Annotated in this window: 58 protein-coding genes (1 of these 58 running past the window's edge); 21 read left to right on the top strand and 37 right to left on the bottom strand. The window is 37.1% G+C overall.

Features of this window, described 5'->3' with window-relative positions; all coding sequences use genetic code 11:
- From typA to ACFO6W_RS17175, 3 genes are all read left to right on the top strand, one after another.
- Positions 1 to 143: the 3' end of a translational GTPase TypA gene (gene typA, locus ACFO6W_RS17185; protein ID WP_379998652.1), read on the top strand. Its footprint begins 1,663 nt before the window's first position; only the last 143 of its 1,806 coding nucleotides appear in the window; the start codon falls outside the window, past its left edge; it ends in the stop codon at positions 141 to 143.
- Positions 144 to 812: 669 nt separating this feature from the next.
- Positions 813 to 3,104, top strand: coding sequence for an alpha-L-rhamnosidase-related protein (locus ACFO6W_RS17180; RefSeq protein ID WP_379998649.1), 2,292 nt, complete (start codon positions 813 to 815; stop codon positions 3,102 to 3,104).
- A 65-nt stretch (positions 3,105 to 3,169) separates the two neighbouring features.
- Positions 3,170 to 3,673: a pyridoxamine 5'-phosphate oxidase family protein gene (locus tag ACFO6W_RS17175; protein ID WP_379998647.1), complete on the top strand. Its 504-nt coding sequence runs from the start codon at positions 3,170 to 3,172 to the stop codon at positions 3,671 to 3,673.
- A gap of 189 nt (positions 3,674 to 3,862) precedes the next feature.
- On the opposite strand, the gene ACFO6W_RS17170 is transcribed toward ACFO6W_RS17175, so the two are convergent.
- Positions 3,863 to 4,405 (bottom strand): RsmD family RNA methyltransferase, encoded by a 543-nt coding sequence (locus ACFO6W_RS17170; protein WP_379998645.1) that lies wholly within the window; start codon positions 4,403 to 4,405, stop codon positions 3,863 to 3,865.
- Positions 4,402 to 5,211 carry a DUF3822 family protein gene (locus tag ACFO6W_RS17165; RefSeq protein WP_379998643.1) on the bottom strand — a complete coding sequence of 270 codons (810 nt, stop codon included), beginning with the start codon at positions 5,209 to 5,211 and terminating at the stop codon, positions 4,402 to 4,404. Before ACFO6W_RS17165 ends, ACFO6W_RS17170 begins: the two co-directional genes overlap by 4 nt.
- A 196-nt stretch (positions 5,212 to 5,407) precedes the next feature.
- Between ACFO6W_RS17165 and ACFO6W_RS17160 the strand changes: the two genes are divergently transcribed.
- Both ACFO6W_RS17160 and ACFO6W_RS17155 read left to right on the top strand, forming a co-directional pair.
- Positions 5,408 to 6,820, top strand: a complete 1,413-nt coding sequence (locus tag ACFO6W_RS17160) for an ATP-dependent DNA helicase (RefSeq protein WP_379998641.1) — start codon at positions 5,408 to 5,410, stop codon at positions 6,818 to 6,820.
- A 184-nt stretch (positions 6,821 to 7,004) separates the two neighbouring features.
- The gene (locus ACFO6W_RS17155) at positions 7,005 to 8,000 is read left to right on the top strand and encodes a family 43 glycosylhydrolase (RefSeq protein ID WP_379998639.1); all 996 of its coding nucleotides are present in this window, start codon (positions 7,005 to 7,007) and stop codon (positions 7,998 to 8,000) included.
- Between the two features lie 30 nt (positions 8,001 to 8,030).
- Here the strand turns inward: ACFO6W_RS17155 and ACFO6W_RS17150 are convergent, their stop codons facing one another.
- From ACFO6W_RS17150 to ACFO6W_RS17140, 3 genes are read right to left on the bottom strand one after another with little or no spacing between them, the layout of a single operon-like run.
- Entirely contained in the window at positions 8,031 to 8,972 is a 942-nt protein-coding gene (locus ACFO6W_RS17150) for an alpha/beta hydrolase family protein (protein ID WP_379998637.1), read from the bottom strand.
- A gap of 10 nt (positions 8,973 to 8,982) precedes the next feature.
- Positions 8,983 to 9,987, bottom strand: coding sequence for a DNA polymerase III subunit delta (gene holA / locus ACFO6W_RS17145; RefSeq protein ID WP_379998635.1), 1,005 nt, complete (start codon positions 9,985 to 9,987; stop codon positions 8,983 to 8,985).
- 5 nt (positions 9,988 to 9,992) lie between these two features.
- Positions 9,993 to 10,766 carry an AMP nucleosidase gene (locus ACFO6W_RS17140; protein WP_291107690.1) on the bottom strand — a complete coding sequence of 258 codons (774 nt, stop codon included), beginning with the start codon at positions 10,764 to 10,766 and terminating at the stop codon, positions 9,993 to 9,995.
- 75 nt (positions 10,767 to 10,841) lie between these two features.
- Here ACFO6W_RS17140 and ACFO6W_RS17135 point away from each other — a divergent pair, with 75 nt between their 5' ends.
- Positions 10,842 to 11,291: a type I restriction enzyme HsdR N-terminal domain-containing protein gene (locus tag ACFO6W_RS17135; RefSeq protein WP_379998633.1), complete on the top strand. Its 450-nt coding sequence runs from the start codon at positions 10,842 to 10,844 to the stop codon at positions 11,289 to 11,291.
- 370 nt (positions 11,292 to 11,661) lie between these two features.
- Here ACFO6W_RS17135 and secG read toward each other — a convergent pair whose 3' ends face one another.
- From secG to ACFO6W_RS17115, 4 genes are all read right to left on the bottom strand, one after another.
- Positions 11,662 to 12,030, bottom strand: a complete 369-nt coding sequence (gene secG, locus ACFO6W_RS17130) for a preprotein translocase subunit SecG (protein WP_379998631.1) — start codon at positions 12,028 to 12,030, stop codon at positions 11,662 to 11,664.
- Positions 12,027 to 12,806, bottom strand: a complete 780-nt coding sequence (locus ACFO6W_RS17125) for a hypothetical protein (RefSeq protein WP_379998629.1) — start codon at positions 12,804 to 12,806, stop codon at positions 12,027 to 12,029. The genes secG and ACFO6W_RS17125 overlap by 4 nt, the downstream gene beginning before the upstream one ends.
- Positions 12,807 to 12,918: 112 nt before the next feature.
- Positions 12,919 to 13,422, bottom strand: coding sequence for an LPS assembly lipoprotein LptE (gene lptE / locus ACFO6W_RS17120; protein WP_379998627.1), 504 nt, complete (start codon positions 13,420 to 13,422; stop codon positions 12,919 to 12,921).
- Positions 13,419 to 14,693, bottom strand: a complete 1,275-nt coding sequence (locus ACFO6W_RS17115; RefSeq protein WP_379998625.1) for a sigma-54 interaction domain-containing protein — start codon at positions 14,691 to 14,693, stop codon at positions 13,419 to 13,421. The genes lptE and ACFO6W_RS17115 overlap by 4 nt, the downstream gene beginning before the upstream one ends.
- Positions 14,694 to 15,097: 404 nt before the next feature.
- Between ACFO6W_RS17115 and ACFO6W_RS17110 the strand changes: the two genes are divergently transcribed.
- Positions 15,098 to 16,927, top strand: coding sequence for an SLC13 family permease (locus tag ACFO6W_RS17110; protein WP_379998675.1), 1,830 nt, complete (start codon positions 15,098 to 15,100; stop codon positions 16,925 to 16,927).
- Positions 16,928 to 16,942: 15 nt separating this feature from the next.
- Here ACFO6W_RS17110 and ACFO6W_RS17105 read toward each other — a convergent pair whose 3' ends face one another.
- The 23 genes from ACFO6W_RS17105 to ACFO6W_RS16995 form a co-directional block, all read right to left on the bottom strand.
- Positions 16,943 to 17,419 (bottom strand): GAF domain-containing protein, encoded by a 477-nt coding sequence (locus ACFO6W_RS17105; protein ID WP_379998623.1) that lies wholly within the window; start codon positions 17,417 to 17,419, stop codon positions 16,943 to 16,945.
- A gap of 20 nt (positions 17,420 to 17,439) precedes the next feature.
- Positions 17,440 to 18,504, bottom strand: coding sequence for a dTDP-glucose 4,6-dehydratase (gene rfbB / locus ACFO6W_RS17100; RefSeq protein ID WP_379998621.1), 1,065 nt, complete (start codon positions 18,502 to 18,504; stop codon positions 17,440 to 17,442).
- The gene (gene rfbD / locus ACFO6W_RS17095; RefSeq protein WP_379998619.1) at positions 18,494 to 19,363 is read right to left on the bottom strand and encodes a dTDP-4-dehydrorhamnose reductase; all 870 of its coding nucleotides are present in this window, start codon (positions 19,361 to 19,363) and stop codon (positions 18,494 to 18,496) included. Before rfbD ends, rfbB begins: the two co-directional genes overlap by 11 nt.
- A 2-nt stretch (positions 19,364 to 19,365) precedes the next feature.
- On the bottom strand, positions 19,366 to 19,935 hold the full coding sequence (rfbC, locus tag ACFO6W_RS17090) for a dTDP-4-dehydrorhamnose 3,5-epimerase (RefSeq protein ID WP_379998617.1): 570 nt from the start codon (positions 19,933 to 19,935) through the stop codon (positions 19,366 to 19,368).
- A complete protein-coding gene (gene rfbA / locus ACFO6W_RS17085) occupies positions 19,932 to 20,813 on the bottom strand; it encodes a glucose-1-phosphate thymidylyltransferase RfbA (protein WP_379998615.1) in 882 nt (293 codons plus the stop codon). The genes rfbC and rfbA overlap by 4 nt, the downstream gene beginning before the upstream one ends.
- Before the next feature lie 441 nt (positions 20,814 to 21,254).
- Positions 21,255 to 21,623: a glycosyltransferase family 2 protein gene (locus ACFO6W_RS17080; RefSeq protein WP_379998613.1), complete on the bottom strand. Its 369-nt coding sequence runs from the start codon at positions 21,621 to 21,623 to the stop codon at positions 21,255 to 21,257.
- The gene (locus ACFO6W_RS17075) at positions 21,616 to 22,743 is read right to left on the bottom strand and encodes a glycosyltransferase family 4 protein (RefSeq protein ID WP_379998611.1); all 1,128 of its coding nucleotides are present in this window, start codon (positions 22,741 to 22,743) and stop codon (positions 21,616 to 21,618) included. The genes ACFO6W_RS17080 and ACFO6W_RS17075 overlap by 8 nt, the downstream gene beginning before the upstream one ends.
- Positions 22,744 to 22,799: 56 nt before the next feature.
- Complete coding sequence (locus tag ACFO6W_RS17070; RefSeq protein WP_291107654.1) at positions 22,800 to 24,038, bottom strand: WcaI family glycosyltransferase; 1,239 nt, start codon at positions 24,036 to 24,038, stop codon at positions 22,800 to 22,802.
- Entirely contained in the window at positions 24,023 to 24,976 is a 954-nt protein-coding gene (locus ACFO6W_RS17065; RefSeq protein WP_379998608.1) for an NAD-dependent epimerase/dehydratase family protein, read from the bottom strand. The genes ACFO6W_RS17070 and ACFO6W_RS17065 overlap by 16 nt, the downstream gene beginning before the upstream one ends.
- Positions 24,969 to 26,105, bottom strand: a complete 1,137-nt coding sequence (locus ACFO6W_RS17060; RefSeq protein ID WP_379998606.1) for a glycosyltransferase family 4 protein — start codon at positions 26,103 to 26,105, stop codon at positions 24,969 to 24,971. The genes ACFO6W_RS17065 and ACFO6W_RS17060 overlap by 8 nt, the downstream gene beginning before the upstream one ends.
- A gap of 1 nt (position 26,106) precedes the next feature.
- Positions 26,107 to 27,273 carry a hypothetical protein gene (locus ACFO6W_RS17055; RefSeq protein WP_379998604.1) on the bottom strand — a complete coding sequence of 389 codons (1,167 nt, stop codon included), beginning with the start codon at positions 27,271 to 27,273 and terminating at the stop codon, positions 26,107 to 26,109.
- Positions 27,274 to 27,287: 14 nt separating this feature from the next.
- The gene (locus ACFO6W_RS17050; RefSeq protein WP_379998602.1) at positions 27,288 to 28,133 is read right to left on the bottom strand and encodes a glycosyltransferase family 2 protein; all 846 of its coding nucleotides are present in this window, start codon (positions 28,131 to 28,133) and stop codon (positions 27,288 to 27,290) included.
- Positions 28,130 to 28,789, bottom strand: a complete 660-nt coding sequence (locus tag ACFO6W_RS17045; RefSeq protein WP_379998600.1) for an acyltransferase — start codon at positions 28,787 to 28,789, stop codon at positions 28,130 to 28,132. Before ACFO6W_RS17045 ends, ACFO6W_RS17050 begins: the two co-directional genes overlap by 4 nt.
- Before the next feature lie 196 nt (positions 28,790 to 28,985).
- Positions 28,986 to 29,768, bottom strand: coding sequence for a hypothetical protein (locus ACFO6W_RS17040; RefSeq protein WP_379998598.1), 783 nt, complete (start codon positions 29,766 to 29,768; stop codon positions 28,986 to 28,988).
- A 25-nt stretch (positions 29,769 to 29,793) separates the two neighbouring features.
- The gene (locus tag ACFO6W_RS17035) at positions 29,794 to 30,408 is read right to left on the bottom strand and encodes a CatB-related O-acetyltransferase (RefSeq protein WP_291107637.1); all 615 of its coding nucleotides are present in this window, start codon (positions 30,406 to 30,408) and stop codon (positions 29,794 to 29,796) included.
- On the bottom strand, positions 30,401 to 31,672 hold the full coding sequence (locus tag ACFO6W_RS17030) for a hypothetical protein (RefSeq protein ID WP_379998596.1): 1,272 nt from the start codon (positions 31,670 to 31,672) through the stop codon (positions 30,401 to 30,403). Before ACFO6W_RS17030 ends, ACFO6W_RS17035 begins: the two co-directional genes overlap by 8 nt.
- Entirely contained in the window at positions 31,665 to 32,972 is a 1,308-nt protein-coding gene (locus tag ACFO6W_RS17025) for a lipopolysaccharide biosynthesis protein (RefSeq protein WP_379998673.1), read from the bottom strand. Before ACFO6W_RS17025 ends, ACFO6W_RS17030 begins: the two co-directional genes overlap by 8 nt.
- Positions 32,973 to 32,979: 7 nt before the next feature.
- The gene (locus ACFO6W_RS17020) at positions 32,980 to 34,164 is read right to left on the bottom strand and encodes a hypothetical protein (protein ID WP_379998594.1); all 1,185 of its coding nucleotides are present in this window, start codon (positions 34,162 to 34,164) and stop codon (positions 32,980 to 32,982) included.
- Positions 34,165 to 34,243: 79 nt separating this feature from the next.
- Entirely contained in the window at positions 34,244 to 34,981 is a 738-nt protein-coding gene (locus ACFO6W_RS17015; protein ID WP_379998592.1) for a 3-deoxy-manno-octulosonate cytidylyltransferase, read from the bottom strand.
- A gap of 4 nt (positions 34,982 to 34,985) precedes the next feature.
- Positions 34,986 to 36,521: an aldolase catalytic domain-containing protein gene (locus ACFO6W_RS17010; RefSeq protein WP_379998590.1), complete on the bottom strand. Its 1,536-nt coding sequence runs from the start codon at positions 36,519 to 36,521 to the stop codon at positions 34,986 to 34,988.
- 4 nt (positions 36,522 to 36,525) lie between these two features.
- Positions 36,526 to 37,596, bottom strand: coding sequence for a Wzz/FepE/Etk N-terminal domain-containing protein (locus tag ACFO6W_RS17005; protein ID WP_379998588.1), 1,071 nt, complete (start codon positions 37,594 to 37,596; stop codon positions 36,526 to 36,528).
- Between the two features lie 3 nt (positions 37,597 to 37,599).
- On the bottom strand, positions 37,600 to 39,972 hold the full coding sequence (locus ACFO6W_RS17000) for an SLBB domain-containing protein (protein ID WP_379998586.1): 2,373 nt from the start codon (positions 39,970 to 39,972) through the stop codon (positions 37,600 to 37,602).
- A gap of 314 nt (positions 39,973 to 40,286) precedes the next feature.
- Positions 40,287 to 40,883, bottom strand: coding sequence for a D-sedoheptulose-7-phosphate isomerase (locus tag ACFO6W_RS16995; protein WP_379998584.1), 597 nt, complete (start codon positions 40,881 to 40,883; stop codon positions 40,287 to 40,289).
- Between the two features lie 198 nt (positions 40,884 to 41,081).
- Here ACFO6W_RS16995 and ACFO6W_RS16990 point away from each other — a divergent pair, with 198 nt between their 5' ends.
- The gene (locus ACFO6W_RS16990) at positions 41,082 to 42,017 is read left to right on the top strand and encodes an HU domain-containing protein (RefSeq protein ID WP_379998582.1); all 936 of its coding nucleotides are present in this window, start codon (positions 41,082 to 41,084) and stop codon (positions 42,015 to 42,017) included.
- Positions 42,018 to 42,084: 67 nt separating this feature from the next.
- Here the strand turns inward: ACFO6W_RS16990 and upp are convergent, their stop codons facing one another.
- The 3 genes from upp to ACFO6W_RS16975 all read right to left on the bottom strand — a co-directional run bounded on the left by upp (position 42,085) and on the right by ACFO6W_RS16975 (position 44,264).
- A complete protein-coding gene (gene upp / locus ACFO6W_RS16985; RefSeq protein WP_379998580.1) occupies positions 42,085 to 42,741 on the bottom strand; it encodes a uracil phosphoribosyltransferase in 657 nt (218 codons plus the stop codon).
- A 62-nt stretch (positions 42,742 to 42,803) separates the two neighbouring features.
- Positions 42,804 to 43,547 (bottom strand): shikimate dehydrogenase family protein, encoded by a 744-nt coding sequence (locus ACFO6W_RS16980; protein WP_379998578.1) that lies wholly within the window; start codon positions 43,545 to 43,547, stop codon positions 42,804 to 42,806.
- Between the two features lie 99 nt (positions 43,548 to 43,646).
- Positions 43,647 to 44,264: an OmpH/Skp family outer membrane protein gene (locus ACFO6W_RS16975; RefSeq protein WP_379998576.1), complete on the bottom strand. Its 618-nt coding sequence runs from the start codon at positions 44,262 to 44,264 to the stop codon at positions 43,647 to 43,649.
- Between the two features lie 231 nt (positions 44,265 to 44,495).
- Between ACFO6W_RS16975 and ACFO6W_RS16970 the strand changes: the two genes are divergently transcribed.
- Complete coding sequence (locus tag ACFO6W_RS16970; RefSeq protein WP_379998574.1) at positions 44,496 to 45,953, top strand: aminoacyl-histidine dipeptidase; 1,458 nt, start codon at positions 44,496 to 44,498, stop codon at positions 45,951 to 45,953.
- 161 nt (positions 45,954 to 46,114) lie between these two features.
- Here the strand turns inward: ACFO6W_RS16970 and ACFO6W_RS16965 are convergent, their stop codons facing one another.
- Positions 46,115 to 46,351, bottom strand: a complete 237-nt coding sequence (locus ACFO6W_RS16965) for a hypothetical protein (RefSeq protein WP_379998572.1) — start codon at positions 46,349 to 46,351, stop codon at positions 46,115 to 46,117.
- A 149-nt stretch (positions 46,352 to 46,500) separates the two neighbouring features.
- On the opposite strand from ACFO6W_RS16965, the gene ACFO6W_RS16960 reads away from it, so the two are divergent.
- From ACFO6W_RS16960 to ACFO6W_RS16930, 7 genes are all read left to right on the top strand, one after another.
- The gene (locus ACFO6W_RS16960; protein WP_379998570.1) at positions 46,501 to 47,565 is read left to right on the top strand and encodes an acyltransferase; all 1,065 of its coding nucleotides are present in this window, start codon (positions 46,501 to 46,503) and stop codon (positions 47,563 to 47,565) included.
- Between the two features lie 296 nt (positions 47,566 to 47,861).
- Entirely contained in the window at positions 47,862 to 48,578 is a 717-nt protein-coding gene (locus tag ACFO6W_RS16955; RefSeq protein ID WP_379998568.1) for a DsbA family oxidoreductase, read from the top strand.
- A gap of 168 nt (positions 48,579 to 48,746) precedes the next feature.
- A complete protein-coding gene (locus ACFO6W_RS16950; RefSeq protein ID WP_379998566.1) occupies positions 48,747 to 49,160 on the top strand; it encodes an EamA family transporter in 414 nt (137 codons plus the stop codon).
- A gap of 44 nt (positions 49,161 to 49,204) precedes the next feature.
- The gene (locus ACFO6W_RS16945) at positions 49,205 to 49,960 is read left to right on the top strand and encodes a methyltransferase family protein (protein WP_379998564.1); all 756 of its coding nucleotides are present in this window, start codon (positions 49,205 to 49,207) and stop codon (positions 49,958 to 49,960) included.
- Between the two features lie 72 nt (positions 49,961 to 50,032).
- A complete protein-coding gene (locus ACFO6W_RS16940) occupies positions 50,033 to 51,490 on the top strand; it encodes a choice-of-anchor Q domain-containing protein (RefSeq protein ID WP_379998562.1) in 1,458 nt (485 codons plus the stop codon).
- A complete protein-coding gene (locus ACFO6W_RS16935) occupies positions 51,474 to 52,520 on the top strand; it encodes an endonuclease/exonuclease/phosphatase family protein (RefSeq protein ID WP_379998560.1) in 1,047 nt (348 codons plus the stop codon). Before ACFO6W_RS16940 ends, ACFO6W_RS16935 begins: the two co-directional genes overlap by 17 nt.
- A 4-nt stretch (positions 52,521 to 52,524) precedes the next feature.
- Positions 52,525 to 53,412, top strand: coding sequence for a beta-1,6-N-acetylglucosaminyltransferase (locus ACFO6W_RS16930; protein ID WP_379998557.1), 888 nt, complete (start codon positions 52,525 to 52,527; stop codon positions 53,410 to 53,412).
- On the opposite strand, the gene ACFO6W_RS16925 is transcribed toward ACFO6W_RS16930, so the two are convergent.
- Entirely contained in the window at positions 53,399 to 53,881 is a 483-nt protein-coding gene (locus tag ACFO6W_RS16925; RefSeq protein WP_379998555.1) for a MarR family winged helix-turn-helix transcriptional regulator, read from the bottom strand. The two genes, ACFO6W_RS16930 and ACFO6W_RS16925, sit on opposite strands and share 14 nt — an antisense overlap.
- A 153-nt stretch (positions 53,882 to 54,034) precedes the next feature.
- Here ACFO6W_RS16925 and rpsF point away from each other — a divergent pair, with 153 nt between their 5' ends.
- The 5 genes from rpsF to ACFO6W_RS16900 all read left to right on the top strand — a co-directional run bounded on the left by rpsF (position 54,035) and on the right by ACFO6W_RS16900 (position 57,432).
- Positions 54,035 to 54,391, top strand: coding sequence for a 30S ribosomal protein S6 (gene rpsF, locus ACFO6W_RS16920; protein WP_006798739.1), 357 nt, complete (start codon positions 54,035 to 54,037; stop codon positions 54,389 to 54,391).
- Positions 54,392 to 54,661, top strand: a complete 270-nt coding sequence (gene rpsR, locus ACFO6W_RS16915; protein WP_183305946.1) for a 30S ribosomal protein S18 — start codon at positions 54,392 to 54,394, stop codon at positions 54,659 to 54,661.
- Positions 54,662 to 54,680: 19 nt separating this feature from the next.
- The gene (rplI, locus tag ACFO6W_RS16910) at positions 54,681 to 55,124 is read left to right on the top strand and encodes a 50S ribosomal protein L9 (RefSeq protein WP_379998553.1); all 444 of its coding nucleotides are present in this window, start codon (positions 54,681 to 54,683) and stop codon (positions 55,122 to 55,124) included.
- A 128-nt stretch (positions 55,125 to 55,252) separates the two neighbouring features.
- Entirely contained in the window at positions 55,253 to 55,642 is a 390-nt protein-coding gene (locus tag ACFO6W_RS16905) for a hypothetical protein (RefSeq protein WP_379998551.1), read from the top strand.
- 611 nt (positions 55,643 to 56,253) lie between these two features.
- Positions 56,254 to 57,432 (top strand): tyrosine-type recombinase/integrase, encoded by a 1,179-nt coding sequence (locus tag ACFO6W_RS16900; protein ID WP_379998549.1) that lies wholly within the window; start codon positions 56,254 to 56,256, stop codon positions 57,430 to 57,432.
- The last annotated feature ends 239 nt before the right edge of the window (positions 57,433 to 57,671 follow it).

Below are 57,671 nucleotides of genomic sequence, written 5' to 3'. Positions count from 1 at the left end.
CGGCTATTATCTTTAGCCTGGAAGACGCATTGGAATATATAAAAGAAGATGAATATGTGGAGGTCACCCCTAATTCTATCCGTTTGCGGAAGATATATCTCGATGAAAATGATCGTAAGCGTATGTCCAAAAACAGTAACTAAGGCATTCCTTGATGCTATAAAATAGATCTATATATGAATCCCTCCGCTATAGTTATATTGCGGGGGGATTTTTATTTCCGGTCTACAAAGGCCTTGGCAGATGGAATGTTAATTTTTTTAGAATTTTTTGGATTTTAATTTTGTTGTCTGCTCAAAAGGTAGTAATTTAGATGTACAAATGAAATTGCCCAATTATACTTTAGATTAAGTCTTATGGATGTAATAACAGAAGAATTAATAAGAATACCAAAGAGAAATACTTCCAGGAATAAAAACATCATAGATATAGTGATGAGTTCTGTATAAGAAGAACCTCAAAGAAATGAATATTTTTATTATCAGCATGGTATTTTACGGATATACCCTAAGATATCAGAGGTTGGGAGATATAAATAATATGCCCGCTTCTCGTATTCCTGATATCACACATAATTAACTAAAGTCACTGCCTGTTACCTATTGCTTCAATAAATATGCCTCAATCACAAAAATTCAAAAAATCTACAAAATTGATAAATAAATTTATACAAGTGTATAATCAATTAAAGAGACAAAGCCTGCTAACCAGGCTTAAATAATAACATGAATTGATCTCCGTTGCTCTATATTAATGCCCTTAGATAGATTTCCGGAGACTTAATTGGTAAATTCTTCACTAATTTATGGAACATGAAAAAAACTATTAACATCTTTTTATTAATTACTTGTTATTTAATTAGCCTGCAAATTACAAATGCCCAATCCAAATGGATAACATCGCCGGAAGAAAAAGTAAACGAGTCGAATACCTGGATTGCTTATCGCAAAGATATATCCATTGATAGAACACCTTCCAGAGCCATAGCCAAAATTGCTGTCGATAGTAAATACTGGCTTTGGATTAATGGAGAGATGGTTATTTTTGAAGGAGGCCTTAAACGTGGTCCTAATCCGAGAGATACATACTATGATGAAGTAAATATAGCCCCATTCCTTAAAAAAGGTGAGAATAAAATAGCCATTCTTTTATGGTATTTTGGCAAAGAGGGGTTCTCTCATAAGAGTAGTGGTAAAGCCGGACTCATTTTCGATGCAAAACTAGATGCTCAGGATCTGGTAAGCGATGCCTCATGGTTATGTAAAATACATCCTGCCTATGGGAATAGTGGAGAGCCTTTGCCAAATTACCGCCTGCCGGAGTCGAATATCCGTTTCGATGCCCGTGAAGATATTGGTAACTGGCAAACGGCCGATTGCCGAAGCTTATATGGCTTTGGAAATGCTGTCGAAGCAGGTAAGTGGGGTGATGCTCCCTGGAATAGTCTGGTGAAAAGGCCGATCCCGTTCTGGAAGGATTTCGGTATTAAGAAAGCCGTTAAATTGCAACGGATAAAAGGTGCAATAAATGATACTATTGTAGCTACTCTCCCTTACAATATGCAGATGACCCCTATCATCAATGTCTCAGACAAAGACGGAGGCAATTTGATTTCAATTTTTACCGATCATACGGAGGCTGGTGGAGATATAAACCTGAGAGCTGAATATATAACAAAGAAAGGGGATCAGAACTATGAATCTTTGGGTTGGCTCAATGGACAGAGAATATATCTTATTGTGCCCCCCGGAGTGAAAGTTGACGGCATAAAATACAGGGAAACCGGTTATAATACAAATGTGGAAGGCGAATTCTCATGTAGTGATACTTTCTATATGCGATTTTGGGACAAAGCTCTACGCACCCTCTATATAAATATGCGGGATACATATTTCGATTGCCCCGACAGGGAACGTGCCCAGTGGTGGGGCGACGTGGTAGTGCTTATGGGTGAAAGTTTTTATACCTATTCGACATCCACGCATTTGTTGATGAGGAAGGCTGTAAAGGAGCTTGCTGCCTGGCAGAAAGATGATGGAACTCTTTTCTCTCCTGTTCCGTCCGGAAATTTCGACAGCGAGCTTCCCGGACAAATGCTGGCAAGTATAGGATATTATGGTTTCTGGAAATATTATATAAATACCGGAGACAAAGAAACAATAAAAGAGGTTTATCCTGCCGTAAAGAAATATCTTTCCTTGTGGACGCTGGATAATAGCGGGTTAACAGCTTTTCGATCGGGAGGCTGGACATGGGGGGACTGGGGAGACAACAGAGATATCCGGCTTATATTTGCAGGGTGGCATTACCTTGCTCTGAAGGGTGCTGCCCTGATGGCCGACGAATTGGGAAATACAGATGATGCGAAGGAATACAGGGCTATTATGAATAGAGTAAGGATGGGGTATAATTCATGTTGGAATGGTGTAGCTTACCAGCATCCCGAATATCGAGGAAGTATTGATGACCGCGTACAGGCATTGGCTGTCATATCCGGTATTGCAGATAAAACTAAATATCCGGACATCATAAAGCTCCTTAATACACAGTTCCATGCCAGCCCTTATATGGAGAAATATGTAATGGAGGCCCTGTTTATAATGGGAGAAGGCAAGTATGCATTAGAGAGGACGAAAGGACGTTTCTCATATATGGTAAATAACAGGGCATACACTACTCTGTTTGAAGGCTGGGATGAAGGTGGCTTTGGCGGTGGTAGTGTTAATCATGCATGGAGTGGAGGAGCCCTGACTGTGCTGGCCCAGTATCTTTGTGGTGTTTATCCTTTAGAGCCGGCATATAAAGTTTTTAAAATAGAACCAGATCCGGCATCATACCCCGATGCGTCTATTACAATACCTTCGGTAGCAGGTAAAATAAAATCCGGGTTTGTTAGCACTAACGATGGACTATTGTTGAAGTTTTATGTGCCTCAGGGAACTCAGGCAATAGTCTATTTACCGGAAAGCCGGGATAAAACAATAACAATCAATGGCAAGAAACTTGCTTCCGGACAATATGAACCAAAGGATATTTATAAACATCAAACTAAGCATACATTGGCATTCCCTGCAGGCGATTACATTGTGTCCGTGAAGAATTAGGAATAAGGGGTTTTCCTCAAAGTATATTCTTCTTATCTTTACCTCAAAATAAAGTTTGAGACACTATGATGACGGTTACTGTTGAGGAACGCACCCTGATAAATGAAATTATTCTAAAGAATCAGATCTGTTATGTTGGTATGATAGATACCGATGGTATGCCATATATAATACCGATGAATTTCGGTTATCAGGATGATGTCATCTATTTACATTCGGCACAGGAAGGGAGCAGTATCAATTCGTTGGAGAAAAATCCGAATGTATGTATTACTTTCTGTACCGAACCGGTGCTCACATATCAGAACAGGGAAGTAGCATGCAGCTACAGGATGAAAGGTAGTAGTGTCATATGTCGTGGTCAGGTTGTTTTCGAATACGATTTCGAAGAAAAGATAAAAGCGTTGGATATCATTATGAAACAATATACCGAAAGGAAATTCACGTATTCCACGCCATCTATAAATAATGTTCGGGTTTGGAAGGTGGAAATTGATAGTGTTTCAACGAAAGTCTTTGGCGTACCACATCCGAATTCACGAAACTATAAGGATAAACCGGAGTTTTAGATCGTTTATATTCTGTTTTACTTTAATGAAGAATTATTAATTAAGTTAAATAAAGTTAATAAACAAAAGAAAAACACCAAAACATGTTTTATAACATAAAAATCAATTATCTTTGTACTGTGTTTTTCATGGTATTAGATTTAAGGTTAACAATGAAGATTGGTTGTCGGGATGACAACCTTTTCTTTTTTATAGAAGATCCCTGAAAATACTGAAATTCACGCTTCCATATACCCTTTTATCCTCAAATAAAGGTAAACCGGAAAAATCATAATCTTTAGGGTGCTCCAGTATAAATATACCTCCCGGCTTTATTAAACCCTTCTCAAAAACAATACGCGGAACATCCACAAAATTTTTCATATCGTAAGGAGGGTCTGCAAAAATAAGATCGAATTGCTCCCTGCATCTTTCCAAGTAACTGAAAACATCCATTTTAAGCAATAATAATTCTGATTTTATTTTCAATTCCTCTTTCGTTTTTTCAATAAATGATGCATGACTGAAATTTTTCTCAACGCATATGACCTGCGGGCATCCTCTCGATACCAGCTCGAGACTTATCCCCCCTGTCCCTCCGAATAAATCGAGAGCAACGGTATCTTCCCAATCTATCGTGTTATTCAGCACATTGAAAAGATTCTCTTTTGCAAAATCAGTAGTTGGCCGTGCTTTGAAACTTTTAGGCGGATCGAATCTTCGCCCCTTATATTTTCCGCTGATAATTCTCATAATGCTAATGCCAATAAATCGAGTGGAGCCTTTTGAGCATCCTCATTCCATAAATATACTTCGCTCGGAGCATTTACCCTTTCTATATTCTTTATATACTCCTGTAGCCGGATAACAACCAGTTCATCTGGTTTGCCGCTAATATATATATAATCTTCCAATTGATTAAAACCACAACTCTCCCATAATTTAAGAATAAAATAAATCTGATTGGCTGCCGGTTCGTTTTCATAAGTCAAACAATGGACAAGCTTTGAACCTGAAAAACAAATAACATCCATAAAGCTACCATGAAAATTCAAATACACCATCGACCTTAAGTTTGTTACCCCTCTCCTGTCTTCTAATAGATTAATAAGCAGATTGGAATGGTGAAAAAAGTGAGGATTCCATAAATTACGCGAAAGAAACTCAAAAATATCTTTCTCTACATTAAACAGGCATATAGCATCCTGTTTTTCAATCAATCCCGACATCAATTGTCCGGCTTCCTGATTATGGGTAAAGTTATATAATCTATCTTTCTCCTTTATGTTGAAATAAGGTGCGGGAACCAGTTCATAATCAGGAGAAACAATAATAACATTTGTCCGTTTAAATTCCTGAGTAAGGAAATTCAGATCAAAAATAATCCGCTGAATATTACCTAATAGTTTATCATTAGCCGAAAATGTAGTTTCACGCAGACAGTATCCCCTCCTATTCTCCGGATCGGAGATAGAAAACATAAATTCATCCGTTTTTATACGGATGGATAAAACGTATTTTTCTGACTGTCCAAGATCTATATTTTCCGGTAAGAACATATTTAAATTTTATATTGCAAAGTAAACAGAATAATATTCATTCATACATATTACTCAATACTTATTACTCTTTCTCCAATCTATAGATAAATCTATTTATAAAGATTGATATATTTCCCTGATTTAATATGTACAAAGTTAGAAAAAGAAATTTTTATCCACTATTTTTGAACTTCAATTCACTTAACCCTTCATTATGATTGATAAATTCTTCCTGGATAAGATAAAGCAGAATTTTCCATTCGAACCTACTTCCGAACAAGCTACCGCTTTGGAAAAGATCGTGGATTTTCTTTTTTTACAGAAAGAAGAATCTTTATTCTTATTGAGAGGTTACGCAGGTACGGGTAAATCTTCCCTTTTAGGAGCATTGGTAAAAACAATGACCGAATTTAAGCAAAAAACCGTCCTGCTCGCTCCTACGGGACGTGCAGCCAAAGTTTTCTCCTCATACTCCAGCCACCCTGCATTCACTATTCATAAGAAAATATACCGCCAGCAAAAGTATTCCGGTGACTTCGGCAGTTTCGGAATAATGGACAATCTGCATAAAGATACTTTATTCATTGTCGATGAAGCGTCTATGATAAGCAACAATGGGCTTGATTCATCCGTTTTCGGCACGGGACGGTTACTCGATGATCTTATTCATTACGTTTATTCGGGAGAAAACTGCCGGTTATTATTGATTGGCGACTCTGCCCAGCTACCGCCTGTAGGCGAAGACGACAGCCCAGCATTACAAACCGATGTACTTACCGGATACGGACTGGAAGTGCGTGAAACTATGTTATCACAAATCGTCCGGCAAGCCGAAAGTTCCGGTATATTATATAATGCTACCCATATCCGGAATGCGCTTAACAAGGGGAAAACAGAAGCTTATCCCAGGTTAAAGCTAAAAAAGTTCACAGATATTGTCCGTATATCGGGGGAAGACCTTATAGATGAAATATCGGCGGCCTATGACCGCGACGGATTGGAGAATACTATGATTATTTCCCGCTCCAATAAACGTTCCAACATCTATAATCAAGGCGTAAGAAACCGCATACTTTACCGGGAAGAAGAACTCTCTGCCGGCGATATGCTGATGATTACCAAGAACAATTACTTCTGGACTGAGAATACTGAAGGCATAGACTTTCTTGCCAATGGCGAAATAGTAGAAGTATTGCGTGTCCGCGGGGAACAGGAGTTGTATGGTTTCCGTTTCCGGGATGTACTGGTAAAGAGCATCGATTATGACATAGAACTGGAGCTAAAAATACTGATGGATACGCTTCATTCCGATGTGGCAGGACTTACACGCGAACGTTCCGAAGAACTATTCGTGAATGTAATGGAAGACTATGCCGATATATCTACCCGTGCAGGCAAGATGAAGAAACTGAAAGCAGATCCCTATTATAATGCGGTACAGGTTAAATTTGCTTATGCCGTAACCTGCCACAAAGCTCAGGGGGGAGAATGGTCTAATGTATTTCTCGACTTAGGCTATATCCCGGAAGAGCATCTTGGTGTAAACTTTTACCGGTGGCTATATACTGCAATTACCCGGGCCAGTGCAAAATTATATCTGGTTAATCTGCCCGATGAATTTATATAGGATAAAATGGTATGGGCAGCCATTTATAGCAAATTTCAGCCAGCGAAAGGTAATTTTTAGTCAATCTTAATCACCCATATTCATTTGTACACTAATGGCTCCTGTTCTTCAAAATATATGCATTATATTTGGAGCGTCCGGAACATTTATCCGTTCCTATTTGAAGAATTCCAATTTATATATTATGAAGAAAACAGAACCATTATTGCTTTCCATTATCCTTTTTCTAATACAGTCTCTCTGTATTAATACATCAGCCCAGAACTCCAATACATATCAGAATCCGGTAATCAATACCAGCTTACCCGATCCTACTATCATCAAAACTAAAGATGGCAGCTTTTACTTATATGCAACCGAAAATACCCGCAATATACCCATCTACAAGTCAGATAACCTCACCGACTGGACATTTACCGGTACTGCTTTTACAAATAGTACCCGCCCAAATTTCGAACCGAAAGGCGGACTATGGGCGCCCGATATCAACTACATCAAAGGGAAATATGTCCTATACTATTCCATGTCGGTATGGGGCGGCGAATGGACATGCGGCATCGGTGTTGCCGTATCCGATAAACCGGAAGGGCCGTTCCTCGATAAAGGAAAGCTTTTCCAAAGTAAGGATATAGACGTCCAGAACTCCATCGACCAGTTCTATATAGAAGACAAAGGCAAGAAATACCTTTTCTGGGGCAGCTTCAGAGGTATTTATGCCATTGAACTGGGTAAGGATGGCCTAAGTCTGAAACCGGGCGCCGCCAAAAAGCGGATAGCGGGAACTGCCTTCGAAGGAACATATATTTACAAGAAAGGAAAGTACTATTATATGTTCGCGTCCATTGGCAGTTGTTGCGAAGGAATAAAGAGCACCTACCAACTTGTTGTAGGACGATCCAAATCTCTATTTGGCCCATATGTGGATAAATCAGGTAAAGACATGATGGACAACGGATATTCAGTTGTCATAGGCTCCAATTCCCGGTTCGTAGGCAATGGCCATTGTTCCGAGATAGTACAGGACAAGAAAGGAAACGACTGGATTTTCTATCATGGAGTAGATGTGGAAAATCCTAAAGGCCGTGTATTATTGCTGGACCAGGTAAAATGGGATAAAGACGGATGGCCGTATATAGAAGGTGGCAGCCCCTCACTATCTGCCGACAAGCCTGTATTTTAAAAGAGATTGTTCCTTTAGAAAAGGGATCTGTCACTTAAAATTGGTCTTTATATAGTCTGACATCTGAAAGTCTTTCTTCATTTCCGGTTTACCGATCTGCTGTACTTCCGTATGAATCATCAGTGGCTGCCTGCCAGCCACATATTTTTCCAGGAAGCTGTCTATTTCCTGTAAGTTGGAAGTCATCGGACTCTCTGATATTTCGTGCGCCGCATTTTTCACATCAAAGAAATAATAAGGCGAAGCTATCTTATTTAGCTGTCCTGCAATATATTTCGATCCGTAAAAGCCGTAGTTATAGAGCTCTATCTTATCATAAGGTACATTACTATCGGCATCGCCATGAAATAACTGCATCGGAGCCGGAGGTGTCTGCCACTGCAACTCCCCGTCTATACTGAATATTGCGCCGGCAAAAGAGATAATCCCGGCATAATTAAACCCAACAGGAAGTTTCTCCGTTACTTTTGCCCGGGTACAGATAGCATATTCGCCGTGTAAAACAGATACGGCACCTGCACTGGAACCATTGGCGACAATCATATCCTTATCAATATTCCAACCTCCGGCATTATCCACTACAAAAGCCGTGGCATCGAAGAGGTCTTCCACAGCCATAGATATACTTTTATTAAGAGCGGCTACGATACGCATCGGGTCCTGGGTATTCAGGCTCTTCATTCCCAGCCTATAATCAATAGAAACTACGGTAAAGCCTTTATTCGCCAAATGATTGAAATACCCAATGTAATTCTTATTATCACGAACTCCTCCGACAAAACCTCCTCCAAACATAAAAACGATGCATGGCTTTTCTTTTTCCGGCCCGGGCAAATCATATTTATCGAGACGAAGGGTGTCTGTCCCTTTTACGGAATAGATATATGTCTCCTTCCTTAGAGGGTCATTTGCTCTAATAGTGATACTTAGCAATAATAAAGCCGACAGGATGTATATAAAACTCTTTCTCATAAGGCGCAGACTAATGTGTTATTTTATACAGTAACTCTTTTAGCAATTCCCCATCGGGCGTAGATACATTATCCACCCCTTTGCATTTAGCGTCGTATGTTCTCAGCAGGCTAAGTATCTCCATACATTTAAAAGCATTGTAGTTGCGTATCGCCGCAACATAATCTTTTGCCTGATATGGATTCCTGAATCCCAGTTCGGCAGCGATACCCTGCTCTGTTTTATTCTTTGCCCAGTAGCATATCATCAGGTTGCTGAAGAAGTTGAAAAGAACTACCAATGTCACAATCAAAGGATTGTTCTTGGGATTCTTTTCAAAATAATCCGCTATCTGGTTCACTTTGAACGTATTCTTTTCTATAACAGCCTTTAGCAACTCGAAGTTGTTAAAATCCTTGCTTATACCAATATTCTCTTCTATCAGATTAGGAGTAATCTGTGTCTGGCCTCCCGGTATGGCAATCAGCAACTTAGCTATCTCATTTGTCAGTTTGCTCAGATCGTTTCCCAAGTAATCGGATAGCATCTGTGCCGATTTGGCATCTATAGTTAGCCCTTTTTGTTGCATGTAAGAAGAGATAAAGGCGGGTATTTTATATTCCGGTATCTTCTTCGACTCGAACACTATACCGTTCTTATCTATTTCCGCATACAGCTTCTTACGTTTATCCAGCGTCCCGTTCTTGTAGTTGAGTACAAGGACGGTTGTATGAAGCGGATTCTTTGCATAAACCTCCAGTTCCTCTATTTTACTCAGATTTTGAGCTTCTTTTATAACAATCAACTGATAATCGGACATCATCGGGAAACTACGCGCCATAGTAATAACAGAAGCCACATCAGTCTCCATTCCATAGCGGATAGTTTGGTTAAAGTCCTTTTCTTCCTCGGGCAGGACGGTGCTTACCAGCATATCTGTTATCTCGTCGATGTAATACGGCTCATCACCCATCAATAAGTAAACAGGCTTAAATTTACGGGCTTTTATATCGGCTATAATTTGCTCAAAAGTCATAGTCCTTATTCAAATTTCAGATGTTTAACCGTTTGCCCGTTGTTTATCAGTGTTGTAAGAGACTCTATGCCTATAAGCACATGTTCATCCACAAAACTTTTAGTGACCAGGCTGTCACTTTTTTCAGTTTTCACACCGTCCGAAATCATTGGCTGGTCAGATACCAATAGCAACGCTCCGGTCGGGATCTGGTTAGCAAACCCGCAGGTAAACAATGTCGCCGTTTCCATATCCACAGCCATTGTGCGAATCCGCCTCAGATAATCTTTGAATACATCGTCATATTCCCACACCCGGCGATTGGTGGTATATACTGTCCCAGTCCAGTAATCACGGTTGTGATTACGGATAGTGGACGATACCGACCTCAACAGGCTGAAAGCGGGTAAAGACGGCACTTCGGGCGGAAAATAATCGTTCGATGTCCCTTCTCCCCGGATAGCCGCGATAGGCAATATATAATCTCCCAGGTTGTTATGCTTCTTTATCCCTCCACATTTGCCTAAAAACAATACGGCTTCGGGTTCAACAGCACTTAGTAGGTCCATTATGGTGGCCGCATTGGCGCTTCCCATACCAAAATTAATAATAGTAATACCATTAGCCGATGCATTCGGCATATTGCCGTCGAGCCCTACAATAGGCACGTTGAAATGACCTGCGAACACCTCTACATACTTTGCAAAATTGGTAAGTAATATATGTTTGGTAAACTGTTCTAACGGCCTTTTGGTATACCTTGGAAGCCAATTGTCTACAATTTCTTGTTTTGTTTTCATATTAACTTTACTTTTGTTTTAAGATACAACAAGTATCTTTTATTTTTTGTTGTACAGGATTAACAAAGGTAACAAATGTTGGATTTAAATCTGCCCCCTTTCAATATAAATGTAAAAAAAACGGACGGAAGACTTAGCGTTTTCGACAGGCTACGTCGTAAGTTTGTGACACTTACACCTGAAGAATGGGTACGCCAGCACTTCATTAATTACCTGATAACGGAGAAGGGGTATCCACAGGCTTTAATAGCCAACGAGATACAAATTAACCTGAACAACCAGAAACGCAGGTGTGATTCCGTCGTTTACGATAAAACTATTTCCCCTCTGGTCATAGTCGAATATAAGTCGCCGGATGTGGAAATTACCCAAGCTGTTTTCGACCAGATAGTAAGATATAACATCGTACTGAAAGTAAAATACCTGATTGTATCCAACGGGCTTAGCCATTACTGTTGCCGGATGGATTACAGCACACAAACATTCGAATATCTTGCCGATATACCAACATATACAGAATTATAGCTTTCCGGAAAATTACATATTTTAACCATATATAGTTAAAAAGTAACAAAGGTAACAGAAATATCAGTTAACAGTAAACAGTTAACAGTTAACAGTAAACAGTAAACAGTATTTCACGCAGAGACGCTAAGGCGCAAAAGGTAACAAAGGTTACAGGTTTTATAGCTATTTTGCCCCTACAGTTTCCCAAAAAGTAACAAAGGTTATACCTTTTCATTTATTTGCTAGTTTACCAATCTGCCAATCAATCTTTCAAAGAACCCGTAAAACCATATAGATAAATATATCCGGTAAATACACACTCCCATACCACAAAAAAGGCTTCTCATAAGAGAAGCCTTCACATATCTTAATTATATTTAGTCCGAGATTATTCTGCAGGAGGTGTCGCCGGCTGCTCTGTAGCAGGCGCAGGCGCATTATTGCTTGGTATGGCAGGCAGAGTTGTCGACATATCAGGAGCACCAGTGTTAACCGGAGCCGGAGCACCTACTTCCGGTTGAAGAGTAGTTGTCGCTTTCGGTCTAATCATAACACATACGATACTCATCACCATGATGAAGCCGGCTAGTCCCCAAGTTGCTTTTTCAAGGAAATCGGTAGTTTTACGAACACCCATAATGGCGTTAGATGATGAAAAACCTGATGAAAGGCCACCACCTTTGGAATTTTGAACAAGAACTATCAGTACTAAGGCAATCGCTGCAATTACAATTAATACAGTAATAAGTGTAATCATTTTGTATCTTTAAATTTCGAATTTATAATCAGTTTTTCCAAAAAACTCAATTGGTCTGCAAAGTAAATATTTTTTTTCGGATAATTCAAGCTTAAGTGTTTAATAATTTTGTATGCTTTCTCATACTTCTTCTGTTTTATATAGATTTTCGCCAATGTCTCGGTAAAAAATACATCTTCGTCGAGTTCGTCATCTTTTTCATCCGCTTTTTCCATATCATCCGATAATGGCTCGTCAGCTCCGCTTATTTGTATGCGGATACCTCCTTCCATCTCCGAACGGGTGATAAACGTATCTATGATGTTCTGATGTTTGAGACTCGATGATTCTTCCTGAACCGGAATATCTTCACCGTCCGGCACAGAAGTCACCTGCATATAAGTAAAATAATCTGTGGTAGCAAGACTTGAATGCGATATGCTATATTCCAGATCTGCATCCGCATCATTATTTCCCTTCAATTCAAAAAAAGCATTCAGTAACAGACTGGTTTTATCTTCACTCACCTCATTTTTTCCCGTCTGATGGAAAAACGAGTCGTACTCATCGCTCAAAATATAATAAAATAAAGCCTTGCGGTCGTTTACGAAAATACTCAACTTACCCAGTTCTTCCTGAAAATTTTCAGATTCGAACAAATATACCGACTTCAGGTAAGTAAATATACCCGTCTGCGAATATGGAAATTCTTCAACAAAAGCCTTTAAGGGCTGTATATCCTCTTGCGAAGGATTTACGCCTTTTCCGGTCAGTTTATAGAATTGTTGAATATCCACTTTTATTAAATTAATTAGCTAATATGCCAATGTGCTAATATATAAATAATGACCTATTTATCGCTTCGCGCCAATTAGCATATTTCCTCATTGACATATTGGCACATTGTTTTTACCAATTAGACATTGTCGTATTAAAAATCTGGTCTACAATATCTTTCGTCAGTTCGTCAATCAATCCGTCCTGTACATCGGTAAGCATCAGGCTACTGGAGAAATCACGGTAGGCGGTAATCGTTTCCTCTTTGTCCTCATTCGGATTTTTATTGTTCCTGAACCGCATCTTCACTCCTAATGTCAAACGGGTTTCGGCGGAGAAGTTATCTTCCTTTACAGATAAAGGTGTTAATTCATATGTAACAATCTCCCCTTCTATCTCGAGCGATGGATTGACCGAAGTGAATTGCAGTTTCGTATTACGGGTAAATACGTCCTTCATCCGCTCATTGAATACCTGGGTCAACGGAGGATATACATAAGGGGCCTGATTCTGGAAATCGCGTATATCGATTGTCGGCGTCTCGGCGTAGTTGATAGATGCCCCATTGAATTTATAAGACACCGTACAGCCGGCAAACAGTGCGATAAAGAAAAGCGACAGTAATATCTTTCTCATAAGTTTTCCAGATTATATTCTTTTATTTTTCTATACAATGTACGTTCCGATATCTTCAGATCCTGAGCTGCATTTTTACGTTTACCGTTATGCCGTTCAAGGGCTTTTATAATCATATCTTTCTCTACATCCTGCAACGATAGAGTCTCTTCCTCATATTCAGGCGCATCGATCACATCGGCATCGGCAATCGTAGATGCGGGTATTATCGTGTGGCCGTCATCTTTAATAGGCAAAGCGGATGCTCTGTCCGCCTGATTTACAACCATCGGCGTAAGGGGCTTCTCATTACTGTTTACTACAGGAGAGGATATAATATCTCCGGGCTTCATATTTCCGGCTACGATATCATGAACGATCTTTTTCAGCTCATTCATATCCTTCTTCATATCGAACAGTACCTGATATAATATTTCACGCTCGTTATTGAAACTCTTCTGTTCTCCGGCGCTTATTGTTCCTACAGGTATAAGCCCGACCTCATTAGCCGGAAGATATAACTTCAGTATATCAGGAGTTATATCCCTCGTCTGCTCTATTATTGAGATCTGTTCTGTAATATTCTTTAACTGGCGGATATTGCCGGGCCAGTAATATTCTTTTAGCATATGCCTTGCAGAATCGGTCAGCGCGATTGGAGGCATACTGTATTTCTCGGCACAATCGCTTGCAAACTTTCTGAATAATAACGGTATATCATCTTTCCGGTCCCTAAGTGCCGGAATACGGATAGGCACCGTGTTAAGACGATAGTATAAATCTTCACGGAAACGCCCGTTGCGGGTAGCGGTCACCATATCCAGGTTGGTAGCGGCAACGACACGTACGTCGGTTTTCTCCACTTTCGACGAACCGACTTTTATAAATTCGCCTGTTTCCAGTACACGTAATAAGCGTGCCTGAGTAGACAAAGGCAACTCTCCTACCTCATCGAGGAACAGAGTACCTCCGTTAGCTACCTCGAAATATCCTTTTCGCTCGCCTGTCGCCCCTGTAAAAGAACCTTTTTCGTGTCCGAAAAGTTCGGAATCGATCGTTCCTTCGGGAATAGAGCCGCAATTGACCGCGATATATGTCCCGTGTTTACGGTGACTGAACTGATGAATAATCTGTGGAAAGTTCTCTTTCCCTACTCCGCTCTCCCCGGTCACCAATACCGACATATCGGTAGGAGCCACCTGAAGGGCGATATCTATAGCCCGGTTCAGATCAGGACTATTCCCGATGATACCGAAGCGTTGCTTTACTTGTTGAATGTCCGGTTTTGCCATTATAAATTACAAGTTAATAGATTATATATCATAAGTATCCAACACATTAGTCTATAATTACGGCTAATAGTTGCCTGCTATCAACTGTTAAACAGTAAATAAAACCTGACAAAATTACATATTAATTCCCATTTTGTCAGTCTTTTTTAGTGAAGATTTGCAAAGAATAAAAATTAGAAGCTATACCCGTAAGATATATTCCAAATGGTTTTCCGAAAAAATAATGGCCTGATTAACGAACGTGAAAAAAGATAAACAATTCTTATCTTTTTAATGTTCTTATTTAAAAGTATTCGCTTTGAGCTGAAGGTTTCTTTATCTTTGTGTACATTCGAAAAAAACAAGCTGCTTATATATCATATAATATATATTTAAATATGGAATTATCCACCTTGCTATCCCCTATCAATATTACATTAGCAATCCTTATTACGGCATCCGTTTTCTTTATGCGGGGAAAGGTCCGCTCCGACCTCGTGGCTATATGCGCCCTGCTGGCATTGGTTCTTTCCGGAATACTGGATACATCGGAAGCATTGGCCGGATTTTCGAACCCGGTCGTCATAATGATGATCGGACTCTTCATTGTAGGCGCCGGAATCTTCCGCACAGGACTAGCCAAGGTAATCAGCAGTAAGATATTGCAGACAGCCGGAAACAGCGAAAATAAACTTTTCATACTGGTAATGCTCGTTACCGCATCCATCGGCGCATTTGTAAGCAATACCGGAACTGTAGCCGTAATGATGCCTATCATTGTCAGCATGGCCACAAGTGCCAATATCAGCCCCCGGAGATATCTTATGCCGCTAGCTTTTGCCAGTAGTATGGGTATGTTTACGCTAATCAGTACACCTCCCAATCTGGTAATTAACAATGCTTTGGTAGAAGCGGGATATAAAGCGTTATCATTCTTTTCTTTTGCTCCTATCGGCTTTGTCGCACTAAGTGTCGGGGTCGTTATCCTGTTTTTCCTCAGCAAATTACTTATTTCCAAGAGTGATGCCTCCGCTACAAAAAAGAAACAGGGAAAATCGCTGGTTGAACTGGCAATGGAGTATGAACTGCAAAACCAGTCATACAGGATAGAGGTAAAGAATGACACTCCATTATCCAATAAAACCCTCGCCGAACTGAAAATAGCAACACATTACAATGTAAGCATTAGTAAGATTGTACGAAAAACCGGTAATTCCAGATTCAGAAAGAATGTAATTGAAGAAGTTGCCGGCCCAAAGTCAACGATACAGAAAGGTGATATATTATATTGTCATGGAAGTGTGGACGATATAGAGAGATTCGTTTCCGAAAATCATCTGTATCTTGAGGAAACAAACGGAGATTATCCTTTTGCGGATTTTCAGGAATCAGGTATTGCCGAGATATTTATCATGCCTAACTCCAAACTTATAAACCGGACAATCTCAGAGATTCAGTTCAGAGAGGAATATAATGTAAATGTACTCGGTATCCAGCGACAGAATGAATATCGCATGCATGATATAAAGAATGCAAAATTACATTCGGGAGATGCACTCTTGATACAGGGTACGTGGAAAGACCTCGCAAACCTCGATGACAGGCAGGACGACCTCGTACTGGTGGGACAACCCCTGAAAGAAGCAGCAAAGGTAACACTGGATCAGAAGGCTCCTGTCGCTGCCGGTATTATGATACTGATGGTGATAGCCATGGTATTTGAGCTTGTACCGTCCGTGATAGCAATCTTACTGGCGGCAGTGGCAATGGTGGTTACCGGATGCCTGCGTAATGTGGAGGAAGCTTACACGAGTATCAACTGGGAGAGTGTAGTCCTAATCGGAGCCATGTTGCCCATGGCAACAGCATTTCAAAATACAGGGGTAGATACATTGATTTCCGGTGGACTGGTCAGTGAACTGGGTGACTTCGGCCCTTATGCCCTGTTAGCGGGGATATACTTCTGTACATCATTGCTCACCATGTTTATAAGTAATACGGCAACAGCTGTACTGTTCACCCCGATAGCCCTTAAAGCCGCGATTGGCATGGGTATCAGCCCTTATCCGTTCTTATTTGCGGTGGCGGTGGCTGCCAGCATGTGTTTTGCATCACCATTCTCGACTCCTCCAAATGCATTGGTTATGAGTGCCGGGCGTTATACCTTTATGGATTATATAAAGGTGGGATTGCCTCTACAATTAATCATGGGAATAGTGATGATACTGGTATTGCCGCTATTGTTCCCGTTCTGATAAAGTGACCGGAGTTTAGGATTCCAACAATTTAACTATTTGCTGAAGATAATGGGCATCTGTTTCATCGAAGTGATTCAGATGCTCACTGTCTATATCGAGTACCGCGATGACTTCATCATTCCGGAATAAAGGTACTACTATTTCAGATTGGGAAGCCGCATCGCAGGCAATATGCCCGGGAAACTGATTTACATCTTCGACTATAACCGTTCTCTTTTCCTTCCATGCTGTTCCGCAAACTCCTTTTCCGCATCTAATACGGGTACAGGCTATTGTTCCCTGGAATGGCCCGAGAACGAGCTCGTCCCTTTTCACGATATAAAAGCCTACCCAAAAGAAGCCGAAAGTCATCTTCAACGCTGCTGATATATTGGCAAAATTTGCAATAGTATCAGACTCTCCTTCCAGTAACGCTTTTAGTTGGGGAAGGAGGGACCTGTAGGCTTCTTCTTTGGAAGAGGTGGGGGTGAGGTGGAGGGTGTGGGACATAAGAGTTCTTTTATTCTATTTTATCTACCTTTATACATTTCGTTATAGTACTTCTCGTATTCTCCGGACGTTATATTATCCATCCATTGCTGATTATCCAAATACCATTGAACGGTCTTTTCAATCCCTTCTTCGAACTGTAACGACGGCTCCCATCCCAATTCATTTTTCAACTTTGAAGAATCAATAGCATAACGAAGATCATGTCCTGCTCTATCTGTAATGTAAGTTATCAAATGCTCGGACGCTCCATCGGGATTGCCTAATAATTTATCTACCGTTTTGATAATAACTCTAATTAAATCTATATTTTTCCACTCATTGAATCCTCCGATATTGTATGTATCCGCAACCTTACCATTATGAAAGATTGTATCAATTGCACACGCATGATCTACCACATAAAGCCAGTCCCTGATATTTTCGCCTTTACCGTATACAGGTAGTGGTTTTCCTCGACGAATATTATTGATAAACAGAGGTATTAATTTCTCCGGAAACTGATATGGCCCATAATTATTCGAGCAATTAGTCACAATTACAGGCATTCCATAAGTATCATGATATGCTCGTACAAAATGATCGGAGGAAGCTTTACTCGCTGAATAAGGAGAATGAGGATCGTATTTGGTTGTCTCAGTAAAGTACGTTCCATCAAAATCTAAACTGCCATATACTTCATCTGTAGAAATATGATAGAAAAGTTTATCTTCCCAATCTCCGTTCCAAAATAGTCTGGCTACCTGAAGTAGAGATAAAGTTCCCATCACATTAGTTTGAGCAAAAGTGAATGGATCTTTGATGCTACGGTCAACATGACTCTCAGCCGCCAGATGGATTATATTGTCAACTTTATAAGTTTCAAGAATATCTTTCATTTTCTCAAAGTCACAGATATCCGCCTTAACAAAAGTATAGTTAGAAGCTCCCTCTATATCTTTAAGATTTTCCAGATTTCCGGCATAAGTCAGTTTATCCAGATTAATGATATGATATTCGGGATATTTATTTACAAATAATCTCACGACATGGGATCCTATAAAACCGGCTCCCCCTGTGATTAGTATATTTTTTTTAAAATTCATTTGTTTGTGCTTTTAATTCTTTTATACATTGCGTTAAGGACTCTTCCCAATACGGAATCTTTATATTAAATGTTTCTTTAACTTTAGTTTTATCCAAAACAGAAAAATTAGGACGTCTGACTTTACTCGGAAACTCATCACTATGACAAGGTTGAATATCACAAATATTTTCTGAAAGGTCGCATATTTTTTTTGCAAAATCATACCAGGAACATACGCCCTCGTTACTAAAATGATAAGTACCTTGTTTATGATATATATCCTCTTCAATTATTTTATATATAAGAGAGGCCAGATCTGCGGCATAGGTAGGAGTTCCAACCTGATCAAATACAACATTAAGAGTATCTCGTTCTGAAGTTAACCTCTGCATAGTTTTTACAAAGTTATTGCCATATTGAGAATAAAGCCAAGACGTGCGAAATATCAAATATTTACATCCTATCTCTTGTATACTCAGTTCTCCTGCTAATTTAGTCTTTCCATATACTCCGATCGGATTCGTTCTGCAAGTTTCCTGATAAGGTATACAAGACTCCCCGTTAAATACGTAGTCTGTCGATACATGAATCAGAGTAGCTCCAGTCTCTTTAGCAATGACAGCAAGATTTCTTACAGCCTTATTGTTTATAAGGTCTGCCATATCATAGTCATCTTCTGCCTTATCTACATTGGTATATGCAGCGCAATTTACTATAATACTCAGTTTTTCCCCTATTGCCAGTTGGCGAATAGCATCTAAATCTGTAATATCTAATTCTGCAACATCTGTAAAGATATAGTTATTCTGACTATCTCCGGTTATCCGGCGAATCTCATTACCTAGTTGTCCGTTAGCACCTGTAATCAGTATGTTCATTATTAATATAAATTTTCTTTATAATCAAATAACCATTCTGCATGTTTCAATGGTTTATTCTGTTTATCTTTTTCAGATAAAATAACTTTATCTGTAGATATTTTCCAATCAATATTCAGATCGGGATCGTCCCAAGCGATAGCACCTTCACTTTGAGGTGCATAATAATTATCACATTTATACTGAAAAATAACGTTTTCGCTCAATACAACAAAGCCATGAGCAAATCCCCGTGGGACGAAAAGTTGCAGATGGTTTTCTTCGGATAACTCTACGGCAACATATTGTCCAAAAGAGGGAGAACCTTTTCTTATATCAACGGCAACATCAAGAACTTTCCCTTTTATAACCCGGACTAATTTACTCTGAGCATGGGGCGGCTTCTGGAAATGTAATCCTCGTAAGACACCAAAAGTAGATTTACTTTCATTATCTTGGACAAAAGTTGTTTTACACACTTTTTCTTCGAATATCTGCTGACTAAAAGATTCAAAGAAATAGCCTCGCGCATCTTCAAAAATACGAGGTTCGATAATAACAACCTCTTCAATATCTGTTTTTATTATATTCATCTTTTTTCGTTTGCTAGTTTATTTAAGTATTGCCCATACTGATTTTTAATCATTGGCTTTGCGACCTCAAGCAATCTCTCTCTCGCAATCCATCCCTGGTTATACGCAATAGCTTCTAAACATGCTATTTTCAGTCCTTGCCGTTTCTCAATTACCTCTACAAAAGTAGAGGCTTCACTCAATGAATCATGCGTACCGGTATCTAACCATGCAAAGCCTCTTCCTAAGGTCTGAACCTTTAACTCTTTATCTTGAAGGAATTGTTGGTTCACTGTTGTAATTTCTAATTCCCCCCTTGCTGATGGTTTTATATTTTTTGCAATATTTACAACCTTATTGGGATAGAAATATAAACCGACAACGGCATAATGTGATTTTGGCATTTCAGGTTTTTCTTCTATCGATAGGCAGTTACCTTCTTTATCAAACTCTGCAACTCCATAACGTTCAGGATCGCTTACCCAATATCCGAAAACTGTCGCTTTCTGACCTTCTTCAGCTTGATAAACAGACTCTTTCAACATAGCAGTAAATCCCTGACCATGAAATATATTGTCACCTAACACAAGGCAAACAGAGTCGTCTCCGATAAAATCCTCCCCTATAAGAAAAGCCTGGGCTAAACCATCGGGAGAAGGCTGTACTGCAAACTGAAGCCTTATCCCATAATCGGAGCCATCTCCCAACAGTCGTTGGAAAGACGGCAGATCGTCTGGTGTAGAGATTATCAATATATCCCTGATTCCTGCAAGCATTAACACTGAAATGGGATAATAAACCATCGGTTTATCGTATACAGGCAACAACTGTTTACTTACTCCTTTAGTAATAGGATAAAGACGAGTGCCGGAGCCTCCGGCTAAGACGATTCCTTTCATTTTTAGTATTTATTTCTTCTAGGATTTAACCCATTCTTTAAAAAAAATTTGCACATGCTTTGAATGTGAATTAGAGTTTTTTTGTTTATTTTAGAGCTTGCCCTTAAATGATTATGAATCATCTGTGAAGCAGGCACATATATAACAGGCCTATTTTTTAACCAAGAAGAAAGACATAAATCTTCATCTTCCATATATAAAAAATATCTTTCATCAAAACCTTTAAGTTGATTAAAAAAATCTCTCGACATAAACATTGCAGCGCCTATTGCCCAATCAACATCCTGTATTTTAGTTATATCCAGATCTTTTCGGAGATATTTGTCTATATATTTATTCTTACAACTGTCATTCCCTTTGGACAGAATACGTGAAAATAATATTTTAATAGAAATAAAGGATCTTACGGAGTATTGAATGGACATATCTGGATTTAACAATTTAGGAACTAATATTCCTATATAGATTCATATAGTTGAACAAGGATTCTATACTGTCCTTTAGTATCACTATATCGGGATTAATAATTGCAATATATTTTCCCTTAGCATGAGAGACACCATAATTATTATTCTCACCAAATCCTTTAATCGTCGTATTTTCATATATTCTAACCATAGGATAATTAGCTCTTATATATTCTATAGTGCCATCTGAAGAACAATTGTCAATATATATCATCTCAAATGGTATAGCAAGCGAATTATCTTTAAACAATGATACGAGTAACCCTTTTAAATAGGATAGATGATTCATACCAACAGTTATTATGGATACAGCAGGAATTTCTATACTCTGTAAATTATTCATTTATAATCTTTGCTATGAACTCTTCAATATTATTATAATAAGTTTCTTTTGAGAACGTATTTTGAGCGTATGATAAAGCTTTTTGCCTGATATTATTGTAATTATCATTGGATAATAACTCTGACAAAGCAATTGAGAAATTATCTTTATCAGAAAAAAGATATCCTGTTTCTCCGCTTGTGACGAGTGCCGTAGTACCGGCATTATCATATCCAATTACAGGAACACCTCTTAACATTGCTTCTATAGTAACTAAGCCAAAAGCCTCGGCTTCCGAAAAGACCAGAAGAATATCTATTTCATCATATATTTTGTTTGTATCATGAATAAAACCATGAAAGATAATATTATCTTTTAAATTGAGATTTTCAACTATTTTCAAAAGATGCTTTTTATAAGCTCCTTTTTTATCTCCTATCAAATGTAATTTTGCTTGTGGGTAATATGGTAATATTATATCATTAAAATACTCAACTGCCATATGTTGTCTCTTACCAGGACTAAATACCCCAATTATTCCGAAATTAATAATCTTTGATAAGTGTTTATCTTTGATATTTACATTAGGGATTTCTAATCCATTGGCAATAACTGTATAGTTAGTTTTAGGGAAAATGGAAAAAACATGCTTCATAACAGAAGCTGATACAAAAATTACAGCGTCACTTTTTTCTAAATATTTTTCTTTACATTTTCTTGTACCCCAAAATAAAGCTTTATGATCTAGTGACATGAATTCATGAACATGGGATATATGTTTTATTTTTAGAATCTTTGCAGCCCAGATTCCAATATTTTCAGCAGAAGTATTAGAATATATTATATCAGGCTTAAATTTATTTATTTTATATATAATATATGGGAATACAATTATATTAAGCATTACTAATAATGGATATATTAAATATTGGGGCATAAGTTTAATATACATAAACTGAGGAAAGCAAGGTATAACGGTATAATTTATATTCTCTTTTTTCAATATTTCCGCTAAACCTTTCTTAGTAGGAAGAAGAACAGATATATCATGACCTTTTCCTATTAATCCTTTGATTAATGTCAATAAGACTTGATTTGCCCCATATAATTGCCCATTATGAGCTATAAATTGGATTCTCATTTTAATCTACAAAAGTATGTATTATATCCACAATATACTATCTCGCCCATAAAATATTAATTCTTATTTATTAGTGACATAAAAGACGTAAGTATCTTATCTTTGTTCAAATATCTTTCAGCATATTTTCGGGCATTTTTTTTAATTTGAGTTGTGTCTCTCAATAAAGCTATATTTATAGCTTCTTTTAACGCTTGTTCTGATTCTGGTTCACACAATATACCCATATCATGATTTCTTATATCCTCATATAAGGAGGATCCCAATACAGCTGTCACAATTGCACATCCACCTGCTGATAAAATCCCTGTTAACTTACTGGGCATAACTAAATCTGACGCATCCTTTTTCTGTAAAACTAAATGAATATCTGCAGTAGCCAATAGGGTTGGCAATTTCTCATATGGCTGTAATGGATAAAACTTCATATTACTAAGTCCCTTTTCTCTAGCCATATTTTCTAAATTATCTTTTTCGGCTCCTGCCCCAACCATTATAAAATGAACATCAGATCTATATTTATATTGTCCAGCAACATTTATCAATAAATCTAAACCTTGTTTCTTTCCCATATTTCCAGAATACAAGATAACGGTATCATTTATAGGAATATTAAATTGGTTTCTTAAAGATTGATCTTTTGGTATAGGTTTTATAAAATCAGTATCTACCCAATTAGGGAGCATTATAATCTTGCTCTCTCCTATTCCTTTTTTGATTATCCGTTCTTTCATACCTAAAGTTAATGTGGATATAAAGTCACTTTTTCTTAGAAGAAATTTCTCTAGCTTAAACATAATATTTAATGCTTCTTGATTAGATAGCATCTCTAAATTCTTAGCAGCATCTATCTGTAAATCTTGAACATGTGTAATTAAGACAGTCTTCTTAAATATAGAATAAATATAAGAGAAAAATCCTATATAAAACGGAGGATTAATTGTTATTACTAAATCAAATCTTTTCTTGAACAATGCAGGAAGCCAACGAAAGGAACTACTCCACAAAAAAGAAAATTCATGTAATATTCTTTTTTTCGAATTTATTCTTTTGGGCACGTAAAAAGGACAACGATAAATCTTCACATTATCAATGACTTCTTTATACCATAATTTGCCTCTGTATTGCTTATGAATTTCCCATTCTGGATAATACGGCATCGCTGTAAAAACACTTACATCATGCCCTTGCTGTGCAAACCAAGAGGCCATTTCTCCTGTATATTTACCAATGCCTGTAAGCTCTGGATAATAGTTTATTCCATAGATTAGAATCCGCATCAATTTTTTATCCATTTTATAGTACGTTTAACACCTTCAGCCCTTTCTACTGGTAAGTTAGGTGCTATTTCCCTAATTGGTTCAAGATTATGTATATTATCAGTCGTCATATTTTTAAGGCGAAAACTCGTCATTGGAAATTTTACACCAAAGAGTTTAACAAAATCACCAAACAATCCTCCACATTTGAACAAAAAATATGGTATCCTTGGAATTTTAAATCCAGCTTCAGAAGCAATTTCGTTCGCCCACTCTGTTATATTATAAGGAATATAATCACCTAAATAAAAGACTTTCTTATTTACAATTTCTTCATTAGCCGTCAATATTGACTCAATCTGATAGATAGTATTATCTATATATCCATATGTTTTAGAACAAGCCTTATCTCCCATATGAAAATATTTTCGACTTAATACTATATTAAAGAATAAATTATACGGTTCTCCAAAATATGGTCCCCAGATAGAGGTAGGCCTAATAATAGACCAACAATATTCCGGATCACTTTCTTTAATAATTTTTTCGGTCAATACTTTACTTTCTCCGTATACTGTATGAGAATGATAATCATTATCTCCATCAGGTATATATCCAGGATTACACACATACATAGAAGAAGTAAAAATTACTCTTTTTAGAGTCTCTACTTTTTTTAACACCTTTATCAGATTCTCGACTCCTAAGATATTAGCATTATAATCCTCTAATGTTTTTCCATTCAAATCAGTTCGTGCTGCCAGATGAATTACATAATCAGGAGTAAAATCCAATATAGCCGACTCTAATTCATAATAATTGCATATATCTATTTTTCTAAAAAAAGGTATGTGTTCAGTTTTCTTTGGCTCGAACATATCAAGACTCAGAATTGCACTACCCTTTTTCAAGAAATTATCAATAAGATTAGTCCCAATAAAGCCTGAACCTCCTGTAATAATGATTTTACTCATTGTTTGCTATTTGATTTATAAAATTCTCAATATTGATACAAAAATTCTTGTCGCTAAATAATAATTGCGCTCTTTCAAATGCATTTTCTCTTATATTATTATATTTAACTGGCGACTGCAATTGTTTTACGGCATCAATAAAACTATCAATATCTTTGAACAAATATCCGGAATTTTCATTTCCTATTAATTCTAATGTTCCTGCGCTATCATATCCAATTACAGGAATCTTTCGCAGCATTGCTTCAAGTGTTACCAAACCGAAACCTTCAGATTTTGAAAACATTAATAAAATATCTATATCTCGATATATTTTCTCAATATCTTTTTCAAAACCATGAAAAATAATATCCGAATCAAGGCCTAATCCTTTCACCAAATTTATCAAGTGAGTTTTGTATGCTCCTTCTTTGTCACCATACAGATGTAATTTTGACTGCGGATAAATTTCTTTTATTTTTTTAAAATATTTAATTGCAACATCCTGTCTCTTGCCACGAGAGAATATACCCACAATCCCATAATTAACCGGAGGAGCATTAAATTTAGGTATGTTATCATATTGAACTTTTGGCATAGATAATCCATTGTATATTATCCTATGTTTCCCCTGCAAATATCCTCCCCCTAGTATATGTGATGCAACAGCTTTCGTAACAAAAATAAGGCCATCACTTTTGTCTAAAAACTTTGCCTTTAGCTTCTGTCCTCCCATGAATAATGCACCATGATTTATGGACATAAACTCATGAACATGTGTAATATGTTTTTTACCCAATAATTTGGCAACTAATATTCCGATATTTTCAGCAGAGGTGTTTGAGTATATCAGATCCGGGTCTTGTTTTTTTATATGATAATATATCCTTGGAAAATTTACTATATTTATCAATAAAAGTAATGGGTATGCAATAAATTTTATAGTCTTTTTGAAATACAAAAATGATGAATAATAAAAAATAACTTCATATTTTATATCCTCTTTTTCTAATTCATGAACTAAGTCTCCATTAGATGGCACTAAAATAGATATGTCATAGCCTTCTGACTTTAAATATTTCAACAAGTCTAAAAGAATCTTATTTGCACCATATAATTTGCTATAATTGGTTATAAACTGAATTTTCATCTTATTTATTTTTTGATATAAAGCTATATTCTTTCATAAAATATGAAAGAAATACAGCGATAATAATATTCATAGGAAACATTTCCACTATGATTATAGATACACCAGATGTTATTGATATAAGAAATATCAAGCCAAAAGGGATATCAATCTTCTTTCTTACAAATAAATATAATAGTAAATATAATATAGCACTAATAAACAAAAAGAAAAAGATAGCCCCATAATTTGTCAGAACAGAAGTATATAAGGAATCAGCAATATATGCATTAGATTGAATTCCAAAACTGGACATCAAATTAATAGCTGTATTGGTCGCCAGCCCAAAATTTGTAGATATAGGCTCTGCTGAATCCACAATTTCTTGCAGTATCTGTATTCTTGTCCCCCCAGAAACGGCTGATGACCCTTCTCCCCGTCCAGTCAAGAAATCCAAATTAGTCACAACTAAGAATAGAAATAACACGGCTACAATAGATAATATTCCCTTATGTTTACTCTTTAAGTACCAAGGCATAAATATCAGTAAAAACAATAATATCACTCCGGTAGAAGACATGGATAGAAATACAGACAAGATAGCTATTACTAAGCCTAAAAGCCGTATTTTACCTTCCTGAAAATACCGGATAACATAGAAACAAAAAGCGGCGAACGTACCGCTTGCGCTGGGATGTACAAAGATGCCCGGAAGTCTTCCTGGAAACCCAAAAATGTTCAGGCCCTTACGTGGAGGGAAGAATAGCATTTCCAGAAGTTGTACTGCCGCATGCAATATCAGTAAACAAAAGAGTATCTTTGTTACTTTTTTTAATAAATCAATATCAACAACATCGTATAAAAGGATTAGCAAAAAAAAAGGTATAGCCCAGCGAACGCCCGCCATTGCTATTTGTAATCCATTTAATGAATATGAAAAAGCAAAGCATATTATTGTAAATGAAAATAGCAATAACAAGCAAATATAATAATTATGAGGATGTTTATATCTGAACGAGAATATAGTACACATAAGCAATAAAAATATCATTAAGATATCTTTGGGTAGTTTTATGAAAAACATATCAAAAGACAATCCAAGACCTAAATATTCAAAGATCTCAGAAAGACAAAAAAGAGGTGTCAGTATAAACAGCAATAAAATTACCTTTTGTATTTTAGCTTTCATTAAAGATCATCCTTTCATTTTTTTTCTATTGTTCCATGTAATTCTTTTGCTTCATATATATACATATCTTTTGTCTTATTCAGGCGCCTAATCAATAGCTTGTGAGATATATAATGAGGTAAAGATGCAACAATTAATGCGCGTATCCTGTTTCTTAAGAACAATTTATAATACGCCAGCCCTTGAATACCATTTATTTTACATTCTTCTTTAAGTACCCGAAGACGATTTATTGAAGACAAACCTTCCTCAGCTTCATATATCGAAATACACATAGATAGATAATAAAACTGATATCCGGATTCAAATATTTTATAAAAAAGATTATAATCGGCACATACCCGATAAGAACAGTCAAATGGATGGAGAACTAGTATATTTCGACGGACAAAGCTAGATTGATGGCAAAATGCCATCCTCTTTTTTAGCATTTCGAGAGGGAAAGCTTTAATTACAAAATTTCCATAAGAGAAGCATTGTACGGTATCACCATAAATGACGGCACAGTTATCTTTAATCTGGCTATCAATAAAGATATCTTGAAGAACAGTATTATTGAAAAAGCAATCTCCGGCATTCATAAAATTGACCCACTCCCCCGTCGCCTTCTCGATTCCCTTATTCATTGCATCATAGATCCCTTTATCAGGCTCGCTCACCCAATATGTAATTCTATCCTGATATTTTTTAATTATATCGACTGTTCCATCAGTACTACCACCGTCGATAATAATGTATTCAATATTTTCATATTCTTGATTTATAACTGATAATATAGTTTTTTCAATATCTGAGATACCGTTGTATACTACAGTTATAATACTAATATCTGATTTTATTTTTTCAATATCTTTTATCATAAATATCTATCCCTAATCCAAGAAACATTATTTTTTATCACTTTTGCCGGAATGCCTACTGCAATTGATGAATGAGAGATATTGTCTGTGACTAAAGACCCAGTTCCTACAATACTATTATCTTCAATATGTACTCCTTTGAGAATTGTAACATTGCTTCCAATCCAAACGTGCTTACCAATGAATATATCCTTTTCTACATTTATTTTTTCTCCTTTCTCATTCAAGATAGCATGACTATCTCCCGTTCTAATTGTAATATTATTACTTAACATAGAATTGTCACTAATCACAATCTTCTTTTCAATACCGGTAACTGCCATATGTGCGCCCTCAATGGTTACATTTTTCCCCAATAGAATCAGGTTAGAGTTATCTTCAATCCATAAAATGGAGTTCATAATCAAAACATCATCTTGTATAACAACATTATTTCCATTACCTCGTATATAAATTAAAACATTGATTAATACAACATTTCGACCTATTGAAATTGAATTACCCTTACCTCTTATATCATATTTCAATTTAGAATAAACACCATTGTTGGATACCGAGAAACCTATATGAATCCAATTGCTTAATCTTAATAGAAAATGTCGACCTTTATAGGCTAAAATAAAAAGGAGTTGATTCCTTTTTAATATTTTTTTCAAATTTAAAATCAAATGCGATTTGTTCATTTTAATGTTACGTTATCTCAAATATGAGTGTATTATTTATCAATAAACTAAATTATTTAGATCACAGAGATATGTTAAAACGATATTAATCAGCTCATATACGACCCCAATTATATATAAATATATTCTAAATGCATGAGACCAGTAAAAAAGGTTCTAAGTTATAATATTATGAAATAGTATTTTTTAGTAAAAGTTTCTTTTTTATAAAATTAAACAAACTAGACCAAATACCATTCACTCTATATAATCCCAAGCTATTAAAAATATAGGATGTTCTTTTATTAAGTTTCAACGTCTTTAAATATGATTCTCCTGTAGAAGCCGATAGGCCATTAATATATGGGTAAGGATTAAATGCTCGTACCTTTTCTCTTATAAGGATATCATAATAGATTACCTCTAAATATCTACCATCCGAATCATTTACAAACTTGTATTCTGTCATTAAGTTCTTCTTGAAGAAGCCAACTTGTACCTTAAAAAAGAATGTTCCTACAGTTAGAGCTTTAAAACCTAATCGATAAAAACAATTCTCATTCTTATAACTATTTTTCAATATATCATTAATATTTTCGACGAAAAGCCGTCCTGTCACTTTATAAAAACAGGCTGAGTCATCCTGTAAATATTTGCTATGATTAATTGCATATTCAATACATTCTCCATCTCCAAAGCCTTTTCCTTGCTTGTTTATACAAGTTACATTACCTAAGAAAAATATAAATTCAATCTGTTTTCCATATTCGTCAGCTAAATCCTGACATTCTTCCACGGGAAAATCAGACTTTGTGTTTTCACAAAAAATTATAGTATCGAAATCAGATTCTTTGATATACCTTTTTATGGTATTAAGATATTGATTACGCCTATCCTCTATATTGACTATTTTGGTCATAACCGGAGATGCCAGTTTCGCATTAATACTTCCTGTAAGCAACAATATCCTCATATATTATTTTAGATTAAATCTTATATTATTTTAAAATGGTCTCTTTTATATCCTCTACAGTGGATATTGATTTGTATAAATCATCAATTTTTACTTTGTTAAAATCTATACTATTAAAATCTTGTTGTAAAAGGAATTCAATCACCTCATCTCTAAATCTTTTCCTTAATACTCTAACAGGGTTTCCAACGGCTATTGAATATGGAGGTATATCTTTCGCAACAACGGATCCAGCCCCAATAACAGATCCTTTGCCAATTTTTACACCAGACAGAATGATCGTATAAAGGCCGATCCAAACATCATCTTCGATAATAATAGGTCCTTTTGATATCGCCTCTGCGTCCTGAATATTAAATTTTTTCACTTTAAAAGGATAAGTAGAGAATGTATCTAATCTATGATTACCGCCTAATATGAATTTGACCTCATCAGCTATAGAACAATAACTTCCTATTTTTAAGCCTTCATTGGCTACTCCCCAACTTGAAACGGTGAGATTTCCATAAGTTTCTCGTCCAACTTGAATAAGCTCTGTAGAACATAAACTATTCAGTGTAGTAAAATTATGTCTATTTAATAGACGCCATTTCCTATTATTTCTGAATATCTTCAATCTATTATAGATCTTCTCAATCATGGTTTACAAAATTAACATTTTTCTCAAAGTTCAATAAAATCTCTCTATACTTGTCCTCACCGATACCTAATACATAGTTTAATAGTAAGTTTACTTCTTGTTGAAATTCTGAAAGGGGCTGGGCTTTTAGCCGATCAAGAATTTCTAACATTTGATTTTTTGATGTGAAAATATCATTTAATCCATACATTTTGTCAAAGGCTCCATTATCGTAACGTAAGCAAGGAATTCCTTTAGCTAACACCTCATAATATGCACTTGTATTAACAGCAATAGAAAAATCGAATAACTCATTATCGGCCAATGACATTAAAGTTTGACCATTCTCAATGATTGTTAGATTACTGGCATTAGATACCCGTTTTTTATATCTTTCAATATCCAAAGAGGGGTGCAACTTCAAAAAGAATTCTATTTCTCTAATTTCTCCACATATATTTAATAGTTCGAGATTTGCATTATCATAGATATGTCTAGAGCAAAGCACCAAGCATTTGCGATAAGTATTATTAACCTTAAGATTTATACACTCTGAAGTTTTAGGATATCCTGCTACTAATAATCTTTCCGATGAAATTCCGAATCTATGATATTCATCAACTGTGTATTTTCCCCAACATAAGAGGATGTCTGACTGAAAATTCTCATAACACAAGGCATCAATAGATATATCCTTCTCCAATAAAAAAGTTACTCCATGTTGTAAAGAATATGTTTTAATATTCTTATTGGATAAATATTGAGTAAACAGATTCTCTAAAGGATGAACTCCACTAAATGCTAAGTATTTGGATATATTTGTAAGGTCAACTTTCTGCATATCCTCAATTATATTGGCATAGTGTACAAATCGCGCGGATATTATCATTTTTTGAATAAAACTAAAATTCGTATATTTTAATCTCTTCAATACATCTTTTGTACATTTAAAAATTAAGTTAGGATAAACTCTAATAATTCTATTATATTCCTTTAGGTCATTTATTGATATTTGCTTCTCCAATTTTTCAATAACATTTTGATACAATTCAGTGTGATCATTTCTGTTATATACTCCCATTGTAGACAAAATTGGTCTTTCTGTCTTTATTTTTTTTAAATTCAGAGAAATAAAAAAATAAAATATTCTCTTAAAAGAAAATGATTTCTTATCATTCACAAAAGGCCAAAGTTCAATAGCCATCACCCTATTTAGATTGATGCCTTTATATTGAATATTCAGTTGATCTTTGAGCTGTTTATATTTTTGAAATTTATTATTCATTTTTTTTATTAATAAAGAATAACCATGGTAATTGATAAATTTTCATTGCAAATATAGCGACAAAGAAAAATGTGAGGAAAGATACAACAGCAGATGCTATTGCAACACCGGTAGAATCAATCCACTTAATAAATAAATATGACATCGCAATCTGTAACATACTCAACAGAAACGTTATTGTTCCTAAAAGTTTTGTCCTGAATGTATGATGAAAGTAACATACAAACATTAAGTATCCCCCATAGAAAAATTGCCCGATCATTACATAGGGTAGAAACTTAATGGAATCTGAATATGATATATCATATACATATTTTATAATAAACCAAGATATCCAATATGCAAAGAAAACCAAAACTAATGCTAATATTACGATACTATATGTCAATTTTACTAATTTAACCTTATCTTTCTCCATACCAATATTATTTTTATTATCATCAAAATATGTCAGCTTCTTATATAAGTATGGAGCATAAGCGTTATTAAAGGCAAGAAGCACCATAGTCACAATACTTCCTAATGTCATTGCAACTGAATATAACCCGTTCTCGGTGAGGCTACACATATCAGTCAATAATATTTTATCCACACCGCTTTTCAACCAGAAAGAAAGTGCATGAGGCACCAAGGGTAATGCAAAAAATAATGCATGCGTCATATACTTCTTTGATACCGATAACTCCAAAAATCCCCTTATTTTTAATACATAAAGACTTACTAACCCAAAAACCACAGCAGAAATCAAATAACTGTAAACCCTACCTTGCCATCCCATTAGAAGGACTATCACCAGCAAAATAGTTGATAAAGCACTAAATATAGATTGAGAAATTTGATATTTTCCAAATGATAAAGGTCTTTCCTCACACCGCCACAAAACTAGATTAACATAAGTCAACGAACTGAACCACACCACAATAAGACTAACCAATTGGTATAACAAGGATAACTGCAATGAACCATATATCAAACCGTTAAATATAATCAAAAGAACCGAAACAACTACTGTAATAGCCGTATTAAGTATGATTATATTAGAAACATATAATCGCAGTTCATCTTTATTCAATTTATAGTACATGACAGGTAGTGCAGCTACGGTGCAACTATAACAAAAGACAGATAATATCTGGATTATTACGTTAAAATTTGTAATCACCCCATAATCTTCCGGCAACAGATAATGAGTCAAGAAAGGTAGCAACAGGAACGGAATTGCCTTATTTAAGGCATCTGTAACTATATAAATAGATGTATTTTTAAAAAGAGAAGATTTATATATTCTTTGTAACGACATCATTATCTCAAAGATCTAATTTTAAAAAAACTATATCCGATGCATGTAAATTCAACTTTCTTCTATCTTCCGAGTAAGTCATATAAAGGCCATTGTCAAATTGGCTGACGCTAAAGTAGTGAAATCCATATTCATTCTGGATGGTAAACTTGGTAACTAAATCCAAAGAGGAAAGATTTACTTCACTTATTGTTGCAGAATTCCGAGGAACCACTCCCCATCCAAAATTAACAGGATTACTTATATTATAAACAGTATACAGGTGATTTTTATAAAAAAATATTTCGGGGCGAGAGCCAATACTTTTTGGAATTTCGATTAAATCAGTCCATCGATTGTATAACATCTCATATTTTCCAATAAAACATTTATTATATGCAGAACGCGCAACATAATAAATAACATCATCAACGATCTCTATTTGAGATTCTATGTCAAGAATATCCTTCGGTTGGATTGTTACCACATCCCAAACAATTCCATCTGAAGATTTAAGGAGTATACCTCTTGATGTCCCTGAATATGGCGTAAGTGCCATATATGTATATCCTTTATACTCTATAAAACGGGTTATGATTAGATGGGTTATTCCCTTACCCTGATAACCAAAATCTTTAAGACATTGAGCAACACCATCATCATCTAAATTATAAACTTGTTCCTTCCCATCCACGTTATTATATCTCAACTTCGAAATCTGCAATTCTTCTTTAAACTGCAACTTATTCTTATCAAACTCCCGATAAACAATACTAGTTTTTCCATTGATTAAAGCCTGAAAATAAACTTGTATATTAGTTTCATTAACCCGTAAATTTGGGTCATATAGAGCCCTATTTCCTATCCTGATGTCTTTAAATATAGAATTTGCCTTTATGATAGGCCAACGCAAAAGGGAATCCTTATATTTCTTTCTTATATTTAGTCTGCATAAGACAGGATATATTGTTGTATGAAGGGGATTTTCAATAGATTGGGTTTCGTCACAATAATAAGATATCCAAAAAGTTCCATCATTTAAGAATCTATCGCTGTATAAAAGGGAGCAATGAGCGAGTTTTTCTTTGGTTGTATCAGAAACTACTATACCAACCTGATCGGATATATTAGATACATTAATAATATTTAAATCATCTTCTTTTGTACAAGATAATAAAAATAATACAAGAAAACAATAAATATACCTATTCATTAAAAGCGTTTGATTTATATTCTTGAAAATTACAAACAAATATTCTCATTATATTTTGTTAAATGCTTATATTCTTCTATTAATTCATACCTAGTATTCTTTCAACAGCCAGGATATCTTCCGGATTATCAACTGCAATGGTTGACCCTGTAGTTTCAACCATTTTAATAGGGATATTGAGATCAAAAAAACGAAGTATTTCTATATCTTCAAATTGCTCATAATATGCCTTTTCTGTCTCACTTCCAAAAGCTTTTAATTCTTCGTAACTAAAAGCATAAATACAAACTTGCTTTTTATAAATCGGCTTTATACTCAAGGACTCAGACTTTATACCTGGAATTGCCAATCTGGACATATAAATAAGATTTTTATCCTTATCGGTTAAAACTTTCGGTATATTAATATTTTTAGGATCTTCATCATCCAATACTGAACACATTCCATTTATGACATAGTCGGGATATTTGAGCTTTTCATTAACTATAGACTTTATATCATCCGGGTTTAGCAAAGGCTCATCTCCTTGTATATTCACATATATATCGGCTTCTATCTGCTGAGCAAAATCCCATAATCTATCAGTCCCGGTTAGACATGACTCCGACGTCATTACCACATTAAATCCAAATGAAGTTACACTATCAAAAATGCGTTGATCATCTGTTGCTACATAAGTATTCTCTATACCCAAAGCTTTTGCGGTCAGTTCAGCAACATAGATAATCATAGGCTTACCATTAATTAAAGCTAAAGGTTTACCTGGAAAACGAGATGATTTATACCGGGCGGGAATCACTCCTATTATTTTTTTCATAAAATTAGATTTTTTGATAAATAGATTCTACAATCAAGTCTGTATATAATGATGGTGTTAATGAGGTTAATTTTATGTTACAAGTTTCAGTAAAAACGTTAAATAAATATTCATTCTCATTAGATAATTCTCTTTCTCTTTGAGTCAATCCATTCGGATAACCATCATAACCTACTATATAAATATTCTTAGGCATCATTTGTAAAGCCACTTCCAAGGCTAAAGATGTACAAGAATCTTTGTATAGGTCCGTAAATGTTATAGATTCCAGTTCAAAGGTTCGATCCTCTACACTCAAAGGTACATCTGTACCCATTATACGAGGATAAGGTGGTAAAACACACTTTCTTATAGAACTTATATCGCTATTAAATATTTTTTTTAAACGTTCTCCTTCACTTCCAACCAAACAAAAATATTGTGGCGCTTCTATATTTTTATAATATAATGCATTCCTGGATGTCGCATGTATAATTGCGATATTTGGTCTTGTCTTAATAAATTGAATGATTCCATCTAAATGTTCGACTGAGCCACTTCCACCTCCAATTATCAGGACATCAGAATAGGCTATATCCTTAAAAATAGGATACTTCTTATTATCAATCTGGCACTCTTTCTTATTATCCAAAGCCCTTATTATACTATTAAACGAATAAATTCTATTTCCAACCCATTCCATCACTTCCTTTTGGGGTATAGAATTTGCTCCTGAAATCATATAAGGCAGATTTGTTCCCCATCTGTATCTTTCATGTAATGGACCAAATGTCGTTATTAAAGAACCCATCACATTGAAATCAACAGTGAGGTTATAATATTTCGATAAGTAGGTTAATAATAACTCTGTTTTAAGATTACCGGCTCCCCTTCCCATTCCTAAAATAGTAGAATCTACAAAATCAACCCCTTTTTCTATTGCAGTCAACGTATTTACCAATGCCAATTCTAAATTATTATGCCCATGAAAACCCAATGGAATATCAATTCTCTCTTTTATTCGATCTATAGATTCTGCAACTTCTACTGGTGCTATTCCTCCAAAAGAATCAACCATACATAAAAGGTCAATAGTATCTCGATTTAAATTAAAAAGATTGCTATAAAAATTTTCTATCTGCCCCCATCTAGACATATACATTACATTAAAACCAACCTCGTATCCTTGCAATTTTATCGCTTCTGCTAGTTTTACTGCTCTTTCAATATTTACCGGGTCAACAGCAATTCTTATCATGTCAACTAAGCCTTTTATAGGTTCCGTTAGATGAAAAAGATCTCCAAGTTTTGTATCTTTTTCGTTTAACATTATAGCTAGTTTCTTTTGACTTCTAGATCTTAACCTCTCCAGTTCGTAAATTGGAGAATATGCATATTTTCCCAAATAGGATTTTGAGATATTATTCCTATAACCAACTTCTAAATAATCAATAGGCAATATATTTGCCGCGTGTATATATTGATCAACTAAAGAATTTTCAAAATCCCAATTAGTATAATATCCCCCATCCCGCAAAGTGCAATCTAATATATTAATCATGTTTTCAGTTTATTAAAAAACGTTTCATATCCTCTCTCAGCACCCAAACAATAGCACTAATAGTACCAATAAATATAAATCCCATCAAAATCAACTTCTTCGACGGTTTAGCCGGAAACAAAGGCTCCACCGCCGGCTGTATCACTGTAAATACCGGAGTAGTATCCTGCACTTTTACTTTAGCCATCTGTAATTGCTGAGCCATCTGATTATAAACTGTATATGCTAAACTAGCCTCATTTTGAAGCCTTTCCTGTGTAGTTCTATATTTGGCAGATACAACATTCATATTCCCATCGACATATGCGGCCAGAGTTGCTTGAGTCTTATAATAATCGGCCTTGGACTCCTCATATAACTTTTCTGAATACGCTAAATCTTTCCGTGCTTTCTGAGTCCGGTAATCAATTATATAAGACTGAAGATAAGACGTTACCGTATCGGCTAGATATGCCGAAATCTCAGGGCTTTGCATCATTACCTCAATTGTCGTTACCCCTGTCTTTTTATCAGAGCTTATAGTCAGCCTATCAGTCAAGTTATTTAATATCTTTTGTTCCTCTTCAGATATAATACGGCTATTAGAATTACTATCATTCATATCGATCTTTTCCGATGAAAATAATCCTTTTAGTAATCCGGGCGCCTTTAGGATATAACCCCACCATGCCGCAGACTGGTAATCATTTATATAGCTATATAAAGTTGTATCAATACCCATCTTTGAATCTGTTACCTGTATATCCAGCAGTCCTCTTAAAAAAGGAGTGGAACTGATAACGCTTGGATATAATTCCGGAGAAGCTAAAGCATCCTGACCAGCAGCACTATTCAGGTTTATCCCTGCCAATGCTGCTAATGATCCCATATTTCCGGATGTTGTAGATTTAGACTCCGGAGTTAAAATTACCGTCGTCGTATATTCCTTCGGAATACTAAATGCTACAATAAGACCTATAACCAATCCGACACCTAAGGCCTTTAATATAAACTTCCTATTTGCCCATATTTTATTAGCTAATGCAAGCAAATCTATTTCTTTTTCTTCTGCTATATTGTTTTGCTTCTCTTCCATCCCTTATTTAGTCAATGCATTAATCAATAAAGCTACAACTGAGGCCATCGAAGTTATACTGGTACCAATGCTGATCGTTTCAGCTAAAGTCATTTTTTGCTTCTGTTCTTTGGATGGAACTATTATCGCACAACCCGGCTGAATCACATCTTTACTTGAGCCTTTAACCTTTGCTACCGTACCATTCATATAAACAATATAAGCCCTTTTCTTCTGAGCAACATCGTTATAACCTCCCGCCTGATCGATATAATATGAAACCTTTTCTCCTTTTTTATATAATACAGTATTCGGATACATGACAGATCCATTAATCTTCACGGTATTATCATATTCCGGTATCAGCAACATATCTCCGAGCTGTAATACCAGGTCATATTCAGATCTAGGATTTGCAATTGCTTTATCTAACTCAATTCCTATAGTATAATACTTATCGATTTCCATTAAATCGCTGGAGATAGAATCTTTTGCTCCGCTTTCGGAAAGCATTTTTAAGGATTTTCTCTGATTTTCTATTTCTCTCTGGGACTTTTCCCTCACCAATTTTGCTCCCCGGGAATAAGCATGCGGAGTCAGATCCCCTGCTCGTTTTATCACATCGGAAACTCTCTCGGTCTTTTCTTTAAGGGCATATGTCCCGGGAAACAATACTTCCCCCTGAAGCACGATATTACGCTGTTCAATATATCCCGGACTTCTACGCACATACACCTGGTCATATGGCATCAAAGTAAAATTAGATACTCCATCCGCAATTAAACCATCTTTTATACTAAAAGTAAATGTTTCTGCAATCACAGATTGACTTTCTGTACTCATGGGATCTACTATTCTACGGGCAACATCAACTTTAGCCATAGATGCTGACCCTAATAATCCTCCAGCCCGGACTATAAGATCTTCAATTGTTGTATTATCTGCATATTTATATGAACCTGGATTCGAAACATTTCCATATATAGCAAAGTTTCCTAAATCAGTAACAACATCTTTCGTTGCTACAAATAAAACATCATTTTTCCTTAAGACTATATCGCTGACAGTACCTTTAAGAAGCGAACTTAAGTTAATTGATAAATTCTCTATTGTTAAATCAGCCTTTTCCCGCGTCAATATAGCCCTGCTTAAAAACGCATCATCTTTGAGGCCACCGGCTTTTTCTATCAAATCCTTCACAGTCTTTATGTCTTTACCAATCTCATAGTAACCAGACCGATAAACAGCGCCTTGTACTTCCACTCTGTTTTCATACAGATTTAATCCGGCATGAATTGTAACTTGATCACCATCATCAAGGATAAAATTTTTAAAATTATCAGATGCCAATGTAAACACTTTATCGTAACCTCCGGTTTTCCGTACTAATCCAGCCTCATCCCGGTATGCATCACCTACAAAACCTCCCGAATACTTAATTAAATCTGCTAATGTTTCCTGCGAAGTCATTTCATAATACATCGGACGCTTCACCTTACCTGTTATTTCAACCAGTGATATATATGGCGGAACAATAATAATATCCCCATCATTTAACCGTATATCACCACTCGAATCACCATCCAACAGATATTTATATATATCGATAGTTTTAATCAATTTACCCTTACGGTATAATTGAATTAACCTTAATGAACCTATTTCATTTATACCTCCGGCATTATATAACGCATGAAAAACAGACGACAATGAAGACATGGAATAAGTACCTGGAACTGATACTTCACCCATTATATTTATTTGGATCGTACGTATTTGCCCTAAAGTAAGTTTTATCTGTGAAGCACCTTCATAATCACCTATCCCTGAATATAGCCCGGAAAACTTTTGCTGAACATAATCATTTGCTTCTTTTATCGTCATTCCATTTAAATAAACAGGCCCCAGTCTATCAACCCTTATACTTCCTTCCGGGGATATAGTCTGCCTCACAGATGCTTGGGATGCGCCCCAAATATCAATCACGACCTCGTCCCCAGGGCCGAGTTTATAATCTTCCGGGGTGGGAATATTAACATTCGGGGTAAAAGATAAATTTTTCTTATTAAATATATCCTTTCCAAATATCCGTCGCTTATTATCAACGGCAGGTTCATTGGCCATTGTCTCATCTAATACATCCGTCCTTAATTTTGAACCGTCATCTATAACTCCCGGAGCAACTTTTAACCTCGTTTGGTTCTGCTCGTCTTTTATCCTCTCTAATTGGGCTTGAGATACACCTCTTTTTAAGAGTCCAGCCGCTATTGTTTGTTGTGACGTACCCTTATCCATTTCGGACTTGACATAACTGATCACCTGATCATCTGACATTTGAGCAAAAAGGGAACAAATCGAAATCAAAAAAGTAAATAAATAAAGAATAAGTCTTTTCATATATTTGAGTTAATTTTTCCGGAAATTTATGATTCTCCAATTCTAAATTGAGCTATATAATTATCGTCGTTTTAAAAAAAATTTTGTATAAGGTAGCCCTATGTCACCTAAACCTAAAAGGATATTGATTCCAATCCGGTCAAATAAATCCAGAGCACACAAAATCAGGAATTTACCACAACCACAATCAGCCGGACCCCCTCCTGTTTTTTTTGCGTTACAAATGTAGGCATTTTTTAGCTGAAAGCAAGCATATTATCGACAAACATTTCGCCTTCCGGTAAACACCCTAAATCTGATTAATTCCAGAATAATTATTTATTATTTAAATATCCGAACAGTTCCTCTTCCACAATACAACAAATTATATGGCCGATAAGTATGTGCGATTCTTGTATCCGCGGAGTCTCATCCGAAGGGACTTTTAAGCAGATATCGCAAATCTCCGACACCCGCCCTCCTCTTTTACCTGTAAGAATAACAGACTTAATGCCTTTCTCCTTACAAGCCATTAATGCTCTCACTATATTCTCCGAGTTACCGGAGGTAGTAATTCCAATAAAAACGTCTGCAGCCTGAGCATGAGCCTGCACCTGACGTTCAAACAACCGGTCAAAACCATAATCGTTGCCTATAGCCGTCAATATAGAAGTATCCGTAGAAAGAGCAATAGAAGGTATACCCGGCCTGTCGAAATAAAATCTACTTACAAATTCCCCTGCAATATGCTGGGCATCGGCTGCACTTCCTCCATTTCCGGCCAACAGGGTTTTTCCACCTTGTTTATAGGCATCCGTTATCATTCCGGCCGCATCCTGAATATTTTTCAGCAAAGTAATATCGGTTAGTATCGCCTCTTTCACGGAAATTGAATTCTCTATCTGACCAATAATAATATCTTTAGTGTCCATTGTTTACTTTTTTCACAAAATTAATGCTTTTATATTAATCTACGGTTTTTTCATCCATACTCTTTTTTCAAATCTTGTTATCAGATGCAAACACTTACAAATTTTCTTAAATACTGAGCACAACCGAAATAGACAGACCTAAGAATAAAATTTCAGTTTTAACTACAAAAATATCCGGCTTATGCTTATATTTGCAATATGGAAAAAACAATACTTACATACCTGGAATTTTCACTTCCTATACATAATTGTGTTATCATTCCTGACTTCGGTGGCTTCATCTTAAATATGGAACCGGCCGTGTTTTTATCCAATGGCGAGATCAACCCTCCTAAAAACAGTATTGTATTCAATCCCGAATTAAATCATAACGATGGTATTATCGCATCATACATTTCCAAAAATGAGAATATATCCTATAACGCTGCATGTAAAAGAATAAAGGAGTTTGTCGCAACTATTAAGATGGGCCTGAAAGATGGCAAAACGGTTCCATTCGGCAATTTGGGTTCATTTACATCCGACAATGGAGGCAATATTATTTTCGTTCAGAACATTATGATTATACATCCCGGCCTGTTTGGCCTATATCCTATGGGTATAAAACAACTGGCCGAGATAGACAAGATAACCTTCAGGAATAAAAGGAACCTGTCCCTAAAGTACACTATAGGTGCCATTGCCGCCAGCGTAGCTGCAATCACACTGTTTATGACGCCTGTTAGTATCAAAGACAGCAATAATAAAAATTCTCAAAAAGCTGATTTTATATCAACAATTACAAGTTCATTATCACACTATCAAGATAAAGAAGTTGAAAACGTGAGCAATCAGGCATATAGTACAGAACAAACCGGCAACACGACAGAAGAAAATCCGGCCAGGCCTAAATCCGGCCGTCTTTATTATATTATTGTCGGAGGAGAAGACACAATGGACAGAGCGAATAATCTGCTCGCAAAAATTAAAAATAATGGTTTCAACAAAGCCAATATTGTAGAAGGAGGTGACAGATACAGGATATATGTATCTTCGTTCGACGATAAAACAGAGGCTGAATCGTTCCTCGATACTTTCAGGAAAGAAAACCCCAAGTTTGAGTCCGCATGGCTCTATTCTAAAAGGAACAATTAAACTAATCAATATATCATAAATAAGAAAGTCCGGAAATTCCGGACTTTTTTATTTTCAATACCTTATCTTATTCTTTTTCACCATAAGCTAAATCACCTGCATCTCCCAATCCCGGGATAATATATGCATACTCATTCAATTCAGGATCTATAGCTGCCGCCCAGATAGTAGTCCTATCCTTCGGGAAATTCTGTTCGCAGTATCCTATTGCCTGCCTACTGGCTATAATAGTTGCAATATGGATATGTTTAGGCTGTCCCTTCGTCAGCAATGCCTGGTATGACAAATCCATACTCCCGCCTGTCGCTAACATTGGGTCCGTGAGAATTAATATTTTATCCTCAATTCGGGGTGATGCTATATATTCGATATGCACATGAAAACTCTGATGATTTTCCCGGTATTTCCTGTACGCTGAAACAAATGCATTTTCCGCCTGATCGAAACAGTTCAGAAAGCCATGATGATATACCAGTCCGGCACGCAAGATAGTTCCTATCACAATAGGGTCGGATGGTACATTTGTGACCGAAGTACCTAACGGGGTCACAGTTTCCAGAGGAAAATAGTTCAACGTCTTACTTATCTCATAAGCCATGATCTCCCCTATCCTTTCTATATTACGTCTGAAGCGCATGCTGTCTTTTTGGATTTCCACATCGCGCAGTTCACTGACAAAACGATTCAATACAGTGTTTTGTTCCGATAAATTTATTGTTTTCATTATTATATTTTGAGCCAAATTTAATTGTTTTCTTTCAATTTCACAAAATCAATAATCGAAATTTATTTATTCCATATATCCCAGGCTGCCAAAGCCTGCAATTCTAGCATCTCCGCACCGTTCTTCACCTTAGTACCTCTTTCTTTGCCAAGTCTCAGAAATTTAGTTTCGGCAGGATTGTAGACCAGATCATACAACAAGGAATCCGGAGTCAGATACTGATAAGGAATGTCCGGCGCTTCATCTACATTCGGGAATGTACCTAATGGCGATGCATTCACGATTACCGTATATTCATTAAATATACCTTTATCCAAATCCTGATATTGCAGTTGTCCGGCCTTAGGTGTGCGGGAGACATATATAAAATCGAGTCCCAGATTCTTTAATCCTCCGGCCACTGCTTTTGAAGCTCCTCCCGTACCCAGTATCAACGCTTTCTTATGAATCCGCTTGTCAATCAGTGGTTCAATAGAATTTCGGAAACCTATGATATCGGAGTTGTATCCCACCAACTTTACCTTATCGCCGTCCTGTATGAATTTTATAACATTAACTGCACCCAGTTCCCTTGTCTGAGGTTCCAGATCATCGAGATATTGAATTACTTTTTCTTTATAAGGAATGGTTACATTCATTCCCTTAAGATTCGGGTGTGCCTCGACAATATCCGGAAATAAGGAAATATCCGGTATCTCAAATTTCACATATTCGGCATCGATACCCTCCCTCTGAAACTTCTCGGTAAAGAAGCGGGGTGAAAAAGACTGAACCAAAGGGTTCCCTACAATTCCATACAAATCCATAATATTTAAATTTAGCTTTGACTATATAGATCTGAAAAGGTATAAAAAAATAGGATAATACCCTACGGCAATTATCCTATTTCTATATTTTCATTTCTGTTATTTTGCTGCTTCCGGTTTGTAGCGGCTGTTGAGCAATTGTATCACATCTTTTGTAATATCGTATGAATCTTTTGCAAGCAGGATATTATCCAATCCCGTATTACTAAAGATCACCTGATAATTAGCCTTTTTATTATAATCTTTCAGGCAGACACGTACAGAATCGGTTATCTCCGCATTTACTTTAGCCTGTTTTTTCATATAATCTTCTCTCAATCGTTCTGCTGTAGTATGGAGGTCAGCCTCCATTTTCTGGATACGGACTTGTTCCTGTTGCGCGCGTTCCTGGCTGAGGAACACATTGTTATCGATTTTCTTTCTGAAATCGGCTACTTCCTGTTCAAATTGACGTTGCTTGTTGTTCAATGTAGCATTAGAATTGTTATATTCCTTCATCAAAACGTCATTTGCATCTTTTGCATAATTGTAATTGATAAGTAAAGAGTCAACATTGACATAAGCTATAGGCAAAACGCCTGTAGAATCACCTTCTGCAAATTTCAGGGATGCAGATCCACCTTCTGTGCTTTTCTTATTAGATGTAAAAAATAAAATAAACAATACGATTATTGCAACTGCAAGTACACCGTTAATAACATAAGAGATATTCTTCATTTATTTAAATGCATTAGTTAATCCTTTTTTAAAACAGAAAATCCGTGGGTACGGGACTCATTTCCATACCTGTTTTTGAGAACGACTTGGCAAAGATATATCTTTATGTTAAAACAACGCTATATTGAAACCTTTAAAAGATGTAAAAAAATTGCTTTTTATATGTTATCTCTCTAATTTTATATGTTATTACTAATTAGAGTAGTCATCTACTAAAAAATTTAACGGAATATGACAATAAAAGATTTAAAGCCTGGTGCAGTGTGGAATTATTTTCATGAAATAAGCCAGATCCCGCGCCCATCGAAAAAAGAAGGTAAAATTATAGCTTATCTGCTCGATTTTGCTCAAAAGCATAATCTGGAGGTAAAGAAAGACGATGCCGGGAATGTGCTTATTACCAAGCCTGCGACCAAAGGTAAAGAAAATCTTCCGACCGTAATACTTCAGGGACATGTAGATATGGTATGTGAGAAAAACAGCGGTACTGTCCATGATTTCGATAATGATCCGATAGAAACAGTCGTAGAAGGCGACTGGTTAAAGGCAAAAAACACAACACTGGGTGCCGACAATGGCATCGGGGTTGCAGCAGCACTGGCAATACTTTCATCAGATACAATAGAGCATGGCAAGCTGGAATGCCTGTTCACCGTGGACGAAGAAACAGGCCTGACCGGAGCCTATGCTTTAAGTAAAGATTTCCTGAATGGGGATATCCTCATCAATCTGGATACAGAAGAAGAAGGTGAAGTATATATAGGATGCGCAGGTGGTAAGATAACTACAGCTACGTTTACATACAAACAGGAAAGCACTCCTTCAAACTATTTCTGGTTTAAAGCTCAGATAAAAGGATTGAACGGAGGGCACTCCGGTTCGGAAATCCATAAAGGGCTCGGCAATGCAAACAAAATACTAAACCGTTACCTATGGACTCTCAGCAGGCAATATGGCCTGTCCCTCGCAGAATTTAACGGAGGAAACCTGCATAACGCCATTGCCCGCGAAGCATATGCCATAGCAGGAGTACCTTATAATAAAAAGGAAGAGGTAATAGTGGCATTGAATACACTGGCTCCGGAAATCGAAGCTGAGTTGAAAAGCATAGATCCAAACCTGAAAATGACAGTGGAATCTACCGACACTCCATCGTTTGTTATAGATAAGGACACAGCAAACAACTTACTGAACGCACTATATGCTTGTCCCCATGGCGTACTGGGCATGAGTTTTGAAATACCCGGACTGGTGGAAACATCTACAAATCTGGCTTCGGTGAAAATGAAAGAAGGAAATACAATCCTGATAACTACAAGCCAGAGAAGTTCTACCAATTCATTGAAGGATGATGCAGGAAATATAGTGAATGCTGTATTCACAATGGCGAAAGCTAAGGTGGAACATTCGGCGGGATATCCGGGATGGAGGCCTAATCCGGATTCTAAAGTACTGGCAGTAGCTAAAGATGCTTATCAAAAGCTCTTCAACAAGGAAGCGGAGATAATGGCAATCCATGCCGGTCTCGAATGCGGGCTATTTCTGGAAAAGTATCCACATCTGGACATGATTTCGTGCGGACCTACAATCCGGAATGCACATTCGCCGGAAGAACAGGTAGAAATCCCTTCCGTTGAAAAATGGTGGATTTTCTTACTTGAAATACTGAAAAACATTCCTGCTAAATAAAACCGACCAGGCTATTCGATATATAGCATCTGAAATAAAATATTTGCCGTGCCGATAGTAATATGCTTAATTGGCACGGCATTTTTATAAAAGGATTTATTTGTTCTATTTTTAGTTACAAGTTACAACGCTCTGTGAGCAGTTACAAGTTACGAGTAGGCTTATGCACATAGGACTAAAGCCTGAAGAGCCTCTGTTCTGTCGTCGCATCGCGATTCCGGCCTCGTCCAGCAGGCGGGGCACCCAATCCGTAAAGCGGAGGTGTAGAGCAAAATACGGTAGCTGCTATACCTGACTGATAATCCGGCTAAAGATGATTCCGTATTATTTTGCTCCACCGGAGCTACGGTTTTGGGTCGCCGGGGGATGCTGCCTTGATTTTTTGTTTCGTTTTGCATCAAGGCAAAATGAATTGGAGCGAAGCGGAATTGAAAATCGGCGTTAGCCAAATCGGTACAGCCAAATACAAGCCGACTGGCGCGTTAGAAAAATAGAACTTTAAAACAAGACAGAAAATTCCAACATAAAACACTTATTAAGAAAAAAAATGAAAGGAGATAGGGTATTCAGTCTCGATTTGCTCAGAGTATTAGCCTGCTATATGGTAATACAGGTACACGCCGGTGAATTTTATTACATTGGGGACGGAGGAACCGTCGCGAGTGGAGACGGTCCGCTCTGGGTCAACATCTATAATTCGCTGTTCAGAACAGCAGTACCCCTGTTTATAATAATTACAGGCTATTTTGTCCTGCCTGTCAAGGAACAGATGAATATATTCTTTAAGAAACGCTTTACCCGTGTATTGATACCGTTCATTATATGGTGTATATTATATGCACTATATGCTTTCGCTATGGGTAAGACCGATATGGAAGGAATATTTGTCAGTATAGCCAAAATCCCGGTTAACTATGGGGTAGAGGTCGGTCACCTATGGTATATCTATATGCTGATCGGGTTATACCTGTTCTTTCCCGTCATATCCCCCTGGCTGAATAATGCATCGCGCAACGGCCTGCATTTTTACCTCATTATATGGGCAATCACATTACTCCTCCCTTATATACATCAGGTATTCCCCGAGGTATTGGGAGAATGTTACTGGAATCCGACATCCCTGCTATATTACTTTACCGGATTTCTCGGATTCGCCATACTCGGCTTCTATCTCAAAAAATTCTGTACGGCAAAGAGCAAATGGGACCTGCCCGCCGGACTGTCTTTGATTATAACAGGTTACACAGTTACATATTCACTCTTCGCAAGCCGGCTCGGGACAGAGGAATTAGTTCCGGATCTGGAATTGTCATGGAACTACGGAACCATCAACGTGGCAATCATGGCTTTGGGGATATTTCTTGTCATAAAGAATATCAAATGTAGAAAGGACACTATCCTGAAAAAAGTAATAACAAGTATTTCCATTATGAGTTATGGCATATACCTTGTGCATATAATGGTTTTGAATTTCTTCTATTGGGCTTTCGATGATATTTTTTCCACAGCCGCAATAAAAATCCCTCTACTGGCTATATGTACTTTTCTGGTATCTTATATTATTATAAAAGTAATTTCATATCTGCCGAAGAGTAAATATATTATAGGTTAATAGTATCTTTGTATTATTATAGCCTTGTTACTTTTTAAGTTTAACAAATATATTTATCTATACAATAAAGCATTGTTTTGCAGCTCTTTGAAATAATAAATAGTAACAAATAAAAAACAAAAAAACTGTTACCTTTGTTACCTTTTTTAATAGTTACAAGTTACTTCGCCCTAGGGCAGTTACGAGTTACAAGTTAGTTCACTGTTTACTGTTAACTGATATATCTGTTACTTTTGTTACCTTTTAGGAACTACAAAACTAATTATCAACGAAATAGAGATAAAAAGATGGATAAAATGAAAATAGACATATGGTCGGATATAGCCTGCCCGTATTGCTATATAGGCAAACGAAAACTGGAAACGGCTTTGAGCCGTTTCCAGCACAAAGACAATATAGAACTTGTCTGGCACAGCTATGAATTAGATCCTGAACTTCCGAAAGAAGCTCTGGAGTCGAAAATCTACGGATATTTCGCGGATAAATATCAGATAAGTATAAATGAAGCCCATGAAACAATGGCAAATACGGCTAAACTGGCAAAAGAAGTCGGATTAAATTATGATTACGACAATCTTATCGTGGCTAATACATCCGACGCCCTCCGTCTGGTGAAGCTGGCAAATGAATCGGGACTGGCAACCGAAGCCGAAGAGATACTCTTCGATGCCTATTTTGTGAAAGGTGCAGACATAAGCGACAACAGCATTCTGGTGAAATTGGGTACACAAATAGGACTGACTGAAAAATCCATTGTGGAAATGCTGGACAGCGATAAATATCTGGACAAGATAAAAGAGGATATTGAATATAGCGAAAACGAGCTTGATCTCGAATACATCCCTTTCTATGTATTCAACAACAAGCAAATAGTGCAGGGTTCCATTCCTGTTGAAGATTATCTGGAGGTGCTGAACAAAGCATATGCCGAATGGGAACAAAACGGCATATCTACCGGAAAAGGAGAAATCATAAGCGGGCAATCCTGTTCTATAGACGGCGTTTGCAGTTGAATCGCAAACCACCCGATAACTTTGACAAAGGGAAATGTCTTGCATAAAAATGAAAATAGGTCGATAACGGAACAATAAGGACCCCATGAAATTCGTTATAATGGTTGTAAAAATAATATCCACCGAATTTACTTTCTGGTTCGGCGAACATATATAGGGAAGAAGAATATGTGGAAATACTATGCTCTTTTATCAGCCATATTTGCTGCGCTCACAGCCGTTTTAGCCAAAGTTGGAGTAAAAGATATCAATGGGAATCTGGCTACTGCTATCCGGACATCAGTTGTACTCTTCTTAGCTTGGGGCATTGTCTTTTTCAGCGGCCATCTGAAAGATGTAAAGGAATTAAGTAAAGTCAGCCTTGTTTTTTTGATTTTGTCGGGATTAGCCACAGGACTTTCATGGATATTTTATTTTAAGGCTCTGGAGACAGGCGATGTATCGAAAGTTGCGCCGATTGATAAATTGAGCATTGTTTTTGTAATGGTGCTGGCATTTATTTTCCTGAAAGAACCAATAGATATAAAAACTATTGCCGGCGGAACATTGATACTCGCCGGGACAATAGTGCTAATTTGGTAGTAAAATTATGATTATATATTTAATTACATCAATAGAAAAGTGATATGGCATTGAAAGAAGAATTTGAGCGGCAAGGAAATTGGCTTTTCCGCTATAGGGGTATATTACCCATTATTATCCTGTTTATAGGCGCATACTTATATTTGCAAACGGAAATATACCCCGAGACATTTATACTCGAAGGAACTCTTTACGAAGCATATTATGAGGTGGCATGTCTGGTTATAAGTCTGTTAGGGTTAGGTATCCGTATTTATACTGTAGGATATACACCGGAAAATACGTCGGGCAGGAACACTGCCAACGGGCAAGTTGCGGATACACTCAATACCACCGGCGTGTATTCTGTTGTAAGGCATCCGCTTTATCTGGGAAATTTTTTAATGTGGTTAGGAGTATGCCTGCTGACCGGCAACCTGTGGTTTATTATTGCCTTTTGCCTTCTATACTGGGTTTACTACGAAAGAATCATGTTTGCGGAAGAACAATTCCTAGGTAGGAAATTCGGAACAGTTTACAGTGAATGGGCAGACAAGACTCCGGCTTTTTTACCGGACTTCGGGCTGTTTATAAAACCTTCATTGTCGTTTAGCTGGAAAAAAGTATTGAAAAAAGAGAAGAACGGGTTGCTCGCCTTGTTTCTGATATTCTGTGCTTTCGATTTGTCCGGAGAATGGGTGGAACATCAGAAAGCCTATAATTACTTTCTCATTATAGCGTGCCTGATAAGTATAATCTCTTATTGCGTATTGAAGTATTTGAAAAAGAAAACCGGAGTTTTAAATGAAGCAGGCCGATAGAATATATCTTTTACATCCATCTGAAATTTGGTATGGCGAGATAAAAATGACAGAGTACTGAAATCATTAATTATGAGTTATAAAATAACGGGAACTAATTGCAAATTAAAGAAACTGCTTTATCTGTTGTTTCCTTTGAAAAGGCTGGCAAGGGGGATTATTCTATTATCCGTTTTCCTTTCGATATTCAGCTCCTGTAAAGATAGAGATGATTTTTCGGACGACAAGAGCCTGAGCCTCTCATTCTCGAGCGATACAATCAGTTTCGATACCGTATTTACTACTATCGGCTCTGCGACACGGCAGTTTAAAATATATAATAAGAACAGCAGATCGCTCGTGATAGGCTCGATAGAATTGATGAACCCAGCAAAAAGCGGATTCAGAATGAATATCGACGGAGAAAAAGGGACGAAGCTCTCAAATGTAGAAATACTGAAAAAGGACAGTCTTTTTGGATTCATAGAAGTTACTGTGAATCCTACGAATAATGAAAATCCGTTGTTAATACGCGATTCTATCAGATTCGAAACAAACGGAAATATCCAGTACCTGCAACTGGAAGCTGTAGGACAGGATGTCTATATATGGAAAGGCGAACGGATTACCCAAGACTCTGTAATTACAGGCAAAAAACCGCTTCTTGTATATGATTCCATCGTGATCGACAAAGGGGTTACGGCTACAATGGCTGAAGGCACCAAAGTCTTTTTGAGGAATAATGCTTCTATCCGGATACACGGTACGCTGATAGCCAGCGGGACAATAGAAAAGCCTGTCATTTTCAGGGGAGACCGCTTTGACAAGATTGAAGCAGATATACCTTACGACAATGTCCCGGGACAATGGGACGGCGTGTATTTCTATTCCGAAAGTTACAACAACCAACTTGAAAACATAAATATACGGAATGCCACAAAAGGCATAACATTCTATGCGTCAGACATCCGGTACAAAAAAGCAACCTTATTGAATGCAATTGTACAAAACACATTGGAATACGGGATATTAGCCACAAACAGCAATATTGACGGCGGGAACTGCCTGCTTGTCAACTCGAAAGGCGCCGCACTTAATCTCAACGGGGGAAAATATTCATTCCTGCATTGTACGATCGCCAGTTATTTCAGATGGTCGGCAAGGACGACGGAGGGCCTGGTAATAAGCAACAGCAAGGAGATGCCGTTAGTTCAATGTGATTTTATGAACTCTATCGTTTACGGTTCATTGAACAGAGAATTCTTAATGAATAGAAACGCTGACGCAGTCTACAATCATCAGTTCATAAACTGCCTGATAAAAGGCACGGAGATTTCAGACTCGCACTTTGAAAATATAATATGGAATAAAGACCCTCTATTCAAAGACTTAAATACGGAAGGTATCTATTCATACAACTTTGAGTTACAGGAATCATCTCCGGCCATAGATAAAGCTGATAAAACATATTCCAGGGGTCTGCCTTTCGACTTGCGGGGTAAATCCCGTCAGGATTCCCCCGATATTGGTTGTTATGAGCAGATTAAATAAATTCCGGAAGATACTGCAAGGCATTATATTGCTGCTGATAATCAGCATACAGGCAAATGCCCAGGAAAATTTCCGTATCATGTTCTACAATGTAGAGAATATGTACGACATAAAAGACAATCCGGGAACAAACGATGACGATCTCACTCCAAGCGGTCAATTGCACTGGACAAACCGCCGGTATTGGAAGAAGCTAAATGATATAGGCACGGTCATAGCATCTGCCGGCGATAAATATCCGCCTGCGTTAGTCGGCATATGCGAAGTAGAAAACGACTCTGTACTGTTCGACCTTACCAAAAGAGCCGGACTGAGGAAACATAAGTATGAATATATAATAACCAACTCCAAAGACAACAGAGGTTCGAACACTGCCCTGCTCTATCAAAGGGACCAGATAAAGATAATAAGCAAAAGGTCTTATACTCCCACCCTGCAATCGGACCCAATGAAAACGACACGGGATATACTTCATGTTACAGGGAGAGTCATCAATGATGAAATACTGGATATATTCGTTTGCCACTTCCCTTCACGGCGCGAAGGGATCAAAAGGACAAGACCCGACCGCATACGGTGTGCAGAACTATTGAGACAGAAGACCGACAGCCTTTTCCGCATACGGAAGAAAGCGAATATCATTATTATGGGCGACTTCAATGACTATCCGAATGATATAAGTCTATCTGAAAGCCTTGGCGCACATAGCATCAAATCCCCGGTTTCGGACAAAAACTTATACAATATGTTTTATCATTATTCAGGCGAGAAGAATGCAGGCTCTTATAAATACAGGGGGAAATGGAACTTCATAGACCAGTTTATTATAAGCGGGAACCTATTGAACCTCTCTTCTAAAATTTCGATAAAAGGGAAAGAAGCACATGTTTACCCTGCATCATTCCTCTTGCATGACGATAATAAAAAGTATGGCGGACAGAAGCCGTTCCGTACTTATTCAGGATTTAAATATCTGGGAGGATACAGCGACCACCTCCCTGTTTATATGGATTTGATTATTAAAAACTAAAGAAATGAAACACGCCATACTGGTAACAGCATATAAGAATCCACAGCAATTAAACGAACTGGTAGACTTCTTCGATGAAGACTATTCATTCTATATCCATATAGATAAGAAAAGCCGGATTACCGGTTCTGATATTAAGATGCTGGAAGAGAAGCCTGCCGTTAAGCTCGTATCGCGGGAATACAGAGTCAACTGGGGTAGCGTCGACCACCTCAAAGCCATCCTCCTTTTATCGAAGGAATGCGCGAAAGACAAAGACATAGATTATGTCCACCTGATCACAGGACAGGACTTCCCTGTAAAGTCGCCGCAACAGATATCCGGTTATCTGAAAGAGAATTATGGAACAGAGTATCTTTCGGCCAGGCCACTACCTATTAAAACATGGATAGGAGGAGGATTCAACCGGGTTATATATTACAATCTGTATGAGGTCTTTAATGCAAAAAGCTGGCATCGCCTATTTATCAAAGCATTTGTACAGATACAAAAGTTTGCGGGTTATAAAAGGAAACTGCCATCCGAACTAAACAGCCTCTATGGAGGTTCAACCTATTGGACTCTGACACTTCCGGCGGTAAAATACTTCCTCTGCTTTCTCGATAAGTATCCTAATATTTTGGAAACTTATAAATATACGTTTTGCTCCGAAGAGATCCTGTTGCATTCCATACTGATGAATTCCCCGTTCAAAGAAAAGGTAGCGAAAAAGAACCTGAGATTCATGTTATGGGAAAACAGGGACGGAGTATATCCGGCCAATCTGGACGAAAGGGATTTTGAGGACATTATCCGTTCGGACACGTTCTTTGCGAGAAAATTTGACTATCCTGTCTCCGGAAAGCTGCGAGACAGATTAATAAGATATTTATCAGGTTCTAATAGCGATTAGAATCCTCCAGGGCCTCCCGTATATTGCCGAAAACAGCCGCCAACAGGAAGCGCACCTGCTTAAGCCCGTCTTCGTCAATTCCCGCCAAAGCAGCATCCATGGTCTGATACACTGCTTTATTGGCCTTGTCTTTTATTGATTTACCAAGATCAGTGAGAAATATATAATTGGAGCGCCGGTCCGTAGTGGAAGCATTACGGTAGACAAGATTTTGCTTGGCAAGGTTATCGATCAGGCGGGTCATACTCGGCTTATCTTTAAATGTGGAGTTACATAAGGTCTGCTGAGTGACACCATCTTCACGCCAAAGAAAAGCTAATACCGTCCATTGTTCGGGTGTAATATCGAGCCCTTCTTTACGAAGGTTGCGGTACATCATACGGTTAATTGCCATCGATACTTTTCCGTTGATGATAGGGAAGATAAGATCCTGATCTCCATCCAAGCTGAGTATTTCTTCATTTTCCATTGACGGTTCCTCTTATATTGTGTACAAATGTAAGATAAGAAGTCTGCTTATCAAAGATTTTTTAAAGCTTTAGCATTTGTTATATAAATAAAAAGCTCTATCTTTGCACCTCATTTGCAAAAATGACATGTTTAATTTATAATTATTTAATTTATGAACAATTACGAAACCGTTTTCATTTTGACTCCCGTTTTGTCTGATGTACAGATGAAGGAAGCGGTAGAAAAATTCAAGACTATTTTGACCAATGAAGGGGCAAAAATAGTAAATGAAGAAAACTGGGGACTTCGCAAACTGGCTTATCCGATCCAGAAGAAATCCACCGGTTTTTACGCGATGTTAGAATTTGAAGCTGATCCGGCTGTTATCGCTAAACTAGAAATCAACTTCCGCCGCGACGAACGTGTTATCCGCTTCCTGACTTTCCGCCAGGATAAGTTTGCACACCAGTACGCAGAAAAGAGAAGAAATCTAAAATCACCTAAAAAAGAAGAAGTAAAGGAGAACTAAATTATGGCACAGCAATCAGAAATCAGATATTTGACTCCGCCTTCAGTTGATGTCAAGAAAAAGAAGTACTGCCGTTTCAAAAAGAACGGTATCAAGTATATCGACTACAAAGACCCTGAGTTTTTGAAGAAATTCCTTAACGAACAGGGAAAAATCCTTCCTCGCCGTATTACCGGAACATCTCTGAAATTCCAACGTCGTGTTGCACAAGCTGTAAAAAGAGCCCGTCACTTAGCTTTGCTTCCTTACGTTACAGACTTAATGAAATAATAAAAAGGAGGAAAAAGAAATGCAAGTTATATTGAAAGAAGACATCCTTAACTTAGGATATAAAGATGAAGTCGTGACTGTGAAAGACGGTTATGGACGTAATTACCTTATACCTCAAGGTAAAGCTGTGATAGCATCAGAGTCTGCAAAGAAAGTTTTGGCTGAAAACATGAAGCAACGCGCTCACAAACTTGAGAAAATCAAGAAAGACGCCGAAGCTTTGGCTGCCAAACTTGAAGGAGTATCACTTACTATCGGGGCAAAAACAAGCTCTACCGGTACTATCTTCGGTTCTGTAACTAATATCCAGATCGCAGAAGCTCTTGAAAAATTAGGTTACAATGTAGACCGTAAAGTTATCATCATCAAAGATGCGGTAAAAGAAGTAGGTACTTACAAAGCAACAGCTAAGCTTCACAAAGAAGTTTCTGTAGAAATTCCTTTCGAAGTAGTTTCTGAATAAGATACCGCTAAAATACAGGAAAGAGAGTTGTCATTAACAGCTCTCTTTTTATCTTTACCAAACCTTAACAAAAATTAAAAGATAAATATTATCTTTGCATCCTTACTATTAATAAATAAATACAACTTATGAGAAATTTAACAAAAACTACCCTTAGCATTATTGCTATTGTATTTGCATGTTCATTCTTTATCCAATGTAGCGATGCAAAAAAGAAATACCTGGAATTACAAGTTGGAATAGTCAACAAACAATGCCCTCTTGATATGGGAAACGGCATGACTATGGAAAAGTGTACCATTGAAGGAGGAGACACAATGGTAACAGAATTTAGCGTAGCCGATCCGTCTGTATTAGTAATAAATGACGAAACTAAAGCTACAATGATAAATGCATTTAAAAACTCACCGGAACTTAAGTCTGCAAAAGATTTTGGGATCACATATAAATACATTTATCTTGATTCTGACAAGAAATCGTTAGGAGAAATCGTTATCACTCCGGACGATTATAAATAAAAATCAGGTAAGTAATAATACAAGAAGCCGAAAGACGATATTTTGTCTTTCGGCTTTTTTATATAAATAATGTGAATGGGGGATTATTCCTATAATAATTATCTGTTTTTTGGTAAATACTTTATCTATATATATGGCTTTTAGCCGATAGCTCTTTGAAGTATTGACAGGCCCTCTAAATCCCCCAAAGGGGACTTACGATGAGGGTAAAAAGTAATAAGTAAAAAAGTGTTACCTTTGTTACCTTAAAAGTTACCATCAAAATTCACCCAGAAAGCAAACGAAAATAAAAGGGATATAAAAGAAACTAAATACGCTTATATACAGTTATTTAAACTAGTTAATAAGAGTAAAAATAGATTTTTATTTTTCATTTACATAATCCTTTTTTATCCATTATTTGTTACCTGTTTGTTACTTATGTATTTTTATAATTGTTACCTTGTTTGTTTTTCGTAAACTATTATGTTTCTTGTATTTATATAATATCTGATTATTAGTTATTTAAAAACATATATATCAAAAGGTAATTAATCCTTATTTTCCTTTGATATACCGTTCCTTGTTTGTATCTTGCCCCCGGTTTAATTTTTAATTTAATATTTATCCTTATGACAAACAGCAGGAAACAACCCAAAGCAAAGGAGCCGGTAAAGATACGCTTCAAACAACTCTCCGGCGGCAGCCAATCCATTTACTTCGATATCTACAGGAACGGTAAGCGCTTATACGAGTTCCCCAAACTTTACCTTGTACCCGAAAGGACACCCGAAGACAGGGAACTGAACCGCCGTATGCTTGACAAGGCCGTCCGTATCAAGGCGCAACGTATCGACGAACTCTCCAGTAAGGAAAACGGCTTTGTCAATATGGGACTGAAACAAAAGGCGAATTTCATCAAATATTTGCAGGCATTGACGGAACGTAAAGAAGCGGAGGGCAAGACAGCGGTATGCGATACTTATAGGAGCCTTATAAAACACCTGATCCTTTATAAGGGTGACGGGCTAACCTTCAGGTCAGTTACCAGGGAGTATTGCTGCGGCTTCAGTGAATACCTGCTGACAGCGGAGAACCTCTCCAGCCGCCGGGGCATTGCGGCAAACGCTAAAGGCAGCCTGTTATCCAAAGGCAGCCGTTACGGTTACAGCCGCGCCTTATCCATTGTATTGAACTGTGCGGTACAGGATGGTATCATTCCCGATAACCCGATGAAGAAGATGACCCGCTTCGAGCGTCCCAAACGTCCGGAAAGCGACAGGGAATACTTAGGCCTGGAAGAAATCAGGGCGCTGGTAAAGACCGAATGTATCAAACCGCTGGTAAAGTCAGCCTTCCTGTTCAGTTGTTTCAGCGGGTTGCGCTTCTCGGATGTCAAGGCCCTGAGATGGGACGATATCCAGACCGACCATGAAGGCAGGAAGCAGATCTGCTTTACCCAGCAGAAGACGAAGAAGAAAGAATACTTACAGGTATCTGACGAAGCCTTGAAGTTCCTCCCGGAAAGGGGAACCGCTATGGGAGAAGATATCATCTACCCCTTATCATCCAGCGGCTTTACAAATCAGGCCCTTAAAAGCTGGGTATTGGCGGCAGGGATAAAGAAGCGCGTGACCTTCCATGTAGCCAGGCACACAAACGCTACCCTTTTGCTGTCCCTGGGCGTTCCTATCGAGACAGTAAGTAAGCTATTGGGACATGCCGATATGAAGACGACACAGATATATGCCAAAGTCATAGATAAGAACAAGCGTGAGGCAGTCAGCAAGCTGGACGGACTGACAGACTAGGGGGGAGAGCTTTCTCTTCGTTATTCAGATGTTCGTTCCCACTCTTCAATATCCGGAGTTGCTGGTTTTGAGCTTCTGCACGCTTGGTGAGGTGTTCATGGAGAGTAATGATATTCATCTTCGGATTTTATATAGGGTTTTTGCTTTGGATTCTTTCTGTCTGCGGTTAACGTTCTATACTAGGGTCTGCTGAAAAACTCAGCAGACCAATTCATATTTAATTCGGTTTGCGTCCGCTA

The organism is Dysgonomonas termitidis, assembly GCF_042654545.1.
Lineage (GTDB): Bacteria > Bacteroidota > Bacteroidia > Bacteroidales > Dysgonomonadaceae > Dysgonomonas > Dysgonomonas termitidis.
This window is presented reverse-complemented; position numbering and strand designations above follow the sequence as displayed.

Coding starts and splice junctions, on each gene's coding strand:
- ACFO6W_RS16965 (WP_379998572.1), bottom strand. CDS start 46,351: ATGCAAAACGAAACAAAAAATCAAGGCAGCATCCCCCGGCGACCCAAA.
- rfbC (WP_379998617.1), bottom strand. CDS start 19,935: ATGAATATAATAAAAACAGATATTGAAGAGGTTGTTATTATCGAACCT.
- ACFO6W_RS17175 (WP_379998647.1), top strand. CDS start 3,170: ATGATGACGGTTACTGTTGAGGAACGCACCCTGATAAATGAAATTATT.
- ACFO6W_RS16980 (WP_379998578.1), bottom strand. CDS start 43,547: ATGGATTTGTATGGAATTGTAGGGAACCCTTTGGTTCAGTCTTTTTCA.
- ACFO6W_RS16975 (WP_379998576.1), bottom strand. CDS start 44,264: ATGAAGAATATCTCTTATGTTATTAACGGTGTACTTGCAGTTGCAATA.
- ACFO6W_RS17160 (WP_379998641.1), top strand. CDS start 5,408: ATGATTGATAAATTCTTCCTGGATAAGATAAAGCAGAATTTTCCATTC.
- ACFO6W_RS16995 (WP_379998584.1), bottom strand. CDS start 40,883: ATGGACACTAAAGATATTATTATTGGTCAGATAGAGAATTCAATTTCC.
- ACFO6W_RS17000 (WP_379998586.1), bottom strand. CDS start 39,972: ATGAAAAGACTTATTCTTTATTTATTTACTTTTTTGATTTCGATTTGT.
- rfbB (WP_379998621.1), bottom strand. CDS start 18,504: ATGAATTTTAAAAAAAATATACTAATCACAGGGGGAGCCGGTTTTATA.
- ACFO6W_RS16960 (WP_379998570.1), top strand. CDS start 46,501: ATGAAAGGAGATAGGGTATTCAGTCTCGATTTGCTCAGAGTATTAGCC.
- ACFO6W_RS17115 (WP_379998625.1), bottom strand. CDS start 14,693: ATGGCAAAACCGGACATTCAACAAGTAAAGCAACGCTTCGGTATCATC.
- holA (WP_379998635.1), bottom strand. CDS start 9,987: ATGACTTTTGAGCAAATTATAGCCGATATAAAAGCCCGTAAATTTAAG.
- rpsF (WP_006798739.1), top strand. CDS start 54,035: ATGAACAATTACGAAACCGTTTTCATTTTGACTCCCGTTTTGTCTGAT.
- upp (WP_379998580.1), bottom strand. CDS start 42,741: ATGAAAACAATAAATTTATCGGAACAAAACACTGTATTGAATCGTTTT.
- ACFO6W_RS17015 (WP_379998592.1), bottom strand. CDS start 34,981: ATGAAAAAAATAATAGGAGTGATTCCCGCCCGGTATAAATCATCTCGT.
- ACFO6W_RS17180 (WP_379998649.1), top strand. CDS start 813: ATGAAAAAAACTATTAACATCTTTTTATTAATTACTTGTTATTTAATT.
- ACFO6W_RS17040 (WP_379998598.1), bottom strand. CDS start 29,768: ATGAGGATATTGTTGCTTACAGGAAGTATTAATGCGAAACTGGCATCT.
- ACFO6W_RS16950 (WP_379998566.1), top strand. CDS start 48,747: ATGTGGAAATACTATGCTCTTTTATCAGCCATATTTGCTGCGCTCACA.
- ACFO6W_RS16935 (WP_379998560.1), top strand. CDS start 51,474: ATGAGCAGATTAAATAAATTCCGGAAGATACTGCAAGGCATTATATTG.
- ACFO6W_RS17105 (WP_379998623.1), bottom strand. CDS start 17,419: ATGTCCCACACCCTCCACCTCACCCCCACCTCTTCCAAAGAAGAAGCC.
- secG (WP_379998631.1), bottom strand. CDS start 12,030: ATGATTACACTTATTACTGTATTAATTGTAATTGCAGCGATTGCCTTA.
- ACFO6W_RS16900 (WP_379998549.1), top strand. CDS start 56,254: ATGACAAACAGCAGGAAACAACCCAAAGCAAAGGAGCCGGTAAAGATA.
- ACFO6W_RS17035 (WP_291107637.1), bottom strand. CDS start 30,408: ATGATTGAGAAGATCTATAATAGATTGAAGATATTCAGAAATAATAGG.
- ACFO6W_RS16905 (WP_379998551.1), top strand. CDS start 55,253: ATGAGAAATTTAACAAAAACTACCCTTAGCATTATTGCTATTGTATTT.
- ACFO6W_RS17055 (WP_379998604.1), bottom strand. CDS start 27,273: ATGAAAGCTAAAATACAAAAGGTAATTTTATTGCTGTTTATACTGACA.
- ACFO6W_RS17070 (WP_291107654.1), bottom strand. CDS start 24,038: ATGGATAAAAAATTGATGCGGATTCTAATCTATGGAATAAACTATTAT.
- ACFO6W_RS17075 (WP_379998611.1), bottom strand. CDS start 22,743: ATGAGAATCCAATTTATAGCTCATAATGGGCAATTATATGGGGCAAAT.
- ACFO6W_RS16925 (WP_379998555.1), bottom strand. CDS start 53,881: ATGGAAAATGAAGAAATACTCAGCTTGGATGGAGATCAGGATCTTATC.
- ACFO6W_RS16930 (WP_379998557.1), top strand. CDS start 52,525: ATGAAACACGCCATACTGGTAACAGCATATAAGAATCCACAGCAATTA.
- ACFO6W_RS16955 (WP_379998568.1), top strand. CDS start 47,862: ATGAAAATAGACATATGGTCGGATATAGCCTGCCCGTATTGCTATATA.
- ACFO6W_RS17010 (WP_379998590.1), bottom strand. CDS start 36,521: ATGATTAATATATTAGATTGCACTTTGCGGGATGGGGGATATTATACT.
- ACFO6W_RS16940 (WP_379998562.1), top strand. CDS start 50,033: ATGAGTTATAAAATAACGGGAACTAATTGCAAATTAAAGAAACTGCTT.
- rfbA (WP_379998615.1), bottom strand. CDS start 20,813: ATGAAAGGAATCGTCTTAGCCGGAGGCTCCGGCACTCGTCTTTATCCT.
- rplI (WP_379998553.1), top strand. CDS start 54,681: ATGCAAGTTATATTGAAAGAAGACATCCTTAACTTAGGATATAAAGAT.
- ACFO6W_RS17080 (WP_379998613.1), bottom strand. CDS start 21,623: ATGAATAATTTACAGAGTATAGAAATTCCTGCTGTATCCATAATAACT.
- ACFO6W_RS17020 (WP_379998594.1), bottom strand. CDS start 34,164: ATGAATAGGTATATTTATTGTTTTCTTGTATTATTTTTATTATCTTGT.
- ACFO6W_RS17025 (WP_379998673.1), bottom strand. CDS start 32,972: ATGTCGTTACAAAGAATATATAAATCTTCTCTTTTTAAAAATACATCT.
- ACFO6W_RS17135 (WP_379998633.1), top strand. CDS start 10,842: ATGTTGGATTTAAATCTGCCCCCTTTCAATATAAATGTAAAAAAAACG.
- rfbD (WP_379998619.1), bottom strand. CDS start 19,363: ATGAACATACTGATTACAGGTGCTAACGGACAACTAGGTAATGAGATT.
- ACFO6W_RS17170 (WP_379998645.1), bottom strand. CDS start 4,405: ATGAGAATTATCAGCGGAAAATATAAGGGGCGAAGATTCGATCCGCCT.
- ACFO6W_RS17065 (WP_379998608.1), bottom strand. CDS start 24,976: ATGAGTAAAATCATTATTACAGGAGGTTCAGGCTTTATTGGGACTAAT.
- ACFO6W_RS16970 (WP_379998574.1), top strand. CDS start 44,496: ATGACAATAAAAGATTTAAAGCCTGGTGCAGTGTGGAATTATTTTCAT.
- ACFO6W_RS17050 (WP_379998602.1), bottom strand. CDS start 28,133: ATGATAAAAGATATTGAAAAAATAAAATCAGATATTAGTATTATAACT.
- ACFO6W_RS17155 (WP_379998639.1), top strand. CDS start 7,005: ATGAAGAAAACAGAACCATTATTGCTTTCCATTATCCTTTTTCTAATA.
- ACFO6W_RS16990 (WP_379998582.1), top strand. CDS start 41,082: ATGGAAAAAACAATACTTACATACCTGGAATTTTCACTTCCTATACAT.
- ACFO6W_RS17005 (WP_379998588.1), bottom strand. CDS start 37,596: ATGGAAGAGAAGCAAAACAATATAGCAGAAGAAAAAGAAATAGATTTG.
- ACFO6W_RS17150 (WP_379998637.1), bottom strand. CDS start 8,972: ATGAGAAAGAGTTTTATATACATCCTGTCGGCTTTATTATTGCTAAGT.
- ACFO6W_RS17030 (WP_379998596.1), bottom strand. CDS start 31,672: ATGAATAATAAATTTCAAAAATATAAACAGCTCAAAGATCAACTGAAT.
- ACFO6W_RS17060 (WP_379998606.1), bottom strand. CDS start 26,105: ATGAAAATTCAGTTTATAACCAATTATAGCAAATTATATGGTGCAAAT.
- ACFO6W_RS17165 (WP_379998643.1), bottom strand. CDS start 5,211: ATGTTCTTACCGGAAAATATAGATCTTGGACAGTCAGAAAAATACGTT.
- ACFO6W_RS16945 (WP_379998564.1), top strand. CDS start 49,205: ATGGCATTGAAAGAAGAATTTGAGCGGCAAGGAAATTGGCTTTTCCGC.
- lptE (WP_379998627.1), bottom strand. CDS start 13,422: ATGAGAAAGATATTACTGTCGCTTTTCTTTATCGCACTGTTTGCCGGC.
- ACFO6W_RS17140 (WP_291107690.1), bottom strand. CDS start 10,766: ATGAAAACAAAACAAGAAATTGTAGACAATTGGCTTCCAAGGTATACC.